This window comes from Sulfitobacter sp. 1A13496, from assembly GCF_043557225.1.
Taxonomy (GTDB): Bacteria; Pseudomonadota; Alphaproteobacteria; order Rhodobacterales; family Rhodobacteraceae; genus Sulfitobacter; species Sulfitobacter faviae.
In genome coordinates this window covers 1-56,222 of record NZ_JBIFFP010000004.1, presented here as the reverse complement: position 1 = coordinate 56,222, position 56,222 = coordinate 1, and the positions used below count along the sequence as shown (strand labels likewise).

Here is a 56,222-nt window from a genome sequence, read left to right as displayed (position 1 = left end):
GAGCCCATGTTTCTTGCGGATCGCTCTGAGTTTATCGCCGACGTTCAATGGCTTGTCCTTTGTAGGCCCCGCGCCGCCGCCACGGCGCACGGCCTTGGGTCAATCGGGGGTCACGGGAATTGTTAGATAGAGGCTGCGATCGCGATTGACAATTATATTAAACGGAATATGGATTTTTTAAACGACACGTCACTGCCCCTCTTTTTCGCAATAAGGTATCTGTTCCATGTCCAGCACCGTCAAGAAATCACCCCGGAAATCCGCGGCCAAGGCCAAAGCCGCGCCGCAGATCTCCGTGGTCGAAACCAACCCCGCGACCCAGCCCGACGGTCAGACCAACGCCGACCTCATCGCGCGCCGCGATGCCGCCGTACCGCGCGGCGTCGCCTCCGCCGCGCCGATCTACGCGAAATATGCCGAGAACGCCGAGCTGTGGGACGTGGAAGGCAATCGCTACATCGACTTCGTCGGCGGTATCGGCGTGCTGAACACCGGTCACCGCCACCCCAAAGTGGTCGAGGCCGCCAAGGCGCAGGAAGATCATTATACCCACACCAGCTTTCAGGTCGTGCCCTACGGGCCTTATGTCGAACTGGCCGAGAAGCTGAACGCGCTCGCCCCCGGTGACGCGCCCAAGAAGACGCTGCTGGTCACCACCGGCGCCGAAGCCGTTGAGAACGCAGTAAAAATCGCCCGCGCCGCCACCGGACGCCCGGGCATCATCGCCTTCACCGGCGGCTACCACGGCCGCACCCTGCTGACGCTTGGCATGACCGGCAAGGTCACGCCCTACAAGAAAGACGTCGGCCCCTTCCCGGCGGATGTCTTCCGCGCGCCTTTCCCCTCTGTCCGCGACGGGATCACCGTGCAGGACGCGCTGACCGGGCTGAAGAACCTCTTCCTTACCGATGCCCAGCCCGAGCGTATTGCCGCGATCATCATTGAGCCGGTGCTTGGCGAAGGCGGCTACACCCCCGTGCCTTTCGAGATGATGCAAGAGCTGCGCGCGATCTGTGACCAGCATGGCATCCTTTTGATCGCAGACGAGGTGCAGGCGGGCTTTGGCCGCACCGGCACATGGTTCGCGATCGAGCATTCCGGCGTGGTGGCAGACCTGATCACCGTGGCGAAATCCATGGCAGGTGGCTATCCTCTGGCCGGTGTCATTGGCCGCGCCGATGTGATGGACGCGATGGCCCCCGGCGGCTTGGGCGGCACTTATGGCGGCAACCCTGTGGCCTGCGCTGCGGCATTGGCAGCCATCGAGGCGATCGAAGATGAAGGTCTTCTGGCCCGCTCCACCGCGATGGGCGACACGCTCAAAGCCCGCTTTGCCGAGATTGGCGAGCGTTCCGCCCCCTTCCGGTTCTGGGACATCCGCGGCCTTGGCGCCATGGTCGCCGTTGAATTCGTGACCGACTTCGACAGCGCCAAGCCCGATGCCGATTTCACCAAACGCGTCATCGCCCATGCGCTGAAACGCGGGCTCCTGCTGCTGAGCTGTGGCATGTATGGCAACGCCGTGCGCGTGATGGTGCCGCTGACAGCCTCCGACGCCATCGTCGAAGAGGGGCTCGCCATCTTTGAAGAGGCCGTCGCCGCCGCTGTCGCCGAAGAGCAGAAGTAAACCAAACGGTCACACCGGATGGATCGGGCGCGCGGGGCAACCTGCGCGCCCATTTTTATGGCGTCCCTCCGGCGGGGGCATCCTGTCCCACCTCGGCCCTTGGCATCCGCCGGGGAAGCGCGCAAACTCCGCCCGAAATCAACGCCGGAGTGACGATGCCCTTGTTAGCCCCCTGCCCCATGCGCACCCTTGCGGGGATGTTTCACGTGAAGAGCCTGCCATGAGCGCACCGATGCGTCCCGGCCCGCGCAACCTGATCACCGATGTGACGGGGCTGAAGGTGGGCAATGCGCAGGATGCGCGGCTGAAATCCGGCAGCACCGTGCTGATCGGCGACGCGCCCTTCACCGCCTCTGTCCACGTCATGGGCGGCGCGCCCGGCACGCGAGAGACAGACCTGCTGGCCCCCGACAAAACCGTCGCGGCGGTCGATGCGCTGGTGCTCTCGGGCGGCTCTGCTTATGGGCTGGATGCCTGTTCGGGGGTGGTGGATGCCCTACGCGCACAGGGCCGCGGCTTTCGCGTGGGGGACGCGCTGATCCCGCTGGTGCCCGGCGCGATCCTCTTCGATCTGCTGAACGGCGGCGATAAGGATTGGGCGCAGAACCCCTATGCCGATCTTGGCCGCCAAGCCTTGGAAGCGGCGGGCGAAGATTTTCAAATCGGGTCGGTCGGTGCGGGCACCGGGGCGCTGAGCGCGATGGTTAAAGGGGGCCTCGGCTCCGCCAGTTTGCAATTGCCAGATGGCAGCACGGTCGGCGCGCTTGTCGGGGCCAATCCGGTGGGGGCCGTCACCACCCCCGGCGACCGCTACTTCCACGCCGCCCCCTTTGAGATCGACAAAGAGTTCGGCGGGCTGGGGCCGGACCCATCCGCCGGGTTGGGGCTGAGCTTCGAGAGCCGCAAAATGGCGGCCATGTCGGCCCGCGCCAATACCACCATCGCCATCGTCGCCACCGACGCGACGCTGACCAAGGCCGAATGCCAGCGCGTCGCCGTGGCGGCCCATGACGGCATCGCCCGCGCCGTGGTGCCTGCGCATATGCCCAATGACGGCGATCTGGTCTTCTCTCTCTCGACCGCGGCGCGGCCTGCGGGGGATGTGGCGATGATCGGCCATGCCGCGGCCCTCTGCCTGTCGCGCGCCATCGCCCGCGCCATCTATGCGGCCACCCCCGCCGATGGGGATCTTTTGCCTTGTTGGAGCACGTTGAATGCCTGATCTGCCCCTCTCCGATATCTCACTTCATTACGAGGTCGACGGGCGCGGCCCGCCGCTTTTGATGCTGGCCGGGATGCTGAGCGACAGCGCGAGTTGGGGCGCTTTGGCCCCTTTGCTTTCCGATCACTTCACCCTGATCCGGCCCGACAACCGCAGCACCGGGCGCACAACCCCTTGGGATGCTGAAACCTCTGTCGCGCAGATGGCGCGGGATGCGCTGGCGCTGATGGATCATCTGGGGCATGAGACCTTTCACGTCGTCGGCCATTCGATGGGCGGGCTAATGGCGATGGAGCTTTTTGGGCTTGCGCCGGATCGCATCCGAGCGTTGAGCATCCTCGCCTCTGCCCCGGTTCGCGCCCCCCGGACCATGGCAGTCTTTGATGCGCTGCTCGCCGTGCGCCGCGCGCCGGAAGGGGAGCAGCTTTGGCTGCGCGCGCTCTACCCTTGGATTTTCGCCCCCGGTTTCTTCACTGATCCTGACAATACCGAGGCCGCCCTCGCCGCAGCGCTAGCCTATCCCCATGCGCAGAGTGCGGATGCCATGGCCCATCAACTCGAAGCGCTGCGCGGTTTCCGCCCCACGGTACGGCCCGCTGAGCTGACCTGTCCGACCCAAGTGCTCCACGGGGCCGAAGACCTGCTGATCCCCCGCGCCGCCGCCGAGCAGGCTTTTGCGGAGATCCCAAATGTGACCCAGACCACCCTGCCCGAGGCGGGCCATTCGATCCATTGGGACGCCGCCGAGGCCGTCGCCCAACATCTGCGCCAATTCCACGACACCGCCGGAGACCCGAGATGACACAAGACCTTTACGGATTGGAAACCTCTACTGACCGCCCGGAAACCTTGCAGGCGATCAATGACTTCATCCACGGTTTCCTGTCCTATCAACCCAAGGCCGCGGGCATCATCGCCGCCGCCGATGCCGACCTCGACGGCCCGCTGGTCAATGCCTATGCCGCGCTCTTGTGGATGTTCCTCGAACACCCCATCGCCCCTGAGAAGGCCCGCCCCTATCTGGACCGCGCCAAGGCAGCCCCCGGCGCCAATGCTCGCGAACAAGAAGTGATCCGCGCCGTTGGGCATTGGATCGACGGCGATGTGCCCGCCCTTGTCGCCGCCTGTGATGCCATCACCGATAAATGGCCGCGCGATCTGGCGATGCTGAAACTGGCGCAATACCACCTGTTCAACACCGGCGATGCCGCAGGCATGTTGCGCCTAGCGTTGAAATCCCTGCCCGAGGCCGAAGACATCGCCTATACCCACGGCATGATCGCCTTTGGTTATGAGCAATGCCATCTGCTCGACCGGGCCGAGGCTGCTGCCCGCCGGGCGATGGAATTGCGCCATGATGAGCCTTGGGCGCATCACGCGCTGGCCCATGTGATGCTAACGCAAGGCCGCGTCGCCGAAGGCGCGCGTTTCATGGAAAGCGTGGCCGAGACATGGAGCGATCTGAACTCCTTCATGCGGAGCCACAATTGGTGGCATCTGGCGCTGTTCTACCTGTCGCAGGGCCGTCACGACGATGTGCGCGCCGCCTATGACCAGCATATCTGGGGGCTGGAAAAGGACTATTCCCAAGACCAAGTCGGCGCCGTGTCCCTGCTGGCGCGGATGGAATTCGCGGGTGTCGATGTGGGCGATCGTTGGGGCGATGTGGCCGATCATGTGGCGGCGCGGGGGGCGGATACGGTGAGCCCCTTCCTCACGCTACAATATCTCTATGCCCTTTGCCGCACCGGGCGGCCCGAGGCGGCAGAGATGCTCAACGCGATCAACGCACGCGCGAGTGAGACTGCCGCCCATGACCACGCTGCATGGGCCGAGGTCGCGCTGCCCGCCGCCCGGGGCATCGCCGCCCAAGCCAAGGGGGAGTGGGCCACGGCGATCCGCGAGCTTGGCATGGCCCTGCCCCGCATGGCCGAATGTGGCGGCAGCCATGCGCAGCGTGACCTGTTCGAGCAAATCCACCTCGACGCGCTGGTGCGCGATGGCCGGGCCTCTGCCGCGCAGCAGGTGCTTGAGATGCGCCGGACCTATGACCCCGATGGCGTGCCACTGAACCGGATGCTGGGCGAGGTCTATGAAAAGACCGGCCTGCCCGATCTGGCGGCCCAAGCCCGCGCGCGGGCCGAACGCACGCTGGCCGGGGCCTAGACCGAGCCGCGCACTTTAGGCGCGCGGGCCGACGGTGACTTCGAACTCGGAGATGCCGTCGACCCCCCCGGTGATCACATCACCGGGCTGCACCGCCGCGACACCGGCAGGCGTGCCGGTCATGATGATGTCACCCGGTGCCAAGGTCACGGCCTGCGACAGGGTGGCGGTATGCTCCCGCACCGACCAGATCATCTGCGACAGATCGGCCTCCTGCTTCATCTCGCCATTCACCGCGAGCCAAAGGCGGCCCTTCTCGACCGAGGGGACATCGGCCATGGGCAGGATCGGCGCGATGGGCGCGGAGTTGTCAAAGGCCTTGGACCAGTCCCACGGGCGGCCCATCTTCTTGGCCTGCGCCTGAAGATCGCGGCGGGTGAAATCAATGCCCACCGAGGCGCCCCAAATGTGATCCATCACATCCGCTTCCGCGATATTCGCGCCGCCCTTACCGATGGCGATGACAAGCTCGGCCTCAAAGTGGAAATCCTCCGTCAGCGGCGGATAGGGCACGGTGCAGGGTGTATCGAGCGTGGCATCGGCGGGCTTGGTGAAAAAGAACGGCGGGTCGCGCATGTCATTGCCCATCTCAAGCACATGCGCCTCATAGTTGCGGCCCACGCAAAAGACACGGCGCACCGGAAAACGGTCGCTGGTGCCTTGAACGGCAAGGCTGCTTTGCTTGGGGGGATCAATCACATACATCACGGGTGTTCCTTTTGGCATAATGCCGCCAAGGAACACCCGCGCTTTGTAACAGTCAATAACCCCTTGCGCTTATAAGCCTTTGAGCGGCCACTCTTTCACAGTTCGGCGCCTTTGCGGATGGCCTCTTGCACCTCGGCGATCTCCTTGGCGCTCAGACCATAGTCCGCTGCCGCCACCTCGGCGCTTATGTAGCCGCGCAAAAGGTCGCGTTTGACCTGCGCTTTGGGGCGTTCCTCGGCGGGGCCGTAGCCGGCGCCGCCCGGGAAGGCCATCAGCACCTTCGCCCCATGTGGCACGAACTGTTTGCCCTTGCCGCGCATCGGCGTGCCGTCATCGCGGGCGATGGTGGTGGGCGCGCCGGGATTGCCGCCCTGCCGCCCGCGCGCGGGGTGATCGACGCGGTCGAACATGGCCTGCATGTCGAACTCATGCCCCTCGCGCGCGCCGACTTCCATATATTGCCCCAGCCCGCCGCGCTGGCGGCCCGCGCCGCCGCTGTCGGGGCGCAATTCCTTGCGCCAGATGACGACGGGACCGGCCTGTTCGGTGGCCTCCACCGGCATGGTCATCACGCCCGAGGGGAAGGCCGTGGCATTGAGCCCGTCGTGCTCTGGCCGCGCGCCCGAGCCGCCTGAGTTGAAGGTCAGCACCTCGGCCCGGCGCGCGCCTGCGGGGGCTTTTGCATCGGTGCGGGGGCGCAGGCTGACTTGGAAGTTGCACAGACACCCCGCCCCCTCGGCTGGGACGAGGTTCGGCAGAATCTGATCCAGCGCCGCATAGACCGTGTCGGGCACGAAATGGCCCACGATATGCCGCAGCGCCACGGGTGCGGGGTGCACGGCGTTGACGATGGTATCCTCGGGCGCGGTGATCCGGAACGGCTCCAGCGAAGCGGCGTTGTTCGGGATCTCCGGCGCGATGGCGCATTTCAGCGCGTAGCAGGCATAGGCCTTTGTATAGACCAGCGGGCAGTTGATGCCCTTCTTGTCGATCCCGCTGGTGCCCGCGAAATCCGACAGGATGTGGTCTTCCGCGATGCTCACCGTGACCTTCAGCGTGATGGGCGTGTCGAACCCGTCGATGGTCATCTCGCCTGTCGCCTGCTGGCGCGGAAGGGCGGCGATGCGCTCCAGCGTTGCGCGGCGGGAATTGTCGAGGATGAAGCTCGCGATGCCGGTGAGATCGTCGAGGGCGAATTCCTCCATCATGTCGATGAGGCGGCGGTGGCCGATTTCGTTGCAGGTGGTCAGCGCGTAGATATCGCCGATCAGCTGGTCTGGTTCGCGCACGTTGCCGCGGATGATCCGCACCAGCGTCTCGTCGACCTTGCCCGCATCGGCGAACTTCATGATCGGCAGATAGAGCCCTTCCTCGTAGACGCTCGCCGCATCCGCGCCAAACCCGCGCCCGCCGATGTCGACGATATGCGCGGTGCAGGCGAAGAACCCCACAAGCTTGCCGCGATGGAACGACGGCGTGACCATGGTAATGTCATGCAGGTGACCGGTGCCCTCCCAAGGGTCATTGGTGATATAGACATCGCCTTCGAGGATGTTCTGCCGTCCGATCCGGCGGATGAAATGCGCCACCGCGTCGGCCATGGCGTTGACATGGCCGGGCGTGCCGGTGACCGCCTGCGCCAGCATCTGCCCATCAGTGTCATAAACCCCCGCGGAAAGGTCCCCGGCCTCGCGCACCGAGGTCGAGAAGGCCGTGCGCACCAGCGCCTGCGCCTGTTCCTCGACCACCGAGATGAGACGGTTCCACATGACCTGATAGGCGACGTTGGAATGTGTCTGTGCCATGTCCTTACCCTTTCTCGGTGATGTCGATGCAGCCGTCGGGCTGGCAGATCGCCCGGCGCGAGGCGGGCAGGATGATTGTCGTCTCATCCTCGGTGATGGCGGCGGGCCCTTCGGCGGTCTGGCCCGGGGCCATCTGCCCGCGCAGCACGACGTCGGCCTCGCAGTACTCAGAAAGCGCCGGGTCGAAAATGCGCCGTGTTAGAGCCACATCCGCCGCCGCACCCGGGCTCTGTTCCGCAGTGCGCGTGACCTCTTCGGGCGGAGTGGTGGCATTGACCGACCAAACCGTGATCTCGATGTCCAAGCCCTCTACGGTGCGACCGAAAAGCTTGGCGTAATCGGCCTCGAACAAGGCCTCGAAACGCGCGGCATCGGGGTTCAGCGCGTCCGCCTCGTCCAGCACGATGGGGATCTCCCAACCCTGCCCGCTGTAGCGCATGTAGACCTTATATTCAGACAGAATCTCGGCCCCGGCATCGCAGTTGCGGACAAAGCCCGTGGCCTCGTCACGCAGTTCCGCCAGCAGCGCCTTGATGCGGGTCGCGTCGAAGTCCGACAGCTTCATGTAGACCGAGCGGTTGGCCTCGAAGCTGAAAGGCGCGCGCAGGAACCCGATGGCCGAGCCGACCCCGGCACCGGGCGGCACCAGCAGACGCTCGACCCCGAGCTTCTCGCAGAGCCGCCCAGCATGCAGCGGGGCCGCGCCGCCGAAGGCGATCATCGTGTAGTCGCTGAGGTCTTCGCCGTTCTCCACCGCATGCACGCGCGCGGCATTGGCCATGTTCTCGTCCACCACCTCGGCCAGACCGAAGGCGGCGGTGGCAGCGTCCATGTCGAGCTCTTGCCCGATGACCTGGCTCAGCGCCATCTCGGAATTGCCGGTCTCGAGCCGGATCGAACCGCCGGCAAAATTGTCGGGATCGAGTTTGCCAAGCACCAGATCGGCATCGGTCACCGCGGGCTTCTGACCGCCGCGCCCGTAACAGGCCGGCCCAGGCTCGGAGCCCGCGCTTTCCGGCCCCACGCGGATCTGCCGCATGGCGTCCACATGGGAAAGGCTGCCGCCGCCTGCGCCAATCTCGACCATGTCGATCACCGGAATCGAGATCGGCATGCCGGAGCCTTTCTTGAAGCGATAGGTCCGCGCCACCTCGAAGACCCGGCTGGTCTTTGGCGTCTGATTCTTGATCAGGCAGATCTTGGCCGTGGTGCCGCCCATGTCAAAGCTCAGCACTTTGTCGAGCCCGTAGCGCGCGGCGATATTGGCGGCAAAGACCGCCCCACCCGCTGGGCCCGACTCCACCAGCCGCACCGGGAATTCGGCGGCGCTTTCGATCGAGATGATGCCGCCGCCCGAATGCATCAGGAAGATGTTGCAGGAGACGCCCTCCTCCTGCAGGCGCCCTTCGAGCCGTCCGAGGTAACTCTTCATCAGCGGCTTGATATAGGCATTGGCAACCACGGTGTTGAACCGCTCATACTCGCGCATCTGTGGAGAGACCTCGGAGGAGATCGAGACCATGACACCGGGCAGACGCTCTTCCAGCACCTCGCGGACCATGCGTTCATGCGCGTCGTTCAGATAGGAATGGATCAGCCCGACCGCGACGCTTTCATAACCCGCTTCGGCGATGCGGTCCGCCAGCGCCTCGACCTCGGTGCGGTCGAGCGGGTGCAGAACCGCCCCGGTGGCATCGACACGCTCTTCCACCGTGTAGCGCATCTGGCGCGGCAGCAGCGGCTCGGGCAGGTTGAGGTTGAGGTCATATTGCTCAAACCGGCTTTCGGTGCGCATTTCGATCACGTCACGGAAGCCTTGGGTGGTGATCAGCGCGGTCTTGGCGCCGCGCCGCTCGATCAGCGCGTTGGTCGCCAGCGTGGTGCCGTGGATGATCTGCGTGAGATCGGCGGGCGTGATCCCGGCCTTGGCGCAGACCTGATGCATCCCGTCGATGATCGCGTTCTCGGGCGCGGCATAGGTGGTCAGCACCTTGGTCGAGAAACTCTCGCCGCCCTTTTCCAGCACCACGTCGGTGAAGGTGCCGCCGATGTCTACGCCCAGTCGGATGGTTGATGCCATGTCTCACTCCTCTTTGGGCGCAGGATAGGGGTTGGCACAGCATCGGTGCAAATTATTATATTCTATGGGTGTGAAAGGTTTTTTCGATCCTCGACATCGAAGCTTCGGGCGCAGTCGCGGGCCAGTTCAGCGGCGCGGGCGACATAGGCGGGCGTGCGATCCGCGTGATAACGCGCGGCGACTTGCAAGGGACGCGGGTGCCACGCGGCGGGCAGAATCCGCAGCGCCCCATCGGCCAGCGCGGCTGCCACCATCACACGCGGCATCACGGCAACGCCCATCCCGTCGAGCACCATGTTCATCGCCGCCGACAGGCTGCTGGAGGGCACCAAACGGGCCTTGGGGGCAGTCGAGCCATCGAAATGGCCGATCAGATCAGAATGAGCCTGCGTATGCCGCGCATGGCCCAGCACCGGATGGCGCAGCATGGCGTCGAAGTCGGGCGCGGGGCCGATCTGGGCGGCCAATTCCGGCGCGGCCACCCAGATGTAGTCATAGGTCGCCAGATCCAGCTGCCCGCTCGCCGGGGTCGAGAAGGGTGCGGTTTGCAGGGTCAGGTCGAGCGCATGAGCGGCAAGCTCCTGATCCAGATCGCGCGAGAGATCGACGGTAAGTTCGACAGTGAGATTGGGATAGGCATCGGCCAGCGCGCGCAGAAAGGGACGCAGCCATGTGCTGGCAACCACTTCGGTCACCCCAAGGCGCAGGCTGTCGTCGATCAGATCGGGCCGCGCGGCGGTCTCGACCAGCGCTTCGGCTTCGCGCAGCACACGGCGGGCTTGGGTCAGCAGCGCGCTGCCTTTTTCGGTGAGCCGGATCGACCCGGCATCGCGCTGCATCAGGGTGACGCCCAAGGTTGCCTCCAGCCCCGAAATCCGGGCCGAGATATTGGGCTGTGTCGTGTTCAGATGCGCGGCGGCGCGGCGGAAACTGCCAAGGTCTGCGACCCAGATCAGCGCTTCAAGCTGTTTCAGCGTGAAGAGATTGCCGATCATTCGCGCCAGTCAAAGAAACCCGGTCCGGCCTCGGCCAGAAGCTTGCGGGCCATCGCCTCGCCCGCCGCGGCGCCATCGGAAATGGCGCAGGTCACGTCATCGCCGATGGCATCAGACCCGTCGGGGCGCAGCACCTGACCGCGCAGGCGCATCTCGCTGCCGTTGAGTTCGGCCAGACCGGCGATGGGTGTCTCGCAAGAGCCATCTAGGGTGGCGAGGAACGCGCGTTCGGCGGCAAGCTGTTCGCCAGTCTTGCGGTCATGGATCGCCGAAAGCATCTCGGCGGCGCGGCTGTCGTCCTCGCGCCGCTCAACCCCAATGGCGCCCTGCGCGATGGCGGGAAGCATGTCGTCGGGGTCCACGGCGGCCTGCGGCACGTCGTCCATTTGCAAGCGGTTCAGCCCTGCCATGGCGAGGAAGGTCGCCTCCGCCACACCGTCATCCAGCTTCTTCAACCGGGTTTGCAAGTTGCCGCGGAATTCGACGACTTCCAGATCCGGGCGGCGCAGTTTCACCTGCGCGCGGCGGCGCAGGCTGGAGGTGCCGACGACCGCGCCTTCGGGCAGATCGGCAATGGATTTCAGATGCGGCGAGATGAAAGCATCGCGGCAATCTTCGCGCGGCAGATAGGTGTCGATCAGCAGCCCCTCGGGTTGCAGCGTCGGCATGTCCTTCATCGAATGCACCGCGATGTCGATGGAGCCGTCCAGCAAAGCGGCCTCGATCTCGCGGGTGAACAGACCCTTGCCGCCGATCTCTTTCAGCGGGCGGTCGATGATCTTGTCGCCCGTGGTCTTGATCACGACGATTGTGAAAGCCTCGAACGGCAGATCGAAGGCGGCGGCGAGCCGGTCGCGCACCTCATTCGCCTGCGCGAGCGCCAGAAGCGATCCGCGTGTGCCGATGTTGAGAGGCCGGGCCGGGGTGGGAAGCTGATACGTCATGACGCATCCCTACCCCCGTCGACATGAACTGACAACTGCTGTACCTGCGCTACCTACGGGTTTGCCACAAATAGGAACGCCACAATGACTGCGAATAAGACCATCCTGCGCGCCCTTGCGGGCGAAACCCTGCCGACACCGCCAATCTGGATGATGCGGCAAGCCGGGCGCTACCTGCCCGAGTATCGCGAGACCCGGGCCGAGGCGGGCGATTTCCTGTCGCTGTGCTACAACCCGGAACTGGCCGCCGAGGTGACGTTGCAGCCGATCCGCCGCTATGGTTTCGACGCCTCGATCCTTTTCGCCGACATTCTATTGGTACCGCAGGCGCTTGGCGCCGATCTGTGGTTCGTCACCGGAGAGGGGCCGCGTCTGTCGACGATCACCACCAAGGCCGAGATGGAAGCGCTGAAACCGGCGGACGCCATTCACGACCACCTCTCCCCGATTTACGAGACTGTGCGCATCCTGTCGCGCGAACTGCCCGAAGAGACGACGCTCATCGGTTTTGCGGGCGCGCCTTGGACGGTGGCGACCTATATGATCGCGGGCAAAGGCACGCCGGATCAGGGGCCAGCCCATGCGCTAAAGGACGAGAACCCCGAGGTGTTCGATGCGCTGATGGAGCGGATCACGCTGGCGACGATCGAATACCTCGACATGCAGATCAAGGCGGGAGCCGAGGTGGTAAAGCTCTTCGACAGCTGGGCCGGATCGCTGGAAGGCACGGATTTCGACCGCTATTCGACAGAGCCGCTGCGCCAGATCATCAGCGCGCTGAAGGCGCGTCATCCGGGCGTGCCCGTGATCGCCTTCCCGCGTGGAGCCGGGGCGCGTTTCGCCAATCTACATGCCGCCACCGGGGCGGACTGTATCGCCGTCGACGACGGCGTGAGCGCGGAGTGGGTGGCCGAACATGTGCAGCCGCATGGCTGTGTGCAGGGCAACCTGAAATCCTCGTATATGGTGACGGGTGGGGATGCGCTGGTGCAGGAGACACGGGCGATTTGCGATGCGCTGTCGAAGGGGCCGCATATCTTCAATCTCGGGCATGGGATCACGCCGGATGCGGATCCGGAGAATGTGCAGTTGATGATTGATACGGTGCGCGGGACGCGGGGGTAAGACCTAGCCACATGTGATGAGGGCCATCGCCTGCCCGCGGGTCGGCGATGCGACGCTGGTTCATACCACTTTATGGTTCAACCATGATGTGTGTCCGACACGGGGCGCCCAGCATCACCAAATCGCCTACCCGTCCGGGCGGGCAGGCGATGGCCCGGCGCCTGCGGCTTGAATCCGGGCCAAGGTGGTAACCGTCACCGCTCGGTCTCGCCGAGACTTGGTTCCGGGACTAGGTTCTGCTTACACCCACTTCGCCATCGGCGGCAGGCTCATCAGCACAGCGTCCGGATCATGCCCCGTCTCCAGACCAAACTTCGTCCCCCGGTCATAGACAAGGTTATACTCAGCATAGATCCCCCGGTGCCGCAGTTGCACGTCCTTGTCGTCCATGTCCCACGGCATCTCGCGCCGTTTGTCGACCACGGGCACATAGGCGGGCAGGAACGCGCGGCCCACATCCTGTGTCAGCGCAAAATCCGCCTCCCAGTCGCCGCTGTTGCGGTCATCGTAAAAGATGCCACCCACACCCCGCGCGCGTTTGCGATGGGGGATGTAGAAATACTCATCCGCCCAAGCCTTCAACTCATCATAGAGCGTGGCCCCATGCGGATCGCAGGCGGCCTTCATTTCGGCATGGAAATGGTCGGTGTCCTCGTCATACTCGATACAAGGGTTCAGGTCGGCCCCACCGCCGAACCACCATGCATGGGGGGTCCAGAACATGCGGGTGTTCATATGCACCGCAGGCACATGTGGGTTTTGCATATGCGCGACCAGACTGATGCCCGAGGCCCAGAAACGCGGGTCTTCGGCCATGCCGGGCAGCCCCTTGCGCGCGGCCATGGCGGCCTGCGCCCGCTCGCCCAACTCGCCGTAGACGGTGGAGATATTCACACCCACCTTCTCGAACACACGGCCTCCGCGCATGACGGACATCTCACCGCCACCTGCGTCCGATCCATCGGGGGCAGTGCGGGTGGTGTTGCTGACCACGAAACGCCCGGCCTCTTCCTCGCCCACATGACGCGCTTCGATGTCGTGGAACGCCTGAACGATATCATCGCGAAGCTTGCGGAACCAATCCGCCGCGCGTGTCTTTTGGTCTTGCATGTCGTCGGTCATCTCTGGCCCGCCTTTCTGTTATTCCATCGCCCCGCCGCCAAGGATCAGACCTTCGTGTTCGGCCATGTAAATCCGCAGCCAAGGCGTATATGCATCGGGATGCTGCGCGAGGTCGGCATGTAGATCGCCAAGGGTAATCCAGCGGGTCGCCATCACTTCGTCAGGGTTTTCCATGATCGTCAGATCCGGCGCGGCATGGGCGAGATAGACCTCGACCACCTCATGTTCGATCAGCCCGCCGCCGACATCGGCGCGGTATTCGACCCGGCCCCGGTGCTGCAAGGCCAGCCCGGTGATCCCCAACTCTTCGTCCAAACGCCGCGCGGCGCAGTCCTCGGGCGGCTCGCTCCAATGCGGATGCGTGCAGCAGGTGTTCGCCCATAGACCGGGGGTGTGATATTTGCCAAGCGCGCGCTGCTGCATCAGCAGCTTGCCGTCGGAGATGACAAAGACCGAAACCGCCATATGCCGCAAACCGCGTTCATGCGCGGCGAGCTTTTCGACCGGTTGCAGGGTGCCGTCGACCCAGGCGGGGACCATGATCTCCATCAGATGCGGCTTACCGTTGTGTTCATCTCACCCTCGGCGCAGAAGAAATTCACCGGCAGTTATCGGGGGATTTCCCCCTAGTCTCAACCGCTAACCGGCCCGCCCTGCGCCCGTGCTACCTTTTGGCGCAGTGAACATCCTTTACCCCTTCGCCCCAAACGCTAGTTTCAAGCCAGACAGACAAAGGAACTCACAATGAACATGCGTATCGCGTCGATCTTCGCCATCTGCCTTGGGGCCACGCCCCTTTGGGCGGAAAGCCATGCCTCCGGTGACGCCGAAGCCGGGGAAAAGGTCTTTCGTAAATGCAAAAGCTGCCACATGATCTCGGATGATGAGGGCAACGATATCCAAAAAGGGGGCCGAACGGGGCCGAACCTATATGGGATCTACAACCGTGTGGCGGGTTCCGTCGAAGACTACCGCTATGGCGATTCCATCGTGGCTGCGGGCGAAGCCGGGCTGACATGGGACGAAGAGAGTTTCACAGGCTACGTCGCCGACCCCAAGGGGTTTCTGGCCGAGTATCTTGATACGAAACGGGCCAAGTCGAAAATGTCTTACCGTCTGAGAGACGAAGAAGACGCGAAAGACGTTTGGGCCTATCTGGTCTCCGTCGGGCCGGAGGTGACCGAAACCGAAGCGGCGGCAGAGGCAACCGAGTAATTCGCGCATTCAGCGCAATGCGAAAGGGGGGCCATCTGGCCCCCCTTTTTGTTTCAGATCAGAAGCAGTCGCGCAGCAGCTGCGTGACGTTTTCTTTGGTAAGCTCAATGGGGTTGCCGCCGCAGCTTGGGTCTTGCAGGGCCGAGGCCACCAGCGCGTCGATGTCGGGGTCGGTCACCCCAAGGGCGGTCAGCGAGCTGGGGATGTTCAACTCTTCGTTCAGCTTGCCAACGAAATCATAGAACCCGTCAAAGCCGCCGACGATATCGAGATAGGCCGCCGCCTTGGCTAGACGCTCTTCAATTGCGGGGCGGTTCATGCGCAGAACCGGCTGCATGACCACGGCATTGGTGGTGCCGTGATGCGTGTGATGCACCGCGCCAATCGGGTGGCTGATGGCGTGAATGGCACCCAGACCCTTTTGGAACGCTGTGGCGCCCATGGCAGCGGCAGACATCATATGGCCGCGCGCCTCAAGATCACTGCCATCGGCATAGGCGCGAGGCAGATATTCCTTGACCAGACGCATCCCTTCCAGCGCCATGCCTTGGCTCATCGGATGGTAATGCGGCGAGCAGAAGGCCTCCAGACAATGGGCAAAAGCGTCCATCCCGGTGCCTGCGGTGATCATCGGCGGCATGCCGACGGTCAGCTCTGGGTCGCAGATCACGACGGCGGGCAGCATTTTGGGGTGGAAGATAATCTTTTTCTCGTGGGTCTGGGAATTGGTGATGACGCTGGCGCGACCGACTTCCGACCCCGTACCGGCTGTCGTCGGCACGGCCACGATGGGCGCGATGCCGTCCGCATCGGCGCGGGTCCACCAATCGCCGATATCCTCAAAATCCCACAGCGGCCGGGTTTGACCGGACATGAAGGCGATGACCTTGCCCAGATCGAGGCCCGAACCGCCGCCGAAAGCGATCACACCGTCATGGCCGCCGTCGCGGTAGACCTTGATGCCCGCTTCGGCGTTCACTTCAGTCGGGTTCGGGTCAACATCCGAAAACATCGCGCGGCCAAGGCCCGCGGCGTCCATCAGGTCCAGCGTGGCTTGGGTGATCGGCAGATAGGCGAGCCCTTTGTCGGTGACCAGAAGCGGTTTTTTGATCCCGGCGGCGGCGCAGGCCTCGGCAATCTCGGCAATGCGGCCTGCGCCGAAACGAATGGCGGTGGGGTAAGACCAATTGGCAGTCAGGGACATGTCTCAGGCTTTCTTGAGGTGGTAGGATTTGGGGCGTGTCAGCGCGTGATAGCCCAGTTCAGACAGGCCCGCGCCGCGCCCGGTTTGCTTGCAACCGGTCCAGCAGAGCGCCGGGTCGAGGTAGTCGGCGCGGTTCATAAAGACGGTGCCGGCTTCCAGCCGCGGGCCGATGGCCTCGGCGGCCTCTGCATCGGCGGTGAAGATCGCCGCGGTGAGGCCAAACTGGCTGTCGTTCATCAGCGCGATGGCTTCTTCATCGTCTTTGACCGGCATGATGCCGACGACGGGGCCGAAGCTTTCATCACGCATGACGCGCATCTCGTGGGACACATCGGTGAGGATCTGCGGCGTGAGGTAAGCACCGCCATCATCGGCGGGCATCTTTTCGATATGGGCCTTGGCACCTGCGGCCAGCGCTTCGTCGATCTGCGCGCGGACCTCGTTGGCGAAGCGGACATTGGCCATCGGGCCGAGCGTCGTGGCTTCTTCCAACGGGTTGCCGAGGTTGAGGTTGTTCACCCAAGCCACGGCCTTTTCGACGAAAGCGTCATAGAGGCTTTCATGCACGTAGATCCGTTCGATCCCGCAGCAGCATTGGCCCGCGTTGAACATTGCGCCGTCCATCACACCGTCGACTGCCGCGTCGAGATTGGCATCCGCGCGGACATAGGCGGGGTCTTTGCCGCCCAATTCGGTCGCCACGCCTGTAAAGGTGCCCGCCGCCGCGCGCTCCATCGCCTGACCGCCGCCGACAGAGCCGGTGAAGTTCACGAAATCGAACGCATTGTCGGCGATCAGCGCCGAGGTGGTGTCATGGCTCAGCACAACGTTCTGGAACACGTCTTCTGGCACGCCAGCGGCGCGGTAGGCATCGGCCAGATGTTCGCCGACCAAAATGGTCTGCGAGGCGTGTTTCAAGATCACCGAATTGCCCGCGATCAGCGCAGGCGCGATGGTGTTGTTCGCGGTCATATAGGGGTAGTTCCACGGCGCCACGACAAAGACCACGCCATGCGGTTCGCGCATGATCTTGCGCGAAAAGGCCGCGCTGTCTTCGATCACCGTGGGCGCAAGCGCCTCGCTGGCGATCTTGGCCATGTGGCTGGTGCGTTCCTGCAAACCGCCAAACTCACCGCCATAGCGCACCGGGCGGCCCATCTGATGGGCCAGCTCGGTTGTCATCCGGTCGGTCGAATTCTCGATCTCTTTCAACGCGCCCATCACCAGATCAACGCGTTCCTGCAAGGGCCGCGCGGCCCATGCCTTCTGCGCTTTGCGGACGCGGGCCACAGCCTCAAGCGCCGCATCGTTGCTTAGGGTTTCGCGTTCCGCATAGACCGAACCGTCAATCGGAGAGATACATTTTACCGTCGTCATTCTCAGGCCCTTTCAAAGCCGCGGGCGATTTCCCAATCGGTCACCACCCGGTCATATTCTTCCTGCTCCCATTCCGCCGCGCGGGTGTAATGGGTCACTACATCGTCGCCCAAGACCTCGCGCAGGAACGTCGAGCCGCGCAGGGTCTCGGTTGCTGCCCGCAGGGTCTGGGGGATATCGACAGCGTCGGACTCGCCATAAGCATCGCCGCGTGTGGGCGGGGCCAGTTCCATCTTGTCTTCGATCCCTTTGATTCCAGCGGCCAGCATGACCGTCTGCGCCAGATAAGGGTTCAAGTCCGATCCGCCAATACGGCATTCAACGCGCACGCCCTTTGTCCCTGCCCCGCAGAGGCGAAACCCCGCGGTGCGGTTGTCGACGGACCAGACGGTCTTGGTCGGGGCGAAGGTGCCCTTGGCGAAGCGCTTGTAACTGTTCACATAGGGGGCGAGGAAATAGGTATATTCCGGCGCATAGGCGATCAGACCGGCCATATAGTGGCGCATCAGATCGGACATGCCCAACGCACCCTCGCTATCAAAGAAAGCCGCTTCGCCGTCTTTCCACAGCGACTGATGGACGTGGCTGGAAGAGCCGACGCGGTCCTTGTGCCACTTGGGCAGGAAGCTTGCCGCATGACCCTGCTGCCAAGCGATCTCCTTGACCGCATGTTTGGCAATCGTGTGATAATCGGCGCAATCAAGCGCCTCTGAATAGCGGATGTTGAGCTCTTCCTGACCGGCTTCGGCCTCGCCCTTGGAGTTCTCAATCGGCAGACCGGCGGCGAAGAGATGGTTGCGCAGCGGGCGCATGACGTTCTCTTCCTTGGTGGTCTGAAGGATGTTGTAGTCCTCGTTATAGCCGCTGATCGGCGTGAGGTCGCGGTAGCCGCCCTTGCGGATGGCGTCAAAGCTCTGCTCGAAAAGGAAGAACTCCAGCTCGGTCGCCATCATGGCGTCGAAACCCAGTTCCTTCAGCCGCGCGATCTGTTTCTTCAGCATGGCGCGCGGGGAATGCGGCACCGGCTGGTGGGTGTCGTGATCCAGCACGTCGCAAAGCACCATCACCGTGCCCTCGAGCCACGGCACCGGGCGGATCGTGTCGAGGTCGGGCTGCATCACATAGTCGCCGTAGCCCGTCTCCCATGAGGTGGAGGCAAAGCCTTCGGGCGTGGCCATCTCAAGGTCGGTGGCCAGCAGGTAGTTGCAGCAATGGGTTTCTTTATAAGAGGTCTCGACGAAGTTGACGGCATGGAAGCGCTTGCCCATCAACCGGCCTTGCATGTCCACAAGGCACGCAAGAACCGTATCGACGGATCCTTCTTTGACCAGTTTTTTCAGCGCGTCGAATGTCAGTGTGCCGGGCATGTTCTGTCCACTTCAGGGGGTAAGGCGGGGGCGCAGGCAGCGCGCCCCCGGTTGTCGGTTCAGCCGTTGGTATAGGGCGGACCGGCTTTGTTGATGACTTCGTTATAGTCACGGAAGATCTGCACGATCTTGGCGTGCACTTCGCCTTCTTCGGCGATCTCTGTCCAGAAGTCCTTGGCCGCGTTTTCAACCTCGGCCCATTCGTCGGCAGGCACGGTGCTGAGCTTGAGCTTGTCGCCCTGCGCCCGCAGACGCGCCTCGCCGCCCCAGTACCACTGGTTGCGGTAGGTGTGGCCCGCTTCGATCCCCGCCATGACCAGCTGCTTGAGGTGATCCGGCAGATCGGCCCACTGCTGTTGGTTGACGAAGAACGACCCGATCCAAGCACCCGAGATGTTGTTGGTCAGGAAGTAGTCGGTCACATCGGCCCAGCCGACGGTGTAGTCTTCGGTGATGCCGGACCACGCCATGCCGTCGAGCTCGCCGGTCTGCACGGCGACTTCGGCGTCCTCGTAGGGAATGTTCACCGGCACCACGCCGAACTTCGACAAGAAGCGGCCCGCGGTGGGGAAGGTGTAGAGCTTCAGACCGTCCAGATCGGCGACCGATTTGATCTCTTTGGTGGTGTTGAAGTTGCAGGGGTCTTGGCCCGCAGCCGACAGCCATTCAACACCGACCTTGGCGTATTCCTCTTTCCAGATTTCGGCCAAACCGTACTGGTTGAACAGCACCGGCACGTCGAGAATGTGCTTGGTGGCGAAGGGGAAGTAGCCGCCGAATTGTTGCAGCGGCGTGGGCGAGGCCATGGAGTCGTCATCGGAATGCACCATGTCGATGGTGCCGCGCTGCATGGCTTGGAACAGCTCACCGGTGGGGACGATCTGGTCGGCGTAGAACAGTTCGATCTCCATCTCGCCGTTGGCGGCGGCATTGATGTAATCGACCGCCGGTTTGGTCACCTGTTCACCCAAAGCGGCGCCGGCATAGGTCTGCATGCGCCATTTGATCGGCGCTTGGGCATGAACGATGGAGGGCGCGGCGAGGGCCGCAGGGGCGGCGACGGTGGCCCCGGATAGAAACTTTCTGCGAGTGGTCATACGTCTCTCCTTTGTTGAAATCTCAGGCCGTCTTTGCGCGGCTCTCTTTGTTATTTGTCGTAGATGTAATCGGGCAGCCATGTCGCGATCTCCGGGAAGACCATGACGAGTATCAACGCCAAGACCATCACCAGCACGAAGGGCGTGATCGACGCATAGATGTCGCGCAGGGTGATCTCGGGCGGGGCCATGGCGCGCATCAGGAACAGGTTATAGCCGAAGGGCGGCGTCATATAGGCGATCTGCGTGGTGATCGTGTAAAGGATACCATACCAGATCAGATCAAAGCCCAGCGCACCGACCAAGGGCACATAGAGCGGCGCCACGATCACCAGCATCGCCGTATCATCAAGGAAGGTGCCCATGATGATGAAGCTAAGCTGCATCATGATCAGGATCATCCAGGGGCTGAGGTTCATCTTCTCGGTGAACAGGCTCTCAATCGCCTTTACCGCCCCCAGCCCGTCAAAGACCGCGCCAAAGGCGAGGGCGGCGAGGATGATCCACATGAACATGCAGGTGATGCCCAAGGTGTTGCGCACGGAGTTCTCGAAAACCTCGCGGGTCATGCGGCCCTTGAGAACGGCAGCAAAAAATGCGGCCGCAGCCCCGATGGCCGAGCTTTCGACCAAGCTGGTCCACCCGTTGACGAAAGGCACCATCATCACCGCAAAGATCACCAGCGGCAGGATGCCCGCCCGCAGAAGGCGCAGTTTCTCGGCACGGGGAATGTCGCGATCCTCGGCTGAGAGGATGGGACCAAGTTCGGGATTCATCCGGCAGCGGATGACGATATAGGCGATGAACATCGCTGCCATCATCAACCCCGGGATAACCCCGGCAAGCCACAACTGCCCAACCGGCTGCCGCGCGATCATCGCGTAAAGCACCAGCACCACCGAAGGCGGCACGAGGATGCCAAGGCTGGACCCTGCTTGGATCACCCCCGTGACCATCCTTTTGTCATAGCCACGTTTCAGCAGTTCCGGGAGCGCAATGGTCGAGCCAATCGCCATGCCCGCCACGCTGAGCCCATTCATCGCCGAGATCAGCACCATCAGGCCAATCGTGCCAATCGCCAGCCCGCCGCGCACCCCGCCCATCCAGACGTGGAACATGCGGTAAAGGTCATCGGCGATGCGGCTTTCGCTCAGGACATAGCCCATGAAGATGAACATCGGCAGCGTCAGCAGCGGATACCATTTCATCAGCTTCATCGCGGCGGCGAAACCGATGTCATAGCCGCCCTTGTCGCCCCACAGCAGCAGCGCCGAAACCACGGCGATAAAGCCGATGGCGCCAAACACCCGCTGGCCGGTCAGTAGCATCAGCATCATTGACGAGAACATCAATGTCGCAATCATTTCATAGGACATCAGATGGCCTCACCCTTGAGCCGCAGCACGTCTTTCGCGAGCTCGGACAGACATTGCAGCAGCATCAGAAAGATGCCGACGATCATCACGACCTTGATCGGCCAGAGATAGGGACGCCATGCGGAGCTGGATTGCTCCATATGGCCAACCTCTTCGCTGCCGGTGATCAGGCCACCGAAAAAGCTGAACGGCTCGGTCCCCCAATAGCCCAGCGAATAGGCGGTAGAGCTTACCGCGCCATAGAGCAGCACGCAGAGATAGAAGATCAGGAAGAAGACGGTAAAGAGGTCAAACCACGCTTTGCGGCGCAGCGACCAATCGCCATAGAGCAGGTCCATCCGCACGTTCGACCCCAGTTGGATGGAATAGGGACCGCCCAAGATGTAATAGCCCACCATGACGAACTGCGCCATTTCAAGCGTCCAAAGCGAGGGGACGAAGAAGGCTTTGCTGACGGTGGACCACAACAGCACCCCCATAAGGACAAAGATGCCATACATCATGATCCGCCCGATCCGCCGGTTCATCGCGTCGATGCCCCGGATATAGCCCCGGATGAACCTCATGGTTTGACCTCCTCCATCTCGGGCTGAGCCATGGCGGCACGGAGCCAATTGCTGATCATCTCGGCCATCTGCCGCTGTTCGGCTTCGGTCGTGATGAGGTCGTTACGGACCTCTAGCATGACATGGGGATGACCATGGGCCAGCCCATGTTCTTTCAGCGTATGGGTCACGCCGTCCTGCGGACCGTAGGGCTCATTTCGTTCGACATTCAGAGCCGTGAACTCCGACGCCACCGCGAGCATCGCATCGGCAAGGCGCGTGTCGCTGTCGTGCAGAATGCCGATCTCAACGCTGCGCGGTTTGCCGTGGTAAATCGGCGTGAAACTATGCACCGTGACAATCGCAGGCGCATCGACCCGCTTGATCGTCGCCGCCAAAGTCGCGCGGAAAGGTTCGTAATAGCGCGCCACCCGCTCGGCTCGGCCCGCGTCATCAAGCGAGGCATTGCCGGGGATCGCGAAAATCTCGCTCTGCGCTGGCATCGCGCCGGGGGCTTCGGGCGGGCGGTTGCAGTCATAGACCAGACGCGAGACGCGCCCCGCCACCAGCACCGCATCCAGATCCTGCGCCATGGCCCGGGCCACGCCCAAGGCGCCGGGGTCCCAAGCCACATGGCTTTCGCGGGCCGCGGCATCCAGCCCAAGGCCGTCGTAGCAATCCGGTATCTCACGCGCCGCATGTTCGCAGACCAAGACCAACGGTGCCTTGGCCCCGGCATTGATCACCTCGACGGCTTCATTCGAAAGATCTGTCTGTTCTGACACCCTGTCCCCCTCAATTGCTTCAAACCTCATTCGGGCGGGGGGCTTCTGTCAACAGAATAATGTCAAATTTATTACAACGCCATTCAGTTTGTGTTATTACTCGTCAAAAGAGGGGCATCCATGGCTGAACCGACGCTGACCATTTCCGACCGTATCCAGCAAGAGTTGGACCGGCTGACCCGTGCGGAACGGCAACTTGCCCATTCGATTCTGGAAAACTACCCCGCCTCCGGCCTCGGCCCGCTGACGGCGCTGGCGAAGGATGCCAATGTCTCAACCCCCACCGTGGCGCGGATGGTGCAAAAGCTGGGGTTCAAGGGTTACCCTGAGTTTCAGAACGAGTTGCGCGAAGAGCTTAAGGCCAAGGCCAAAAACCCCATCGCCAAACATGACAACTGGACCGAAGGCGCGCCCTCGGGCCATGTGTTGAACCGTTTCACCGACGCGGTGATCGACAATATCCGCCACACGTTGGGCCAGATCGAGCCTGCCACCTTCGACCGCGCCTGCGCGATGATCGCCGATACTGCGCATCCGCTCTATATCGTGGGCGGGCGCATCACCCATGTGATGGCCGAATATCTGTTCCTTCACGCCCAGATCATCCGCCCCCGGGTGACACATATCCAATCCACATCAAACGCTTGGCCGCATTACCTACTGGACGTGGGCGAAGGGGATGTTTTCGTTGTTTTCGACGTGCGGCGCTATGAGAACAACACGCTAAAGCTGGCGGAGATGGCCCATGCGCGCGGGGCCAAGATCATCCTCTTCACCGACCAGTGGCGCTCTCCTGTGCATAGCCTTGCCGATATCTGTTTCTCCAGCCGGATCGTCGCGCCCTCAGCTTGGGACAGCGCGGCGGCCACGCTGCTGCTGGTAGAGAGCGTGATTTCGGCCATGCAGGACATCAACTGGGAGGATACAAAGGACCGCGCCGAACGGCTGGAAGACATGTTCGATCAGACCCGTTTGTTCCGCAAATTCACCTGACGCCCCGGGCAGGCTACGCCGTGTCACAAAGGGTATTAGCTTGCCCAAACCCCGCCAGTCGTCTATGGCCAGCACGCCGGGTGTGGTGTCCAGCGCGGTGCCGTGACACGCGCCAAGGCCGGAGGGGGACCGACCATGCGTGATGAAATCTTTTCGCCCAGCGAACTTGAGCGCCATTATGACCTCGCGCCATCGCCGGCGCTGGCGGCGGAAATGGCCGATATCTACGCCAAGATGGACCGTGTCGTCTCACCCCCCGATTGGGCCATCCACGCGCCCTATGTCGCCGCGATCAACAAGCTCAAGAAAGAGCGTAACGCCGTCATCCTTGCGCATAATTACATGACGCCCGACATCTACCATGGCATCGCGGATTTCGTCGGCGACAGCCTGCAACTCGCCATCAAGGCGACCGAGGTTGAGGCCGATGTCATCGTGCAATGCGGCGTGCATTTCATGGCCGAGACCTCGAAAATCCTGAACCCCGCCAAGACCGTGCTGATCCCCGACATGGAAGCGGGTTGTTCACTGGCCGAAAGCATCACCGCCGAGGGCGTCGCACAGATGCGCGCGCAATATCCCGGCGCGCCGGTTGTCACTTACGTCAACACCACGGCAGAGGTGAAGGCGGCGTCGGACATCTGCTGCACCTCGTCGAACGCGGCGCAGATCGTGGCTGCGCTTGAGGCCGACACGATCATCATGACGCCGGACAAATATCTGGCCCAGAACATCGCCAAACAGGTGCCGCAAAAGCGCATTGTCTGGTGGGACGGCGCCTGCATCGTGCACGAACGCTATACCGCCAAGGACATCGCGGATTACCGCGAGTGGAACCCTGACACCCGCATCATCGCGCATCCCGAATGCCCGCCCGACGTGGTGGCAGAGGCGGATTTTTCCGGCTCGACCAGCGGCATCCTTGACTATGTGCACCGCGAGAAACCCGCCAAGGCGATGCTGGTCACCGAATGCTCCATGGCGTCGAACATCGCCGATGAATTGCCCGAGGTCGATTTCGTCGGCCCTTGCAACATGTGCCCCTACATGAAGAAGATCACGCTGGAAAAGGTGCTCTGGTCGCTGCACACGATGTCCGGCGCCGTCGAAGTGGAGGCCGAGGTTGCCAGCAAGGCGCGGGTGGCCGTGCAACGGATGATCGACCTCTCCCGCGAACTCGGCCTCTGAAGGGCGCGCGCGTGGAGCAGATCACAACCGGCAGGATCATCATCGTTGGGGCCGGTCTGGGCGCGCTCTATGCCGCGCTTTGTCTTGCGCCGCGCCCAGTTTTGCTAATCTCGCCCGATCCTTTGGGGTCTGGGGCCAGTTCCGCTTGGGCGCAGGGCGGCGTGGCCGCCGCGATGGCGCAGGCCGACAGCCCCGAGGCCCATGCGCTCGACACCATCAAAGCCGGGGCGGGCACGGTCGAGCCGCGCGTCGCCGCCACCGTAGCGGATGAGGCCCGCGCCCATATCCTCGCCCTGACCGATTTCGGCACTGCCTTCGATCGCAGCGCCGATGGTGGCTATGTCATGTCGCGCGAGGCGGCGCATAGCTTTGCCCGCGTCGTGCGCGTGCAAGGCGATCAAGCGGGGACCGAGATCATGCGCGCCCTGATCGAAAAGGTGCGCGAAACACCCTCGATCCAAGTGCTCGAAGGGGTGCTGGCCCGCGGTTTGGAAAGTGACGGTACCAAGGTCTCCGGGGTCGAGGTCGAACTGGCCCGACCCGAAGGCTCCGCCCCCGTGATGCTGCGCGGCGCGGGGGTCTTGCTGGCGGGCGGCGGGTCTGGCGGGCTTTATGCGCTGACCACCAACCCGGCCCGCATTCGCGGGCAGGTGATCGGCATGGCCGCCAGGGCGGGCGCACTCATTGCCGATGCGGAATTCGTGCAGTTTCACCCCACCGCCATCGATTGCGGCGAAGACCCCGCGCCCTTGGCGACCGAAGCACTGCGCGGGGCCGGGGCCCATCTGATCAACCGCGAAGGCGCGCGTTTTATGGAGGCGGTTCACCCCCTTGCCGAGCTTGCCCCGCGCGATGTCGTGGCCCGTGCGATCTTTGCCCAGACCCAGACGGGGCTGCGCCCCATGCTGGACACCCGCGCGGCCTTGGGCGCGGCGGTGCTGACCGACTACCCCGCCGTCGCAGCCGCCTGCGCGCGCAATGGCATCGACCCGGTGACCCAGCCCATCCCCGTCGCCGCCGCGGCGCATTACCATATGGGCGGTGTCGCGACGGATGCGCATGGCCGCTCAAGCCTCGCCGGGCTCTGGGTCTGCGGAGAGGCGTCTTCGACTGGGCTGCACGGCGCGAACCGTCTGGCATCAAACGGGCTGCTCGAAGCGCTGGTCTTTGCCCGCCGCGCAGCGCAGGACATGCTTGAGGAATGCGAGGCGGGCGACGATGACGCCGTACAGCTGCCGGAGTTGTCTGCTGGTGAGACACCGAACGAGACCCTCGTCACCCGTCTGCGCCAAACCATGACCGCAGAGGTCGGCGTGCTGCGGGATGCGGCGGGCTTGCACCGCGCCTTAACGGCCATCGCCGAGATCGAAGCGGCGCAACCCGATTGTGCCCAGTTGCAAAACATGACCGCCACCGCGACGCTCATCGCCGCCGCCGCCCTCGCCCGGCGCGAAAGCCGGGGCGCGCATTGCCGCACGGACTATCCCGAAACGCTCCCCGAAGCCGCCCGCAGCTTCATGACATTGGCCGAGGCCACCGCCCGCCGCTCCAACCCCGAGGACGCCTGAAGATGACCACCGCCCTGCCCGACCTGATCCTTGAGCCGCTGGTCCGCGCCGCCTTGATGGAAGACCTCGGCACCTATGGTGACGTCACGACCCGCAGCGTAATTCCCGAGGGCACGACCTATACCGCCCGGCTGCGCGCCCGCGCCGAGGGGGTCGTCTCTGGCATGCAGATCGCGCGGCTGGCCTTTCACCTTGTCGACCCGACGCTTGAGGTGCGCACGCTGAAGGAAGACGGCAGCAGGATCGCCAAAGGTGACACGCTGATGGAGATCGAGGGCTCCGCCGCCGCGATCCTCTCGGCGGAACGTGTGGCGCTGAACTTTGCTGGGCGGCTCTCGGGCATCGCCACCCTGACAGCGGCCTGCGTGGCCGAAACGAAGGGGACGGAGACCCGGATCACCTGCACCCGCAAAACCACGCCGGGGCTGCGCATGGTCGAGAAACAGGCGGTGCTGCATGGCGGCGGGTTCAACCACCGCTTCTCCCTCTCTGACGCGATCCTGATCAAGGACAACCACATCGCTGCCGCCGGGGGCATCCGGCCTGTGTTGCAGGCGGTCAAGGCCAATGCCTCGCATATGATCCGGGTCGAGATCGAGGTCGACACGCTGGCGCAGCTTCAAGAGGTCTTGGACGAAGGCGGCGCGGATGTGGTGCTGTTGGATAATATGGACACGCCGACGCTCGCGCAGGCGGTCGAAATGGCACAGGGGCGCATCGTACTGGAGGCCTCGGGCAACATGACCCTGCCGCGCTTGGCCGAGGTCGCGGCAACGGGGGTGCACTATATCTCTATGGGCGCGCTGACACATTCTGCAACAACGCTGGACCTTGGGCTGGATTTCTGAACCAACTGGGGCAAAGATCGCGCAGCCAGCGAAGGGAGCCCGCCATGTCCGACCTTACCATCCGAACCGTGAGAGACCATGACCGCGCCGATTGGGAGCGGCTTTATCAAGGCTATGCCGAATTCTATAAAGTCGAGCAGACGCCGGAAATGCGCGCGCGGGTCTGGTCTTGGCTGCATGATCCGCTGACCGAGGTCGAAGGGCTGGTCTGCGAAGATGCTGAAGGGCGGGTGATCGGACTGACCCATTTTCGGCATTTCGCCCGCCCGCTTGCTGCGGCGACGGGCTGTTTCCTTGACGATCTTTTCGTGGCCCCCGAAGCCCGCGGCAGCGGGGCTGCCGATGCGCTGATCGGAGAGGTGAAAAAGATCGCCCAGAAGCGCGGCTGGAGCCTCGTGCGCTGGATCACGGCCGAGGATAACTACCGCGGCCGTGGTGTTTATGACAGGCTGGCCACCCGGACCAACTGGGTCACCTACGACATTAAGCTGTAGGGTCCGGCGCTTTCTTGGGCGTCTCGGGATCGGTCGGCTTTTCCGGTTCGGTCACCAGTTCCGCATCTTCGATATCCTCCGTCCGCGTGGTCAACGCCCCCTCCGTTGGGGTCGTTTCCGGCGCGCCCACGATCAGGGGCAGCATCTGAACACCGCTCGGCATGGCTACCTCCGACAGCGGCGGCGTCTTCCATTCCAGCGTGTCAAAGCTCTTGCAGTTTTCGCAGATCGGAACCCATTCGGCATGGATGTGGTGGCAGTTCTCGCAAATCCACTGCGGCCCGCGTGAAACGTTCAGCGCGCGTGTCAGCCAGCCTTTGACCACGGTGTCCGGCGCGCCCTCGCCCCGCTCGATCGCCGCCATCAGGGTGACGGACCGGGCCGAAGGATCGGTCTCAACCAGATTGCCAAGCGCCCGGCGCGCTTCGGGGAAGTCTTCGTTGGCGATGTGCAGTTCGGCCAGCAGCATCTTGGTCTCGGGATGGTCGGGCTGAGATTTGGTCAGCGCGCGGAACCGTTTGATTCGCTGGGGCGGTGTCTCATCCGGCTGAATCTCGGCAAAGGCGGCGGCAAGATCGGGGTGCGGCTGCACGCTCCACGCTTTTTGCAGCACTTTGGAAGCATTGCGGGGCTTGTCCTGCGCGATATAGCTGCGCGCGGCCATCACCGCGGCGGGCACCAGATCAGGCGACAGGCGGTTGGCTTCGATCGCGGCCTCACGGGCTTCGACACTGTTGCCCTCGTCGATAACCTCGCGCGCCTCGGAAAGCGCCAAAACCGCGTCGCGGCGCTTGTGTACATCGCGCGGCAGATGGCCGTTTTTATACTTGGCCTGCAGAGTGCCACGCGCACCGGTCCAATCATGTTTCTCGGCCTGCAACTTCAGCAGGGTGTCGCCGGTTTCCTCATGTTTGGGCTTCAGCGCGAAGGCCTTTTCGGCCAGTTTCAGCGCCGTTTCGGTATCTCCATCAGCCAGCTTCTGCTTCATGATACCGCGCACACCGACGAAACGGGTCTTTTCGTCTTCGACCAGCTTGCGATAGGTCCGTTCGGCCTTGCGACGGTCCCCCGCCAGCTCCGCCGCCTGCGCGGTCAGCAGATTGGTCAGTGCCGGGCGGCTGAGATAGCGGTCGGCCTTGGCCGCCTTGGCCATCGCGACCTGTCCCTCGCCGCTGGCCAGCGCCATCAACCCGTCCGACAGCGCCTCATAGCCCTTACGCTCGCGGTTGCGGTCAAAGTAGCGCGACAGCGCCGTCTCATCGCCATTCAGGAAATGCCAGACTGCCGAGAGCAGCGACACGATCTTGAGCAACACCCAAACCGCAAGCATCAGCAGCAAAACGGCGATCACCGATTGCAGCGGCCCAAGGGTATATTCCGTGCCCGCCACGGTCAGCTGAATGCCACCTTCGCTTTCCAACAGGAAGCCTGCACCCCAAGCCAGAGCGGCGACCAGCACGACAAAAAGAACGATTTTAATAAGAGACCAGAGCATTTTTCGTTCCTCAGTTGGCCGTCAGGCGTTGGGAGAGTTCATTGGCGGCGGTTTCAGCCGCCTGACGCGCGCGCGCATCGGCGAGCCATTCCGCCATCGCATCCTGCGCGGGGGCCGGCAGCGTGTCGATCTCAGCCAGCGCATCGGTCAAACGGCCATCGCGCACCGCCGCTTCGGCGCGAGACAGGACAGCATCGGCATCCGTTCCTTCGCGCGGCGCGACCGAGCGGGCGCCGAGTTGGCGTTTCAGGAAGTTGCCAAAGCCGCCTTCGCCCTCTTCCGGCACGGCGGCACGGGCGGTGGCCAGCGCTTCACGCGCGGCATCGGGATAACGCGCTTGGAGATTGGCGAGGGTGACGACACCGCCCGCGGCGCTTTCACGCAGGGTTTCGGGTATGTCCTCGACCCCGGCCTGCTGCAATTCGGCCAGCGGCGCTTCGAAGGGGCGGCCGGCGCTGATCGCGGCGTTCATCTGGGTCATCGCAGTCTGGGCACGGGCCGCTTCCGCCGCGGCGGCAGTAGCCTCTTCGGCGGTCTGGGCGTTTTCCAGCAGGCTCTCGATCTCGCTGCGCTGTTCGGCGACGGAGGCGCGCAGGGCTTCCATCTCACGCTCAAAGGCCGCGACCGCGACTTGGTTGTCACCGCCGGTGGCGGGTTGCTTTTCAACCGTGGTGAGGCGGCTGTCGATCTCGGCCAATTGGCTTTGCAGCGCCGAGAGGGCCTCGCGGCTGCCGGTCAGTTCTTCGCGCAGCGCGTCGACCTGCGGCAGGCTTTCCGGCAGGGTGGCAGGCTCTTCGACGCGGGCTTCCAGTTCCGCGATGCGGGCCTGCTGCGCTTCCATCGCGCTCTGCAATTCTGCCGCGCTTTGTGCCCGGGTGCCCAAGACGTCATATTCCGATGCGGCAAAGCCGAGGCCCGCAGCGATGGCACCGCCGAGCAGCATGGGGAAGAACACGCTGCGCTTGCGCTCTTTCGGGGCAGGCTCAGGGGCCGGGGTTGATGCAGCAGGTGGGGACGTCGGTTTGGACGTGGCAGCGCTTGGCTTTTCGGCCTTTTCCGGCGCGGGTTTGGACGAGCTACCGCTCGGCTTAGACGCAGCCGCCGAGGCGCGTGAGGGCGCGGGATCAGCGGCCGGTTTGTCTTTGGGCGCCGGTTTGTCCTTGGGTGCAGCGCTGGTGGCGCTTGTCTTGGGATCGTTCTTGGGCGAAGCCGCCTGGGGCTTCGTCGCTTTAGCCGGTGTGGCACTCTCGGGCTTGTCTTTAGCCTGCGTAGTGCTTTCGGGCTTGGCCGGGGCTTTGTCGTCCGGCTTGGCCGCAGCGGTGGGCTTCGCTGTCGTTTTATCCGTTGTGGGCGTGGTGCTGGGTGTTTTTGATGGGTCGGCCTTGCCCGTTTCGGTTTTCACCGCGTCGGCCTTGGCATCCTCGGTTTTCGGCGTGTCGGGTTTTGCCGTCTCCACCCCATTACCATCGGTCTGGCTGGGTTTCGCGGCCTCGGCCTTCTCTGCCGTGGTTGCCTTATCCGCCGCGGGAGGCGTCTGATCGGCTGTGGTCTTGTCCGCTTCGCTTTTGCTGACCGTCTTCTTGGGTTTTGCCACGCCTCACGCCTTTCGATTCTGAACCTGTCATTCACTCGCAATGGCGAGCTTACCCGGCATACCTATGCCCCTCAAGGCAAGGTGGTGCAGCGGAATAGTTTTTCAACGGCCTCTGCCATGGCCTCGCCGGTGGGTTCTGCGGCGACATCATGCGCATAGAGCGGCAGAGCTTCAAGCGCCTGAGCGACGACGCGGCTGATCGACAGGGCGATGACCCGTTCCGTCGAGCTTGCTTCGCGGGCGAAATGCTGCGCGCTGCGCGGAGAAAACAGCGGCACGATAACGGGGTCAGGGCCGCTTAGAAGGGTCTGCGCGGCGGTAGAGAGCGGCAGAAGGGTCTGGTCATAGACCGTGGCGGTTTCCACCCTTTGACCCGAAGCGCTTAAAATTCCGGCAATATCTGCCCGCCGGTGCCGCCCGGCAAGGTGCAAGAGCGGGCCGAGCTGGGGGCGTTCCGCAAAGGTCGCGATCAGCGCCTCGGCATCCAGCCCGACCATCTGCGCCTGCCAGCCCGCTTTGCCCGCCGCCGCCGTGGTCTGCGGGCCGACACAATAGGCAGGCCGCCCCTCCCCCAAAGGCGCATGGGCCACGGCATTGGCCGAGGTAAAGATCACCCCGGCATAAGGCGAAAGATCGACAGGCTCACCCGTCGCGGTAATCTCGATCAGCGGAGAGATCACGGCCCCGTCGCGCAGCGCAGGCGAAATCCGATCCAGAAACTGCGCGGCACCGGGCTGGGGACGTGTCAGAAGCAATCTTGGCTGCGGCATCGCAAGGCTCCGGCATTGTTTGCGCGTGAGAGCGGTGTTACCTGCGGTACAGGTGCCTTGCAACGGAAAGCCCCCATGCCCTCTACCCAGTCTCAGACCCGCTTGATCCTTGGTTTGGAAAGCAGTTGCGACGATACCGCCGCCGCCGTGGTGCGCATGGAGAAGGACGGGCGCGGCAAGGTGCTGGCCTCGGTCGTGGCGGGCCAGACCGAGCTGCACGCCGACTTTGGCGGCGTCGTCCCCGAAATCGCCGCCCGCGCCCATGCCGAGAAATTGGACCACTGTGTCGAGGATGCCTTGGCCGAAGCTGGTATCGGCCTGCCGCAGATTGACGCCATCGCGGTGACCGCCGGGCCGGGGCTGATCGGCGGCGTGGTGTCGGGCGTGATGTGCGCCAAGGGGCTCTCGGCGGCGACGGGCAAACCGCTTTACGGGGTGAACCACCTCGCGGGTCACGCGCTGACCCCGCGGCTGACCGATGATGTGCCCTATCCCTATCTGATGTTGCTGGTCTCGGGCGGGCATTGTCAGTTTCTACTGGTACGCGGGCCGGAAAGTTTCGACCGTCTCGGCGGTACCATCGACGATGCCCCGGGGGAGGCCTTTGACAAGGTCGCGCGGCTGTTGGGCCTGCCCCAGCCGGGCGGACCGTCGATCGAAAAATGCGCCCAAGAGGGCGATGCGAAACGCTTTGCCCTGCCGCGCCCCCTGCTGGATCGCGAAGGCTGCGACATGTCCTTCTCGGGTTTGAAAACCGCTGTGCTGCGCGCGCGCGACAAATGCGTGGCAGAGCGTGGCGGGCTGACGCGGCAGGATCAAGCGGACCTCGCCGCGGGGTTTCAAGCCGCCGTGGTCGATGTGCTGGCCCATAAAACGCGCCGCGCCTTTGCGGAGTATCCGGCAGAGGGTGCGCGGAGCCTTTGCGTGGCGGGGGGCGTGGCGGCAAACAAGTCCATCCGCGCCGCGTTAGAGACTGTTGCGGCCGCGCAAGAGGCCGCCTTCGTGGCGCCGCCCTTGGCGCTTTGCACTGACAACGCCGCGATGATCGCCTTCGCGGCGGGAGAGCAGGCCGCCCTGCGGGATGCCGATGACCTGACCCTTGCCGCGCGGCCCCGCTGGCCGCTGGACACGGCGCGCCCGGCGATGCTGGGCAGTGGCAAGAAGGGGGCCAAGGCATGAGCGTTTCCGTCCTCGGCGCAGGGGCATTCGGCACGGCGCTGGCCATTTCGCTTGCGGGCAAAGGGCCGGTAACACTCTGGGCGCGTGACGCGGGGGACATGGCCGCGCGGCGAGAGAACGCCAAACGCCTGCCCGGCTGCCCTTTCCCCGAGACGCTCAGCGTGACCGAAAGTCTTGCCCAAGCCGCTGAGGCCGAGACCCTTTTGCTGGCCGTGCCGATGCAAAAGCTGCGCAGCGTGCTAAAGGAACATCGCGCGGCGCTTCACGGGAAACATTTGGTCGCCTGCTGCAAAGGCATCGAACTCAGCAGCGGCGTGGGGCCGGTCAGCGTGATCGAAGAGACCATTCCCGAAGCCACCGCCGCGATCCTGACGGGACCGAGCTTTGCCGCCGATATCGCACGGGGCCTGCCCACCGCGCTCACCTTGGCCTGTGCAGACCCTGCGGCGGGCGAACAGCTGCAAGCGGAACTCACCACGGCAAACCTGCGGCTTTACCGCACCACGGATACCACCGGCGCGGAATTGGGCGGGGCGCTGAAAAATGTCGTCGCCATCGCCAGCGGGGCTGCGATAGGGGCCGGATTGGGCGAAAGCGCCCGCGCCGCGCTGATGACCCGCGGCTATGCCGAAATGCAACGCCTTGCCGCCCATCTGAAGGCTGAGCCGACAACGCTGGCCGGGCTTTCGGGCTTTGGTGATCTCACGCTGACCTGCACCTCCGAGCAATCGCGCAACTACCGTTTGGGACAATCGCTGGGCCAAGGCACCCCCTTTGACCGATCAACCACGGTCGAAGGGGCCGCGACCGCCCGCGCCGTCGATGCGCTGGCGCGCGAAGCGGCGCTTGATATGCCGATCACCCGCGCGGTTGCCGGATTGCTCGACAACCAGTTAGATGTGGCTGGTGCCATGAAATCTTTGCTGACCCGCCCCCTAAAGGAAGAATGATATGTTTGTTGCCCTGATCGCCCATGACAAAGCCGATGGCCTGCCGATCCGTCAGGAAAACCGGCCCGACCATTTGGCCTATCTGAAATCCAGCGATGCCGTGGCGCAGGCTGGCCCGCTTTTGGATGCTGAAGGCGGTATGATCGGTTCGCTCATCATTCTGGACGTGCCCGATATGGCCGCAGCCGAGGATTGGGCCGCGAATGACCCCTACGCCAAAGCCGGCTTGTTCCAAAGCGTGACCCTGACCCATTGGAACCGGGTGATCGGCTGATGGCCTATTGGTTGTTCAAATCCGAACCCGCAACTTGGAGCTGGGCCGATCAGAAGGCCAAGGGCGACGCGGGTGAGGAATGGGACGGCGTGCGCAACTATCAGGCGCGCAATTTCATGCGTGAGATGAAGGTCGGCGACCTCGGGTTCTTTTACCACTCGCAGAAAGACCGTGAGGTCGTCGGCATCGTCGAAGTCTGCGCCGAGGCTCACCCCGACAGCAGCACTGATGACCCACGTTGGGAATGTGTGGACATCAAAGCGGTGCGGTCGTTCGCCCAGCCAGTCAGTTTGGATACGATCAAAGCGGACCCAAGGCTGGAGGACATGGTTCTGGTGAAGAATTCGCGCCTATCCGTGCAGCCCGTGACCGAAGCGGAATGGCAGCTTATCTGCGCCTTGGGCAAGACCGCGCCCTAATACCGGCGCGGCCATCGGAAAAACGAAAAAGGGTTCCGGCACCCCGCCAGAACCCTTCTCACCCCATGTGCTCCCATAACCACCACACATGTTCGTAACTCTTACCAGCCGCTCTGGCCGATATAAGAGAGATAGCAGAAACCGGTGATTTACTCAACTTTCGACTGTGTCAAAGCCCGCGCAAAAACGAAACGCGCGCTTAACCAAGCGCGCGTCTCAGGTAAGGTTTTGGTAGGGTTTCCCACCGCCCTTCAGGCGTAGACGGACTCTTTGCCGAAGTGTTTGACCAGCATGTAATAGACCACCGCGCGGTACTTGTTCCGCTCGGACCGGCCATAGGTTTCAATCACTTTTTGAATGCCGCCCATAAGATGCTCATCATCCGGCAGGCCGAGTTTCTTGATCAGGAAGTTGTCCTTTACGGTGTTCAACTCAGCCGTATCGCTGGAAGACACCGTCTGCGCGTCGGCGTTATAGATCGACGGTCCGCAGCCGATGGTCACCTTGGTCAAAAGGTCCATATCCGGCTCCATGCCGCATTTGTTCTTCAGGTCTTCGGCGTATTTGGCGATCCATTCGTCACGCTTGCCCATAAAATCTCTCCCAATAGTGTCTTCGGCCCGTCAGGGGTTCCTGAGACCGGAGCCTAAGGCCATATCCCTGTATTGCAAAAGATTTATTTCGGGCGCGACGGGCTGACCCCGGAGCCGCCAGAAAAAGAGGCGCCCGAATTGGGCGCCTCTCAGTCAGGATATCGGCTGTCGCTTAGGTGGCGTCGTCAAGGCGGACGTCGTCTTCCAGCCCTTCGATGTTGCCTTCATCGACTTCCGGCTGGGCTTCCAGCTCGGCTTTGGTCCAGGAGCTCAGCTTCAGGTCGTTCTCGGCTGCCATGGAGATTTCCTCAAGCGGTACGGCGACGGTGTGCTCGCCAAGGCCAAGGAAGCCGCCCACGCCAACAACAGCGGCATAGCCATCGTCGGTCTTGATGACATAGTCGACATCACCAATGCTCTCGCCATCGGCTTCGACCACGGTCAGGCCGACCAGATCACCCACGACCATGCCGGAGAATGCGTTGCTCATGCCGGTGTCGGTGCGTGTCACATCTGTTTCCATGTCCGCTTCGGTGTTGGAAGCGACATTCTCATCCAGATCGGTTTCGGCATCGCCTTCGATCTCGGCGGTGGTTTCGTTGTCGAAATCGGCATCTTCGTCGGCTGCGAGATCGGTGTCAGTCTCGGTGGTGACGGTGCCGCTGGTGTCGGTGCTCAGGGTCGAATTCGACTCTGAATCGGCGTTTCCGGCCAGATCCGCTTCGGCATCGGTTGTCGGCGTCACGCCATCGGTCTCGGCGGTCAGTTCCGCTTCGTTGTCGACTTCGGTATCACCTTCGAACTCTGCGCCCTGTGTCGGAGCGGTCAGGATTTCATCGGTGGTGTTGGGGTCGTTGGTCCCCTCGTAGTCGTCGGAATTTTCGCGCGACATCTCAGCGGTTCGCTCGGCCTGCTGCTCAACAGTGGCGGTCAGATCGTTGGCCGTGTTGGTGACGCTCTCGCCCGAGATGGTGGTCTCGGCTTCCGCGGCGGCACCGGCTTCGGTGTCGGCGGTCTGAGCGAATGCAGTGCCCGCAGTCAGAGCGAGGGCGGCGACGGTGGACTTCAGGAATGTACGTTTCATCTTCGATACTCCTTTTGAATGGTCTGGGGATGAAACACCGCCCGATTGACTATGTTCCGCCCGTCCTCCGCCCCTGGCAGATATGTGCTTGAATCCGCCGATTGAGCTGATTTTCCTATATATCGTAGTCGTTTGACATAAAAACGCCGCCCCGGTGATCTCCGGGACGGCGCTGAAACATGCTGAAAGAGGGAACTCTTCGCGGCTTAGTAGCGGTAATGCTCGGGCTTGAACGGCCCCTCGGGCGTCACGCCGATATAGGCCGCTTGCTCTGGGTTCAGCTTCGAAAGTTTCACGCCGATCCGGTCGAGGTGCAGACGGGCAACTTTTTCATCCAGATGCTTGGGCAGGATGTAGACGTCATTCTCGTATTTGTCGGTGTTTTCCCACAGTTCGATCTGCGCCAGCACTTGGTTGGTGAAGGACGCGGACATGACGAAAGACGGGTGCCCGGTGGCGTTGCCGAGGTTCAGCAGACGGCCTTCGGACAGCAGGATCAGACGATTGCCATTCGGCATCTCGATCATGTCCACCTGCTCTTTGATGTTGGTCCACTTGTGGTTCTTCAACGCGGCAACTTGGATTTCATTGTCAAAATGGCCGATGTTGCCGACGATGGCCATGTCCTTCATCTCGCGCATATGCTCGATGCGGATCACGTCCTTGTTGCCGGTGGTGGTGATAAAGATATCGGCGGTGCCGACCACGTCTTCCAGCAGCACGACCTCGAAACCGTCCATCGCGGCTTGCAGCGCGCAGATCGGGTCGACTTCGGTGACCTTCACGCGGGCACCCGCCCCCCGCAGAGACGCGGCGGAGCCTTTGCCCACGTCGCCATAGCCCATGACAACGGCGACCTTTCCCGCCATCATCGTATCGGTGGCGCGGCGGATACCGTCGACGAGGCTCTCTTTACAGCCGTATTTGTTGTCGAACTTCGACTTTGTGACAGAGTCGTTCACGTTGATCGCGGGGAAGGGCAGCTGGCCCTGTTTCACGAGATCATAGAGACGGTGCACGCCGGTGGTGGTCTCCTCAGACACGCCCTTGATCTGGTCGCGCATCTTGGTGAACCAACCGGGGCTTTCGGCCATACGCTTCTTGATCTGGGCGAAGATCGCCTCTTCCTCTTCGGACTTCGGCACAGCGATCAGTTCGTCTTCGCCATTTTCCACACGCGCGCCGAGAAGGATGTAGAGCGTTGCATCGCCGCCATCGTCGAGGATCAGGTTCGGCCCTTCGGGGAACATGAAGGATTTGTCGAGGTAATCCCAATGCTCGACCAACGACTGGCCTTTGATGGCGAAGACCGGCACGCCCGCTTCGGCGATGGCTGCGGCCGCGTGGTCTTGGGTCGAGAAGATGTTGCAGGATGCCCAACGCACATCGGCGCCAAGGGCGACCAGCGTTTCGATCAGAACGGCGGTCTGGATGGTCATGTGCAAAGAGCCGACGATCCGCGCGCCTTTCAGCGGTTTGCTATCACCGTATTCTTCGCGCAGCGCCATCAGGCCCGGCATTTCGGTCTCGGCGATGTCCAGCTCTTTACGCCCGTAGGCCGCCAGATTGATATCCTTAACAATATAGTCGTGGGCCATGCGGCGCTCCTGTTTGAAGTGTTGCAGGGCGGTTAGCACCTTCGCCGCGAATTCTCAACGTGAATGGGGGAAAGCCGCGCCGGATCAGTCCAGAAGAGCGGCCAGTTGCTTATCACCCGACAGGCCCGCCATCCAATCATCGCCTTGAGCCAGCACGCAGGCATTGCCATCGGCCAAAGTCTTGACCAAGGTCCATGTCCCCGACTGATCCGATGCCCAAAGCTGGTTGTTGTCCTCACGCTGACCCGGCACCGGCTCTTCGCCGTACCAATCGATCAGGGCAGACTTCATTTCCTTGGCGGGCATGCAGACTTCTTCTGCCTGTGCAGCACCGGCGAGGGTGGCCAAGGTAACTGCAACTATCGTACCGGAAAAAACGGGTTTCATGATCATCTCCTTCGTGGGATGAACAGGTTTGACAGGGATTTGTTCCCAAGGCTCACGACGTAAGGACCCCCGCGAATGGCGCAGAAACCACGCGCATGGCAAAGGATGCTGTCAGGTCGGCGGCTTGACCTGCTCGACCCCACGCCGGTCGATGTCGAGATCGAAGACATCGCCCATGGTCTGGCCTTTGTCGCGCGCTGGAACGGGCAGACACGGGGCGACTATGCCTATTCGGTGGCCGAACATTCGCTGCTGGTGGAAACGATTTTCGCCCGCATCGCCCCGCGTGCGCCTGCAAAATGGCGTCTGGCCGCGTTGCTGCATGATGCGCCGGAATATGTGATCGGCGACATGATCTCACCCGTAAAGGCCGCCGTCGGGCCGGATTATCGCGCTTTGGATGAACGGTTGACCACTGCCGTGCATGTCCGCTTCGGCCTCCCCGCCAGCTTGCCGGTGCGGGTCAAGCAGCAGATCAAGAAGGCCGACCGCGTCAGCGCTTGGATGGAGGCCAGCCAGATCGCAGGCTTTTCCGAGGCCGAGGCGACCCGTTTCTTTGGCCGCCCCGATGCGGCGCTGATGGAAGGGCTGAGCATCCTGCTGCGCCCGCCGGTCGAGGTGCGGGCCGAGTTCACCGAACGGCACGCGGCGCTGCTGCGCGAAATGGCGTGATCCACATCCGCCGCGCCGGAGCGCTCGATACCCGCACCTTGGCCGAATTGCTGAACGCGATTATCGCCAAGGGCGGCACCACCGCCATGGTCAGCCCCGTCACCCCGCGCGAGTTGCAGGGCTGGATGGCCGCGCCCGGCAGCGCATGGCATCTGGCGGAAGACGGGCGCGGCGCGCTGAAAGGCTTTCAGTACATCGAACCCCATCCCGATCTGCCCGAAGGCGGTGTGGACGTCGCAACTTTCGTACGGTTGGGAGAGACGGGGTTTGGCATCGGCTCGGCCCTGTTCGAACAGACTAAACAGGCCGCGCGTGATCTAGGCTATGCCCATATCCACGCCATCATCCGCGCCGACAATCAGGGCGGGCTGGCCTATCACCAAAGCCGCGGCTTCGAAGATTTCAGACGGCTGCCAAACTGCACATTGGCCGATGGCACCCGCGTCGATAAAATCTGGAAACGGTTCGAACTTTAGCGCGGAGAGCGTTTTGCCAAGATGCGCTGCAAGGTCCGCCGGTGCATGTTCAGCCGCCGCGCGGTTTCCGAGACATTGCGATCACAGAGTTCATAGACCCGCTGGATATGCTCCCACCGCACGCGATCCGCGCTCATCGGGTTTTCCGGCGGTTCGGGCAGGTCCCCTCCGGTGGCCAAAAGCGCATTCACAATGTCATTGGCGTCAGCGGGTTTCGACAGGTAATCCGTGGCCCCGGATTTCACCGCCGCCACCGCCGTGGCAATCGCACCATAGCCCGTCAGCACCACGACCCGCGCATCGGCGCGCCTGTCGCGCAGCACTTCCACCACGTCGAGGCCGTTGCCATCCTGAAGCCGCAGATCAACCACCGCAAAAGCCGGGGGGCGTGCGGTTGCGATGGCCTTACCCGCCGCGACGGACCCTGCGGTTTCCACCTCAAAACCGCGTTTCTCCATCGCCTTGGCCAAACGGCGCAGAAACGGCTCATCGTCATCGACCAAAAGCAAGCTGCGGTCCGCGCCTAAGTCAGAAATATCCTGCATCAACATCCCCTCTCAAAGGCTAATATGGGGCGGCCATGGCGGCGGGTCAATTTCAGCTTTGATCGAGGAAGCAGCCAATGCTGTCGGCCATCTCTTCGGGGCGTACTTCGCGGCGGAAAAAGTCGACAACGCCTTCCTCGGGCATGACCAGATAGCTGAAGGTGGAGTGATCGACGAGGTATTCGCCATTCTCATCTTCGGGGTGCACCTTGTAATAGGTGCGATACGCTTGGCTGGCGGCTTTGATTTGCTCGGGCGAGCCGGTCAGCCCGACCATACGCGGGTGCATCACCTCGGCAAAATCACCGACCACTTCTGGCGTGTCGCGCGCAGGGTCAACGGTGATGAAGACCGGCGTGATGCTCTGGCCGCGTTCATCGAGGATCTCGGTCGCCGCGGCGTTGCGGTCCACGTCCAGCGGGCAGACATCGGGGCAGGAGGTATAGCCGAAATAGAGCAGGGCAGGCTCCTTGATCACATCGGCATCGGTCACGGTTTCACCCGCGCTGTTGACCAGTTCAAACGGCCCGCCGATATCGCCGCCCGCCACTTGGCTCGACCGGCAGGTGGCATAGGGATCGTCCTCGCCCCGCAGCACCATGAAAGCCGTCCCGGCCAGAAATACCGCCGCGACCCCTGCCGCGCCAAATGCAATCATTCGTTTCATGTCAGTCCTCCGCCATGCTGGCCGGTCTTGATCGTGTTTCGCCGCAGACCTACGCTAGATCGCAGGTGATGCAAGACGCAATAAAGTGATGGGGCTAAGATGACGCAGGCAAATATCCGGCCCCTCGATGGGCGCACCCGCGCCAGTTGGATCCGCCTGCGCACGATGATCCTGCTGCGCTGGTTCGCCATCGCCGGACAGTTGACCGCCGTCACCGTGGCGCAATGGGCGCTTGGGCTGCAACTGGCCTTTGGCCTATGTTACCTGACGATCGGGGCCTCGGTGGTGGGCAACCTTGTCGCGGCCTTCGTCTTTCCGCAGAACAAACGCCTGTCGGAGCGCGAGAACCTCGCCATGGTGCTTTTCGACCTGCTGCAACTGACCGCGCTTCTGGCGCTGACCGGCGGGTTGCACAATCCCTTTGCACTTCTGCTGCTGGCCCCGGTGACGATCTCGGCCACCGCGCTCAGCCTGCGCTCGACACTGGTTCTGGGCGCCACCGCGATTATCGCGGCCTCGGTGCTGGCGCTGTGGCATCTGCCGTTGGTGACGCAATCGGGCGATGTGCTGCGCCAGCCCGGCATCTTCGTCTTTGGCCATTGGGCGGCGCTGCTCATCGCTATCGTCTTTACCAGTGCCTATTCCCGGCGCGTCACGACCGAAGTCCACTCCATGGCCGACGCGCTCTCGGCCACGCAGATGGTGCTGGCACGGGAGCAGAAACTCTCGGACCTCAGCGGCGTCGTTGCCGCCGCTGCACATGAATTGGGAACGCCGCTTGCCACGATCAAACTGGCCAGCACCGAACTGCTGGGCGATCTGGAAGACCGCCCTGATCTGGCCGAAGACGCCGCGCTGATCCGCGATCAGGCCGACCGCTGCCGGGATATCCTACGCGACATGGGCCGCATCGGGAAAGACGATCTGCACATGCAGCGCGCGCAGCTGACAGCCGTGGTGAAAGAGGCCGCCGAGCCGCATCTGGAGCGCGGCAAGACGGTGATGTTTTCCGACAACCCGATGGCCCGAGACCCGGCCCGCGCCCCGACGATTCCGCGCAAGCCCGAGATCATCCACGGGCTGCGCAATCTGGTGCAGAACGCCGTGGATTTTGCCGAAACCACGGTTTGGATCGAAACCGAATGGTCCGCCGAGGATATCTCGGTGCGGATCATCGACAACGGGCCGGGCTTCCCGCCGCAGCATCTGGGCCGCATCGGCGACCCGTTTTTGCGCCGCCGAGGAGGTGCATCGAACGAGACGGCGCGGCCCGAATATGAGGGCATGGGGCTGGGGCTGTTCATCGCCAAGACCTTCCTCGAACGCTCGGGCGCGCGGTTGCGCTTTGCCAATGGGTCCGACAGCGGTTGGCTGCGCGGGCTGCCCCCCGCTGGCAGCGGTGCTGTGGTCGAAGTCGTCTGGCCACGCCGCCTGCTGGACCTTGGCCCCGATGACAGCGTGATGGGCGAGAACCAGCGTCTGACGGCCTGACGGCGGGATTGGCGCGTTTGTTAACCCACCGTTAACCATTGGGGCTCAAAATAGGGCGTCGCATTTGCCGAAAGGGGTTTCCGTCATGGCATTGCCGGATGTCATCATCGTGCTTGCCGCCGCCTCCGTCACCGCGCTGGCCGCTCTTTGGTGGCTCGGCACGGCTGCGGGGCGACCGGCGGCGGCACCCCCCGGCATCGATGATATGAGCCTGCTGTTCGAAGAGGGGCAGTTGGTTCATGGCTCCGACAGCGCGCTTACCCGCTTTGCCCTCGCCCCCGGCTACCACCAGTGGGAAGATATTCGCGATGCGCTGCTGTCGCGATTTCCCGAATTCCCCCGCACGCCCCGGCATGGGGCCACCGGCAAGTTGACCCTCAGGGCAGAGGATGGCGACAGCCCGTCGGAGCTGCGCATCACATGGCGCGACGCGCTCTGTTGGTTGCACCTGCCCCAGACCCGCGCGACCGAAGAGATCACGGAAGAGACGTTTCAGAAACTCGCCGCCCTGCGCCGGGCCAGCGAGACCAGCCCGAACCCAGCGTGGCAGACCGATGCCGCAGGCCGCATCATCTGGCACAACCGGGCCTACGGGGCCCTGAAACGCAAGGCTCCGGCCGATCCTGAATGCGGCGGCGCCGCATTGTTCAGCACGCCCTCGCCCGAACATCCCAACCGCGTATGCCTGCGCTGCGGCGATGGGGACAAACCAGATTGGTACGCGCTGACCACCACGACAGAGGACAATGTGCAGGTCTACCACGCCACCTGCATCAACGCCGTGGTCGCCGCCGAAGAGGCGCAGCGCAACTTCGTTCAAACCCTTGCCAAGACCTTTGCCCATCTGTCCATCGGACTGGCGATTTTTGACCGCAACGGGCAGTTGGCCCTGTTCAACCCTGCCCTGGTTGACCTGACCGCCCTGCCCGCCCCCTTTCTCAGCGCCCGACCGACGATGGTGTCCTTTTTCGATCAGCTGCGCGAAAGCCGCCGCATGCCGGAGCCGAAGAATTACAAGAATTGGCGTCACGAAATCGCCGAAGTTATCGCCGCCGCAACCGATGGCCGCTATCAAGAGACTTGGTCGCTGGAGAACGGCCAGACCTACAGCATCCGGGGCCGGCCCCACCCCGATGGCGCCACCGCTTTCCTGATCGAAGACATCACCGCCGAGGTGACCCTAACCCGCAACTTCCGAGCCGAACTTGAACAAAGCCAAAGCCTGCTCGACACGCTCGAAGATGGTTTCGCCGTTTTCTCTGCCTCCGGCGTGCTGACCTTCTGCAATGCCGCCTATCGCGCCCGGTGGAAACAAGACCCGGACAAAAGCTTTGCCGAGATCACCATCGACGATGCGATCCGGGTCTGGCAGGAAATGTCGGCGGCCAATCCGCTCTGGCCCGATGTTGTGGATTTCGTCATGGGCAGGGGCGACCGCGCGGGCTGGAACATGCCCATCTACCCGCATCAGGGCGCGCCGCTTTCTTGCGAGGTCTCGGCCATCGCATCCGGTGCCACGCTCATACGCTTTCGCCCGATCCCCGTCGGCGCGGGCCGTTCGGAGCCTACCAATGCCCCTTCGGCGGCCGACCGGCGGCAACCCTCCAACTAGGTCACTCCCAGCCGCTTTAATCTTGCGGCTGCGCGTCGGGACGCTAAGCATGGGGCATGTCCGACGATACCCTTTCCCTCCCGCTCAGCGGCCCCGATGACACCGCTGGGCGCGCCCGGCAACTGGCCCGCCGCCTGTCTCCCGGCGATGTCATCCTGCTCAGCGGCGATGTCGGCGCGGGCAAGACCCATTTCGCCCGCGCGCTGATCACCGAATTGCTCGACCACCACGAGGATATCCCCTCGCCCACCTTCACCTTGGTGCAGACCTATGACACGGCAAGCAGCGCGATCTGGCACGCCGATCTCTACCGGCTGACCTCCACCCATGAGATTGAGGAGCTCGGGCTGATCGACGCCTTTCACGATGCGATCTGTCTGGTGGAATGGCCGGACCGTCTGGGCCCGCTCGCCCCAGCCAACGCCCTAGAGATCAGCCTTAGCCCCGGCACCGAAGAAGACAGCCGCAGGCTGACCGCAGAATGGTCCGGCGGCGATTGGGCCGAGAAGCTGGCGGCGTGGCGCAAATGACCGAACGCGCCGCATTGATCAAAGGTTTTTTGCAAACCGCGGGCTGGGCCGAAGCCTCCCGCAAGCTGCTGGCAGGCGATGCCTCCAACCGGCGGTATGACCGGTTGTGCAAAGCGAATGGAGCGCGCGCCATCCTGATGGACGCCCCACCGGAACGCGGCGAAGACGTGCGACCCTTCCGTCATGTCGCCGCGCATCTGGCAGGCTGCGGTCTCAGCGCGCCCGAGATTTACCATGCGGACAATGACAACGGTCTGCTGCTGATCGAAGACCTTGGCGATGACCTCTTTGCGCGGCTCATGGCGGCGGATCCGGCTCGGGAACTCCTCCTCTACCGCGCGGCGGCTGACGTTTTGGTCAAACTGCACGCTGCCCCCCTGCCGGATCTGCCAATGTGCGATGCCGATTGGCTGACCGATATGGCGGCCCCTGCCTTCGACTTCTACGCGCCCACAGGCGGGCAGAGCGCAAACGCCGCTTTCGCGCAAGTTTTCCGCCCCCTCGCCGCAGCGTTGGATGACGGCCCGAAGGTCGTGATCCTGCGCGATTATCACGCCGAGAACCTGCTTTGGCTGCCAGAGCGCGAAGGGGCGGCGCGGGTCGGTTTGCTGGATTTTCAAGACGCGCTGCTCGGCCACCCGGCCTATGATCTCGTCTCGATCCTGCAAGACGCCCGCCGCGATGTGCCCCGGGCGGTGGAGGCGCAGATCATCGACGATTACCTTGCCCAAACCGGACAGGCGGAAACCCCCTTCCGCCGCGCCTATGCGCTACTCGGCGCCCAGCGCAATCTGCGCATCTTGGGGGTCTTTGCGCGCCTTTGTTTGCGCGACGGCAAACCGCATTACGTCGATCTGATCCCCCGCGTCTGGCAGCATCTGCAACATAACCTGCGCCATCCCGCGCTTGCCGATGTGGCGGAGGCAATCGCAGGCGTGCTGCCCCCGCCGACCCCCGAATTTCTGGAGCAACTGAAAAGCCAATGCGCGACAATCCCGACGCCATCATGATGTTCGCGGCCGGGTTCGGCACGCGTATGAAACATCTCACCCAGAGCCAACCCAAGCCCATGGTGCCAGTCGCGGGCCGCCCCTTGATTGACCATACGCTCGATCTTGCCCGCGGGATTACGCCTGCGCGGATCGTGGCGAACCTGCACTACCTGCCCGACCAGTTAGAGGCACATCTGAAAGCGCAGGATGTACAAACGGTGATCGAAACGCCCCAGATCCTCGACACCGGCGGCGGGCTGCGCAACGCGTTGCCGCTGTTGGGCGCGGGACCCGTTTTCACCATGAACAGTGACGCAATTTGGGCTGGGGCGAACCCGCTCAGGATGCTGCGCGACGCATGGGATCCGGCACGGATGGACGCGCTTTTGATGACCGTGCCGTTGGAGAACACCCTTGGCCATGGCGGCACGGGCGACTTTACCCGCGCCGCGGATGGCCGCCTGCAACGGGGGCCGGGCGAGGTCTATGGCGGGGTGCAGATCATCAAGACCGATCTGCTGGCCGATATTGAAGCCGAGGCATTCTCGCTCAACCTGCTGTGGGACATGATGCTTAAGCGCGAAACGCTCTTTGGCCTGCCCTATCCCGGGCGCTGGTGCGATGTGGGGCACCCGGGCGGCATTCCCCTTGCCGAAAGCCTATTGGCAGGTGCCGATGTTTGAGCCGCAGGACAGCCCCCGCGTCTTTGGCCTTGCCCCAGGTGTCGACTTTCCGCGCGGGCTGGTGCGCGGGCTTTGCGACCGGTTGGAAAATGGCCCACCCGAAGCGATGGCCCGTGTCGAGTTGCTGGTCAACACCAACCGCATGGCCCGCCGGTTGCGTCATGATTTCGATGCGGGCCCGGCGGGGTTTCTACCGCGCATCCGGCTGATCACCGACCTTGATGCATTAGCCCCCGGCATCGCACTGCCCGCCCCGACACCGCCGCTGCAACGGCGGCTGGAACTCATTCAACTGGTGTCGCGCCTGCTGGATGCCGCACCCGATCTCGCGCCGCGTGCCTCGCTCTATGCGCTGTCGGACAGTCTTGCGGGGCTGATCGACGAAATGCAGGGCGAAGGCGTCTCGCCCGAGACGGTGGCCGGGCTGGACGTCGGCAACCTCTCTGCCCATTGGGAGCGGGCACAGCAGTTCCTCGCTATCGCGCATGACTATCTGGGCCAAACCACCACCCGTCCGGATGCCGAAGCGCGTCGGCGGCAGTTGGTCGCCCGGATCATCGCCCGTTGGCAGGACGCGCCACCGCAGCATCCGGTGATCCTTGCCGGGTCCACCGGCTCGCGCGGGACCACCGCGCTGTTGATGGAGGCCGTGGCTCGCCTGCCGCAAGGCGCGATCATCCTGCCGGGGTTCGATTTCGAGATGCCAACCGCCGTTTGGAACGAGTTGGATCAGGCGCTGCTGGCCGAGGATCACCCGCAATACCGGTTCCGCAAGTTGATGAACATGACCGGCGTTGCACGCGGCGCAGTTGAGCCTTGGTGCGAGATGCCTCCGGTCTCCACCGCGCGTAACAAGCTGGTCTCGCTATCCCTCCGGCCCGCGCCCGTCACCCATGCCTGGCTGAACGAAGGGCCGAAGCTGGAAGACCTGCAAGGTGCCACCGCCGACATTACCCTGATCGAAGCGCCCACCCCCCGGGTCGAGGCTTTGGCCATCGCGCTGCGCCTGCGCCAAGCTGCCGAGGATGGTGTGAAGGCCGCCTTGATCACCCCCGACCGGATGCTCACCCGGCAGGTCACCGCAGCGCTCGACCGGTGGGGCATTCTGCCCGATGACAGCGCCGGGATGCCGCTGCAACTCTCCCCGCCGGGGCGGTTCTTGCGCCATGTGGCGGCGCTGTTCGTCCGAAAATTGGATGCCGAAGCGCTGTTGACCCTGTTGAAACACCCGCTGACCCACAGCGGCGCGGGGCGGAATTTCCACCAGCTCTATACCCAGCGCTTGGAGGCTGAGATCCGCCGCCATGGGCTGCCCTACCCCGACGCCGAAGGCTTGGCCGAGATTGCAGAGCGCGCCGCGAAACGGATGGAAGACCCCAGCGGGTTCCGCGATTGGGTCGCTTGGCTGGGCGAAGTTTTCCCCGGCCATGCCACCCCCGGAGAGCGGCCCCTGCCCGAATGCGTCGCCGCGCATCTGGCGCTGGCCGAACGGATCGCCGCCGGGCAACCCGCCGATCCCGACCATCTACTTTGGCAGCAGGGCGCAGGCATCGCGGCTGAGGCGGTGATGGCGAACCTCACGGAACATGCAGCCCACGGCGGGGCGATGAACGCCGCCGATTATGCCGATCTCTTGGGCGCGCTCTTGGCCCAAGAAGAGGTGCGCGAGGCCGATACCCCCCATCCCGACATCATGATCTGGGGCACGATGGAGGCGCGGGTGCAGGGGGCCGAGCTGGTCATCCTTGGCGGTTTGAACGAAGGCACATGGCCCGAAGCACCGCCGCCCGATCCATGGCTCAACCGTCAAATGCGCGAGAAGGCCGGGCTGCTGCTGCCCGAACGGCGCATCGGCCTGTCGGCGCATGACTATCAACAGGCCATCGCCAGCCCCGAGGTTTGGATCACCCGCGCGATCCGCTCGGACGAGGCCGAGATGGTGCCGTCACGCTGGCTGAACCGATTGGGCAACCTGCTGGGCGGCTTGGGCGACACCGGCGGGCCGGAGGCGTGGAAGGCCATGCAGCAGCGCGGCAACCGCTGGCTGGATCAGGTGCGCGCCTTGGAAGCGGTAGAGCGCACCGCCCCGGCCACGCGCCCCTCGCCCCGCCCGCCGCGCGCGGCGCGCCCCCGCAAGCTGTCAGTGACCGAGATCAAGACGCTGATCCGCGATCCTTACGCGATCTATGCCAAACACAGCCTGAAACTGCGCCCGATCAACCCGCTGGTGCAATCGCCCGATGCGCCGGTGCGCGGCATCGTCCTGCACCGCATCATGGAAGATTTCGTCAAACTGGTGGCCCGCGATCCGGCACGGCTGACCCGCGACACGCTGATGCAAGTGGCCGCCGAGGTGCTGGAGGAAGAAGCCCCCTGGCCCGCCGCCCGCGCCATGTGGCTGGCCCGTATCGACCGGATCGCCGATTGGTTCATCGCCCGCGAAAGCCAACGCGCCGCATTCTCCAGCCCCGTCGCCTTCGAACAGGGCGCGCGCGGCAGCTACACCTTTGCCGACCTCGGCTTTACCCTCAGCGGCTTTGCTGACCGGATCGACCAGACCGATGACGGCGATGTGCTGATCTACGACTACAAAACCGGCACCCCGCCCGGCAAAAAAGAGCAGCGGCTGTTCGACAAGCAACTCTTGATCGAAGCGGCGATGGTCGAACGGGGCGGTTTTCCCGAGGTGGGCGTGGCCCATGTGGCCCATGCCGCCTTTATCGGTCTTGGGTCGAAACCCGTCGAAGTCCCCGCCCCGCTTGAAGAGGAGAACCCGCAAGAGGTGCTGGCCGGTCTGCACGCGCTGCTCTCGCGCTACCTCGATGAGGGGCAGGGCTTTACCGCGCGGCGGATGGTGCAAAGTGATGCCTTTGCCGGAAACTTTGACCAACTGGCGCGGTTCGGGGAATGGGATGGCACCAGCCCCGCCCGTCCGGAGGATCTGGAATGATGCGTGATTTCAACGACGCCACCCGCGCCCAGATCGAAGCGGCGCGGCCCGATGCCTCCACCTGGCTGACCGCCAACGCGGGCTCTGGCAAGACCCGCGTGCTGACCGACCGCGTGGCACGGCTGCTGCTCGACGACGTGGAGCCGCAGCACATCCTTTGCCTGACCTATACCAAAGCCGCTGCCTCGGAGATGCAGAACCGCCTGTTCAAACGCTTGGGCGAATGGGCGATGCTGAAAGACGCGGCACTGCGCAGCGCCTTGGCCGATCTTGGCGTTCAGGGCGAATTGACGCCTGAGCAACTGCGCAATGCCCGCACCCTTTTTGCCCGCGCGATCGAGACGCCCGGCGGGCTGAAAATTCAGACCATCCACTCTTTCTGCGCGGCCCTTCTGCGCCGCTTCCCGCTGGAGGCGCAGGTCAGCCCGCAATTCACCGAGATCGAAGACCGCGCCGCCGATCTGCTGCGGGCCGAGATCGTCGATGAGATGGCCGAAGGCGAAGACGCCCCGCTGGTCGCCGAGATCGCGCGGCACTACACGGGCGAAGATTTCGCCAGCCTTACCCGCAGCATCGTGGGCCAACGCGATGCCTTCACCACGCCCCGCTCTTGGGCCGAGATTCTAGCGCTTTTCGCCCAGCCCGAAGACCTGACCGAAGACAAAATCGCGGCTTCAGTCTTCCTTGGCAGCGAAGCGGCGATGATGGCCGAGATCATCCCCCATCTGCTGGCCAAAGGCGGCAATGACGGCAAGGCGGGCGCGGCGCTGCAAGAGATCGACCGCTATGATCTGTCCGCCCTGCCCCAGCTTGAAAACATCCTTCTGACCGGCAGCGGCGCCAAGGCGCCCTTCACCGCCAAAATCGGCAGTTTCCCGACCAAGCCGACGCAAAAGGTCATCGCCGAACAGATGCCGCAGCTTGAGCAATTGATGCAGCGCGTCGAAGACGCCCGCGAAGCGCGGCTGGCGCTGAAGGCGGCGCGCAAATCCTATGTGCTCCACCGTTTCGCGGCCCGCTTTCTTGAACGCTACGCGGATGAGAAGCAAAAGCGCGGCTGGCTCGACTTTGACGATCTGATCCTCAAAGCCCGCGCCTTGCTGACCGACAAGGCCGTGGCCGCTTGGGTGTTGTTCCGCATCGACGGCGGCATCGACCATATCCTTGTCGACGAGGCGCAGGACACCTCGCCCCGGCAATGGGACGTGATCGAACGGCTGACAGATGAATTTTACTCCGGCGCCGGGGCGCGTAACGAGGTGGATCGCACCCTCTTCGTCGTGGGCGACAAGAAGCAATCGATCTACTCTTTCCAAGGCGCGGACCCCGAAGAGCTGGACCGCAAAGGCACGACATTCGAACAGAAGATCGGTGAGGCGGGCCAGTTTTTCCAGCGCCGCAGTCTTGCCTATTCCTTCCGCTCCTCTTCGGCGATTTTGCAAGCGGTCGATGGGGTTTTCGACCCCGCGATCCAGACCGGCTTTACCAATGACGGCCATATGGCCTTCAAAGATCGCCTGCCCGGCCGCGTCGATCTTTGGCCCTTCATCGAAAAGGCGGGCCCAGACGATGAAGGCGATTGGACCGACCCCGTCGACCGGCGCAGCGCGCGGCATCACACGGTGCAACTGGCCGAACGCATCGCCCGGCGCATCAAGGAGCTGACGACCGAGGAACATTACCTCCCCGACGACAGCAAGGGCGGCTTGGCACGGCGGCGCATCCAACCGGGGGATTTTCTGATCCTCGTGCAGCGCCGCTCGGCCTTGTTTTCCGAGATTATCCGCGCCTGCAAGGCGGCGGAACTGCCCATCGCCGGGGCTGACAGGCTCAAGGTTGGGGCCGAACTGGCGGTGCGCGATCTGGCAGCGATCCTGTCGTTCCTTGCCACGCCGGACGACGATCTATCGCTTGCCACCGCGCTGAAATCGCCGCTTTTCGGCTGGTCGGAACAAGAGCTTTTCACCCTCGCCCATTACCGCAAAGAGGATCACCTCTGGCAAGCCTTGCGCAACCAGACCGAGGCCCACGCCGCCACCCTCGCCGTGCTGCGCGACCTGCGCGGGCACGTCGATTACCTGCGCCCCTACGATCTGATCGAACGCATCCTCACCCGCCACGATGGGCGCCGCAAGCTGCTGGCACGGTTGGGGCCAGAGGCCGAGGATGGGATCAACGCGATGCTGAGCCAAGCGCTGTCTTACGAGCGCGGCACGGTGCCCAGCCTGACCGGGTTCCTGCAATGGATGCAGACCGATGATCTGGAAATCAAACGTCAGATCGACAGCGCGTCGAACCAGATCCGGGTGATGACGGTGCATGGTGCCAAGGGTCTGGAAGCGCCAATTGTGATCCTGCCCGACACCGGGCGGCGTGATGTGACGATCAAGGATGAGATCATCACCGTTGACGGCACCCCCGTCTGGAAAGCCCCGGCGGATGACATGCCCCAGCCCATGCGCGTCCGGCTGGACGAGATGAAAGAGGCCGCGCTGCAAGAGCGGCTTCGCCTGTTCTATGTCGCCATGACGCGGGCCGAAAAATGGCTGATCGTGGCCGCGGCGGGGGAATTGTCGAAAGATGAATCCTCTTGGTATCAAATCACCGCTGCCGCTCTGGCCCGGCTCCGGGCCGAACCTTTGGGCGACGATGGCACGCTGCGCTATCAACAGGGCGATTGGGATGCGCTCGACATCATAGAGACGCCTGAGAAAACCATCACAACGCCTAGGTTAGACCCTGTTTTCGCCCGCTCCGCCCCCTCCCCCAAGGGAGAGGATAAGACCCTGTCGCCCTCAGATCTCGGCGGAGCCAAGGCGCTCGCGGGTGAGGCCGGGCTCGATATGGACACTGCGTTGAACTATGGCACGCTGGTCCATGAGTTGCTGGAACATCTGCCGCTCATGGGGCCGGATGCCCGCGAGATCTTTCTGGAGCGGTTGGCCCGCTCACACCCCGCCGAGATGATCGCCCGCGCGGAAGATGAGGCGGAAGCGGTGCTGAACTCCCCTGCCCTCGCCCCATTGTTTGCCGAGACAACCCTCGCCGAAGTGCCCGTGACCGGCGGCCTCGGAGACCAGCGCCTGCATGGCACGATCGACCGTTTGGTGATCGCCGAGGATCGCATCCTCGCCGTCGATTTCAAGACCAACCGCGTGGTCCCCGGCACGGCTGAGGCCTGCCCCGACGGGCTGCTGCGCCAGATGGGGGCCTATGCCCATATGCTGCGCCAGATCTACCCGGATCGGCGGATCGAGACGGCCATTCTATGGACCGCGACCCCCGCGCTTATGGTGTTACCCAACGATATCGTGACAAATGCCCTGCGCGCCCTGCCATATCTTGACGCCACTGCCGTGCATTCATAGGTTCAGGCCTCAACCCATTCCTGTCAGGAGAGCATCATGGCAACCGTCGCAGTCACCGACGACACTTTCGACGCCGAAGTCAAAAATTCGGACATTCCGGTTCTGGTCGATTTCTGGGCCGAATGGTGCGGCCCGTGCAAACAGATCGGCCCTTCGCTGGAAGAGCTGTCGGATGAAATGAACGGTCGCGTGAAGATCGTCAAAGTCAACGTCGACGAAAACCCGAACTCGCCCGCCCAAGTCGGCGTGCGCGGCATCCCGGCGCTGTTCATCTTCAAGGACGGGCAGGTCGTGTCCAACCTCGCCGGTGCGCGCCCCAAGGCGGCCCTGCAAAGCTGGATCGAAGAATCCATCTAAGGCCAACGCCTTAGGCATTGAGTTACGAAAACGGGCGTCCTTCGGGGCGCCCTTTTCATTTGGGCAAAGCCGCTGGCCACTGCACCGCAAGCGTGCCCCCGCATCACAAGCGGCAGCCCTGCCCCACGCGCAACCGGCGCTGCCCTTGTCCTGCCCTGCCACGGGGGCCATATAGAGCGCCAAGCGACAGGAGGCCCCATGGCACAGAACGACGATTTCCCCGGTTGGCACGGGACCACGATCATTGGCGTCAAAAAAGGCGGCGAAGTGGTGATTGCCGGTGACGGACAGGTCAGCCTCGGCCAGACCGTGATCAAAGGCACCGCGCGCAAGGTGCGCAAGCTCAGCCCCGGCGGCTATGACGTGGTGGCGGGGTTTGCGGGCTCCACGGCGGATGCCTTTACCCTGCTGGAACGGTTGGAGGCCAAGTTGGAAGCGACACCGGGTCAATTGGCCCGTGCCAGTGTCGAATTGGCCAAGGACTGGCGCACCGATAAATACCTGCAAAAGCTCGAAGCGATGCTGATCGTGACCGACGGGAAAGACCTGCTGGTCATCACCGGCGCGGGCGATGTGCTGGAGCCGGAGCATGAGGTCGCCGCCATCGGATCGGGCGGGAACTATGCCCTCGCCGCTGCGCGCGGCATGATGGACAGCGACCGGGACGCCGAAACCATTGCCCGTGATGCCATGGCGATCGCCGCCGACATCTGCGTCTACACCAACGGCAAACTCACCGTGGAGAAAATCACCGCATGACCGACCTGACCCCCCGCGAGATCGTATCCGAACTGGACCGCTATATCATCGGCCAGAACGACGCCAAACGCGCCGTGGCCGTGGCCCTGCGCAACCGCTGGCGCCGCAAGCAGCTAAGCGATGACCTGCGCGACGAAGTCTACCCGAAGAACATCCTGATGATCGGCCCCACCGGCGTGGGCAAGACCGAGATCAGCCGCCGTCTGGCGAAACTGGCCCGCGCGCCCTTCATCAAGATCGAGGCGACGAAATTCACCGAAGTCGGCTATGTCGGCCGTGATGTGGAACAGATCATCCGCGATCTGGTGGACAGCTCTATCGCCATGACCCGCGAGTTCATGCGCGAAGACGTTAAAGCCAAGGCCGAACAGGCCGCCGAGGACCGTGTCATCGACGCCATCGCCGGCACCGATGCCCGCGACGGCACGCGCGAGATGTTCCGCAAGAAGCTCCGCGCGGGTGAGCTTGATGACACGATGATCGAGCTTGAGGTCGCCGATACCTCCAGCCCCTTCCCGGCGATGGATATTCCCGGCCAGCAGGGCATGGGGATGATGAACCTCGGTGACATCTTTGGCAAAGCCATGGGCGGGCGCACCACCAAGAAGCGCATGGCCGTGGCCGACAGCTATGAGGTGCTGGTCGGCGAAGAGGCCGACAAACTGCTCGACGACGAAGCCGTGAACCGCGCCGCGATTGAGGCGGTGGAGCAGAACGGCATCGTGTTCCTAGACGAGATCGACAAGGTCTGCGCCCGGTCGGACGCGCGCGGCGGTGATGTTTCACGTGAAGGGGTGCAGCGCGACCTGCTGCCGCTGATCGAAGGCACCGTGGTCTCGACAAAATACGGACCGGTAAAGACCGACCACACCCTCTTCATCGCCTCGGGCGCGTTCCATATCGCCAAGCCTTCGGACCTTTTGCCCGAGTTGCAGGGCCGTCTGCCGATCCGCGTCGAACTGCGGGCGCTGACCGAGGATGATTTCGTCCGCATCCTGACCGAGACCGACAATGCGCTGACGCGGCAGTACACCGCCCTGATGGGGACGGAAGAACTGACCGTGACCTTCACCGAAGAGGGCATCGCGGCGCTGGCCAAGATCGCGGCAGAGGTCAACACCACGGTCGAGAATATTGGCGCGCGGCGGCTTTACACGGTGATGGAACGGGTCTTCGAAGAAGTCTCCTTCGACGCGCCTGATCGCTCGGGGCAAGAGATCACCGTCGATGCCGATTTCGTTGAAAAGAACCTTGGCGAACTGACCCGATCCACCGATCTCAGCCGCTACGTTCTTTAGGGCTTTCCTTTCCTCCATGCCCCGGCGATGAAAGGGGCATGGAATACCTCTCATTTCTGCGGCGCAACTGGCTGTTTCTACTGGCCGGTTTCCTGCTGACCTTCACCTCGTCCTACGGGCAAACCTATTTTATCTCGCTCTTTGCGGGGGCGGTGAAGGGCGACTTTGGCCTGAGCGACGGCCAATGGGGCGGCATCTATACCATCGGCACGACGTTGTCGGCCATCACCATGGTCTGGGCCGGGGTGCTGACGGACCGCTTTCGCGTACGGGCGCTGGCCCTTGGCGTGATGCTGGCGCTGGCGGGCGCCTGTTTGGCGATGGCGGCGGTGCCGAATTGGATCGCGCTGATCTTTGTCATCTACGCATTGCGGCTGACCGGGCAGGGGATGATGTCTCAGCTTGGGCAGGTCGCCATGGTGCGCTGGTTTGAGGCATCGCGCGGCAAGGCGCTTTCGCTATCCTCAATGGGTTTCGCCGCTGGTCAGGCATTTCTGCCGGTGATCTTCGTGGCGCTTTTCGCCAGCTTCCACTGGCGCAGCCTTTGGGTACTGGCCGCGGTGCTGGTGCTACTGACAATCCCGGTGATCCTGATGCTGCTGCGGCAAGAGCGCACCCCGCAAAGCATGGCCGATCAGGCGCAGCGCGCGGGTATGAAAGGGCGGCATTGGACCCGGGCCGAGATGTTCCGCTCGGGCCTGTTCTGGATGATTATCCCGCTGGCCATCGGTCCCGCGGCATGGGGCACGGCCCTGTTCTTTCAGCAGGTGCATCTGACCCAAGTAAAGGGATGGGCCTTGGTCGAATTCGTGGCTTTGATGCCGGTCTATACAATCTCGGCGGTGGCCTCGACCTTCCTCTCGGGCTGGGCGATCGACCGTTTCGGCGTCAGCCGCGTTGTGCCGGTGATGATGCTGCCCTTTGCCCTGTCATTCGCGGTGCTCGCCTATGGTAGTGCCCCACCCCGTGGTGTAGGAGGCCGCGCGCGAAGCCATTGGCTTAGCGCAGCGCGCGGCCGGGCTGGCGGCCACCGCGTTTCTTCGTAGTCTGAGGTTGCTCAAAGACCGACGACAACGAAGGAGAACACGATGACCAACCCCATAATCGACCTTCCGGGGGTGATCGCCAAGAGCGATGACGCAGATTTTCTGCGCGAGCTGATCCAGGACGCCGCGCAGCGGCTTATGGACATCGAAGTGGCCGCTGTCTGCGGCGCCGCGCATGGCGAGCGCAGCCCGGACCGCGAGAACCAGCGTAACGGCTATCGGCCGCGACAGTGGGATACCCGGGCGGGGACCATCGGCCTGAACATCCCGAAGCTACGTAAAGGCAGTTACTTCCCGACCTTCCTCGAGCCGCGCAGGACCGCCGAGAAGGCGCTGATGGCGGTGATCCAGGAGGCCTATATCCAAGGCGTCTCCACCCGCGCGGTGGATGACCTGGTGCGCGCCATGGGGCTGTCCGGCACTTCGAAGAGCCAGGTGTCACGGCTATGCGAGGAGATCGACGAGCGGGTGCAGGCGTTCCTGAACCGCCCCCTCGAGGGCGATTGGCCCTTCCTCTGGCTGGACGCTACCTACGTAAAGCTGCGCGAGGGCGGGCGGATCGTATCCATGGCGGTGATAGTG

General features: G+C 63.4%; 53 protein-coding genes (1 of these 53 running past the window's edge). 29 read left to right on the top strand and 24 right to left on the bottom strand.

Features of this window, described 5'->3' with window-relative positions; genetic code table 11:
• On the bottom strand, nucleotides 1-48 hold the 5' end (the start) of the coding sequence (locus tag ACGYLX_RS10825) for a cupin domain-containing protein (RefSeq protein WP_209216952.1). 504 nt of this gene lie to the left of the window's left edge; the window shows 48 of its 552 coding nt (coding positions 1-48); it begins with the start codon at nucleotides 46-48; its stop codon lies off the left edge, out of view.
• Between the two features lie 178 nt (nucleotides 49-226).
• Here ACGYLX_RS10825 and gabT point away from each other — a divergent pair, with 178 nt between their 5' ends.
• The 4 genes from gabT (at nucleotide 227) to ACGYLX_RS10805 (ending at nucleotide 5,015) form a co-directional block, all read left to right on the top strand.
• The gene (gene gabT, locus ACGYLX_RS10820) at nucleotides 227-1,627 is read left to right on the top strand and encodes a 4-aminobutyrate--2-oxoglutarate transaminase (protein ID WP_394449388.1); all 1,401 of its coding nucleotides are present in this window, start codon (nucleotides 227-229) and stop codon (nucleotides 1,625-1,627) included.
• A 232-nt stretch (nucleotides 1,628-1,859) separates the two neighbouring features.
• Complete coding sequence (locus ACGYLX_RS10815) at nucleotides 1,860-2,849, top strand: P1 family peptidase (protein ID WP_394449794.1); 990 nt, start codon at nucleotides 1,860-1,862, stop codon at nucleotides 2,847-2,849.
• The gene (locus ACGYLX_RS10810; protein ID WP_394449385.1) at nucleotides 2,842-3,651 is read left to right on the top strand and encodes an alpha/beta fold hydrolase; all 810 of its coding nucleotides are present in this window, start codon (nucleotides 2,842-2,844) and stop codon (nucleotides 3,649-3,651) included. Before ACGYLX_RS10815 ends, ACGYLX_RS10810 begins: the two co-directional genes overlap by 8 nt.
• Nucleotides 3,648-5,015 carry a tetratricopeptide repeat protein gene (locus ACGYLX_RS10805; protein ID WP_394449382.1) on the top strand — a complete coding sequence of 456 codons (1,368 nt, stop codon included), beginning with the start codon at nucleotides 3,648-3,650 and terminating at the stop codon, nucleotides 5,013-5,015. The genes ACGYLX_RS10810 and ACGYLX_RS10805 overlap by 4 nt, the downstream gene beginning before the upstream one ends.
• 15 nt (nucleotides 5,016-5,030) lie before the next feature.
• Here ACGYLX_RS10805 and ACGYLX_RS10800 read toward each other — a convergent pair whose 3' ends face one another.
• From ACGYLX_RS10800 to hemC, 5 genes are all read right to left on the bottom strand, one after another.
• Nucleotides 5,031-5,720, bottom strand: a complete 690-nt coding sequence (locus ACGYLX_RS10800; RefSeq protein ID WP_067262780.1) for a fumarylacetoacetate hydrolase family protein — start codon at nucleotides 5,718-5,720, stop codon at nucleotides 5,031-5,033.
• Between the two features lie 98 nt (nucleotides 5,721-5,818).
• Nucleotides 5,819-7,528: a hydantoinase B/oxoprolinase family protein gene (locus ACGYLX_RS10795; protein ID WP_394449379.1), complete on the bottom strand. Its 1,710-nt coding sequence runs from the start codon at nucleotides 7,526-7,528 to the stop codon at nucleotides 5,819-5,821.
• A 4-nt stretch (nucleotides 7,529-7,532) separates the two neighbouring features.
• Complete coding sequence (locus tag ACGYLX_RS10790) at nucleotides 7,533-9,608, bottom strand: hydantoinase/oxoprolinase family protein (protein ID WP_394449376.1); 2,076 nt, start codon at nucleotides 9,606-9,608, stop codon at nucleotides 7,533-7,535.
• Nucleotides 9,609-9,670: 62 nt separating this feature from the next.
• Nucleotides 9,671-10,603: a LysR family transcriptional regulator gene (locus ACGYLX_RS10785; RefSeq protein WP_394449373.1), complete on the bottom strand. Its 933-nt coding sequence runs from the start codon at nucleotides 10,601-10,603 to the stop codon at nucleotides 9,671-9,673.
• On the bottom strand, nucleotides 10,600-11,547 hold the full coding sequence (gene hemC / locus ACGYLX_RS10780; protein WP_394449370.1) for a hydroxymethylbilane synthase: 948 nt from the start codon (nucleotides 11,545-11,547) through the stop codon (nucleotides 10,600-10,602). Before hemC ends, ACGYLX_RS10785 begins: the two co-directional genes overlap by 4 nt.
• Nucleotides 11,548-11,631: 84 nt before the next feature.
• On the opposite strand from hemC, the gene hemE reads away from it, so the two are divergent.
• The gene (hemE, locus tag ACGYLX_RS10775) at nucleotides 11,632-12,672 is read left to right on the top strand and encodes a uroporphyrinogen decarboxylase (RefSeq protein WP_394449367.1); all 1,041 of its coding nucleotides are present in this window, start codon (nucleotides 11,632-11,634) and stop codon (nucleotides 12,670-12,672) included.
• 240 nt (nucleotides 12,673-12,912) lie between these two features.
• Here the strand turns inward: hemE and hemF are convergent, their stop codons facing one another.
• Nucleotides 12,913-13,794 carry an oxygen-dependent coproporphyrinogen oxidase gene (gene hemF, locus ACGYLX_RS10770; RefSeq protein ID WP_209216943.1) on the bottom strand — a complete coding sequence of 294 codons (882 nt, stop codon included), beginning with the start codon at nucleotides 13,792-13,794 and terminating at the stop codon, nucleotides 12,913-12,915.
• An 18-nt stretch (nucleotides 13,795-13,812) separates the two neighbouring features.
• Nucleotides 13,813-14,343 (bottom strand): isopentenyl-diphosphate Delta-isomerase, encoded by a 531-nt coding sequence (gene idi / locus ACGYLX_RS10765; RefSeq protein WP_394449364.1) that lies wholly within the window; start codon nucleotides 14,341-14,343, stop codon nucleotides 13,813-13,815.
• 195 nt (nucleotides 14,344-14,538) lie between these two features.
• Here idi and ACGYLX_RS10760 point away from each other — a divergent pair, with 195 nt between their 5' ends.
• Nucleotides 14,539-15,009: a c-type cytochrome gene (locus ACGYLX_RS10760; protein WP_394408100.1), complete on the top strand. Its 471-nt coding sequence runs from the start codon at nucleotides 14,539-14,541 to the stop codon at nucleotides 15,007-15,009.
• A gap of 58 nt (nucleotides 15,010-15,067) precedes the next feature.
• Here ACGYLX_RS10760 and ACGYLX_RS10755 read toward each other — a convergent pair whose 3' ends face one another.
• Genes ACGYLX_RS10755 through ACGYLX_RS10725 form a run of 7 tightly spaced genes read right to left on the bottom strand, consistent with a single transcriptional unit; the run spans nucleotide 15,068 to nucleotide 22,760 of the window.
• Nucleotides 15,068-16,213, bottom strand: a complete 1,146-nt coding sequence (locus tag ACGYLX_RS10755) for an iron-containing alcohol dehydrogenase (RefSeq protein WP_394449361.1) — start codon at nucleotides 16,211-16,213, stop codon at nucleotides 15,068-15,070.
• A 3-nt stretch (nucleotides 16,214-16,216) separates the two neighbouring features.
• Nucleotides 16,217-17,590 (bottom strand): aldehyde dehydrogenase family protein, encoded by a 1,374-nt coding sequence (locus ACGYLX_RS10750; protein WP_394449358.1) that lies wholly within the window; start codon nucleotides 17,588-17,590, stop codon nucleotides 16,217-16,219.
• Between the two features lie 2 nt (nucleotides 17,591-17,592).
• Nucleotides 17,593-18,957 carry a glutamine synthetase family protein gene (locus ACGYLX_RS10745; RefSeq protein WP_394449355.1) on the bottom strand — a complete coding sequence of 455 codons (1,365 nt, stop codon included), beginning with the start codon at nucleotides 18,955-18,957 and terminating at the stop codon, nucleotides 17,593-17,595.
• A 59-nt stretch (nucleotides 18,958-19,016) separates the two neighbouring features.
• Entirely contained in the window at nucleotides 19,017-20,054 is a 1,038-nt protein-coding gene (locus ACGYLX_RS10740) for a TRAP transporter substrate-binding protein (RefSeq protein ID WP_394449352.1), read from the bottom strand.
• A 50-nt stretch (nucleotides 20,055-20,104) separates the two neighbouring features.
• A complete protein-coding gene (locus ACGYLX_RS10735; RefSeq protein WP_067268276.1) occupies nucleotides 20,105-21,430 on the bottom strand; it encodes a TRAP transporter large permease subunit in 1,326 nt (441 codons plus the stop codon).
• Nucleotides 21,430-21,996, bottom strand: a complete 567-nt coding sequence (locus ACGYLX_RS10730; RefSeq protein WP_067268278.1) for a TRAP transporter small permease subunit — start codon at nucleotides 21,994-21,996, stop codon at nucleotides 21,430-21,432. Before ACGYLX_RS10730 ends, ACGYLX_RS10735 begins: the two co-directional genes overlap by 1 nt.
• Nucleotides 21,993-22,760 (bottom strand): N-formylglutamate amidohydrolase, encoded by a 768-nt coding sequence (locus ACGYLX_RS10725; RefSeq protein WP_394449349.1) that lies wholly within the window; start codon nucleotides 22,758-22,760, stop codon nucleotides 21,993-21,995. Before ACGYLX_RS10725 ends, ACGYLX_RS10730 begins: the two co-directional genes overlap by 4 nt.
• 120 nt (nucleotides 22,761-22,880) lie before the next feature.
• Here ACGYLX_RS10725 and ACGYLX_RS10720 point away from each other — a divergent pair, with 120 nt between their 5' ends.
• The 5 genes from ACGYLX_RS10720 to ACGYLX_RS10700 all read left to right on the top strand — a co-directional run bounded on the left by ACGYLX_RS10720 (nucleotide 22,881) and on the right by ACGYLX_RS10700 (nucleotide 27,851).
• A complete protein-coding gene (locus ACGYLX_RS10720) occupies nucleotides 22,881-23,753 on the top strand; it encodes a MurR/RpiR family transcriptional regulator (protein WP_394449346.1) in 873 nt (290 codons plus the stop codon).
• Between the two features lie 135 nt (nucleotides 23,754-23,888).
• Nucleotides 23,889-24,941, top strand: coding sequence for a quinolinate synthase NadA (nadA, locus tag ACGYLX_RS10715; RefSeq protein ID WP_394449343.1), 1,053 nt, complete (start codon nucleotides 23,889-23,891; stop codon nucleotides 24,939-24,941).
• Between the two features lie 11 nt (nucleotides 24,942-24,952).
• Nucleotides 24,953-26,509: an L-aspartate oxidase gene (locus tag ACGYLX_RS10710; RefSeq protein WP_394449340.1), complete on the top strand. Its 1,557-nt coding sequence runs from the start codon at nucleotides 24,953-24,955 to the stop codon at nucleotides 26,507-26,509.
• Nucleotides 26,510-26,511: 2 nt separating this feature from the next.
• The gene (nadC, locus tag ACGYLX_RS10705; RefSeq protein WP_394449337.1) at nucleotides 26,512-27,357 is read left to right on the top strand and encodes a carboxylating nicotinate-nucleotide diphosphorylase; all 846 of its coding nucleotides are present in this window, start codon (nucleotides 26,512-26,514) and stop codon (nucleotides 27,355-27,357) included.
• Nucleotides 27,358-27,401: 44 nt separating this feature from the next.
• On the top strand, nucleotides 27,402-27,851 hold the full coding sequence (locus tag ACGYLX_RS10700; RefSeq protein WP_067268284.1) for a GNAT family N-acetyltransferase: 450 nt from the start codon (nucleotides 27,402-27,404) through the stop codon (nucleotides 27,849-27,851).
• Here ACGYLX_RS10700 and ACGYLX_RS10695 read toward each other — a convergent pair.
• From ACGYLX_RS10695 to ACGYLX_RS10685, 3 genes are all read right to left on the bottom strand, one after another.
• Nucleotides 27,841-29,346 (bottom strand): heme biosynthesis protein HemY, encoded by a 1,506-nt coding sequence (locus tag ACGYLX_RS10695; RefSeq protein ID WP_394449333.1) that lies wholly within the window; start codon nucleotides 29,344-29,346, stop codon nucleotides 27,841-27,843. The genes ACGYLX_RS10700 and ACGYLX_RS10695 overlap by 11 nt on opposite strands.
• A gap of 10 nt (nucleotides 29,347-29,356) precedes the next feature.
• The gene (locus ACGYLX_RS10690; RefSeq protein ID WP_394449330.1) at nucleotides 29,357-30,940 is read right to left on the bottom strand and encodes a hypothetical protein; all 1,584 of its coding nucleotides are present in this window, start codon (nucleotides 30,938-30,940) and stop codon (nucleotides 29,357-29,359) included.
• Between the two features lie 71 nt (nucleotides 30,941-31,011).
• A complete protein-coding gene (locus tag ACGYLX_RS10685) occupies nucleotides 31,012-31,710 on the bottom strand; it encodes a uroporphyrinogen-III synthase (protein WP_394449327.1) in 699 nt (232 codons plus the stop codon).
• 75 nt (nucleotides 31,711-31,785) lie between these two features.
• Here ACGYLX_RS10685 and tsaD point away from each other — a divergent pair, with 75 nt between their 5' ends.
• From tsaD to ACGYLX_RS10665, 4 genes are read left to right on the top strand one after another with little or no spacing between them, the layout of a single operon-like run.
• Nucleotides 31,786-32,889: a tRNA (adenosine(37)-N6)-threonylcarbamoyltransferase complex transferase subunit TsaD gene (tsaD, locus tag ACGYLX_RS10680; protein ID WP_394449324.1), complete on the top strand. Its 1,104-nt coding sequence runs from the start codon at nucleotides 31,786-31,788 to the stop codon at nucleotides 32,887-32,889.
• A complete protein-coding gene (locus ACGYLX_RS10675; protein WP_394449321.1) occupies nucleotides 32,886-33,839 on the top strand; it encodes an NAD(P)H-dependent glycerol-3-phosphate dehydrogenase in 954 nt (317 codons plus the stop codon). Before tsaD ends, ACGYLX_RS10675 begins: the two co-directional genes overlap by 4 nt.
• A 1-nt stretch (nucleotide 33,840) precedes the next feature.
• A complete protein-coding gene (locus ACGYLX_RS10670) occupies nucleotides 33,841-34,113 on the top strand; it encodes a YciI family protein (RefSeq protein ID WP_067268301.1) in 273 nt (90 codons plus the stop codon).
• Nucleotides 34,113-34,532 carry an EVE domain-containing protein gene (locus ACGYLX_RS10665; protein WP_394449318.1) on the top strand — a complete coding sequence of 140 codons (420 nt, stop codon included), beginning with the start codon at nucleotides 34,113-34,115 and terminating at the stop codon, nucleotides 34,530-34,532. The genes ACGYLX_RS10670 and ACGYLX_RS10665 overlap by 1 nt, the downstream gene beginning before the upstream one ends.
• A gap of 251 nt (nucleotides 34,533-34,783) precedes the next feature.
• On the opposite strand, the gene ACGYLX_RS10660 is transcribed toward ACGYLX_RS10665, so the two are convergent.
• From ACGYLX_RS10660 to ACGYLX_RS10645, 4 genes are all read right to left on the bottom strand, one after another.
• The gene (locus ACGYLX_RS10660; RefSeq protein WP_209216928.1) at nucleotides 34,784-35,125 is read right to left on the bottom strand and encodes a DUF2853 family protein; all 342 of its coding nucleotides are present in this window, start codon (nucleotides 35,123-35,125) and stop codon (nucleotides 34,784-34,786) included.
• Nucleotides 35,126-35,297: 172 nt separating this feature from the next.
• Complete coding sequence (locus tag ACGYLX_RS10655; protein WP_394449315.1) at nucleotides 35,298-36,209, bottom strand: PRC-barrel domain-containing protein; 912 nt, start codon at nucleotides 36,207-36,209, stop codon at nucleotides 35,298-35,300.
• 206 nt (nucleotides 36,210-36,415) lie between these two features.
• A complete protein-coding gene (gene ahcY, locus ACGYLX_RS10650; protein ID WP_394449312.1) occupies nucleotides 36,416-37,807 on the bottom strand; it encodes an adenosylhomocysteinase in 1,392 nt (463 codons plus the stop codon).
• 84 nt (nucleotides 37,808-37,891) lie between these two features.
• Entirely contained in the window at nucleotides 37,892-38,194 is a 303-nt protein-coding gene (locus ACGYLX_RS10645) for an S-adenosyl-L-homocysteine hydrolase (RefSeq protein WP_271692692.1), read from the bottom strand.
• Nucleotides 38,195-38,269: 75 nt separating this feature from the next.
• Between ACGYLX_RS10645 and ACGYLX_RS10640 the strand changes: the two genes are divergently transcribed.
• On the top strand, nucleotides 38,270-38,866 hold the full coding sequence (locus ACGYLX_RS10640) for an HD family hydrolase (RefSeq protein ID WP_067268313.1): 597 nt from the start codon (nucleotides 38,270-38,272) through the stop codon (nucleotides 38,864-38,866).
• Nucleotides 38,863-39,342, top strand: coding sequence for a GNAT family N-acetyltransferase (locus tag ACGYLX_RS10635; protein ID WP_394449309.1), 480 nt, complete (start codon nucleotides 38,863-38,865; stop codon nucleotides 39,340-39,342). The genes ACGYLX_RS10640 and ACGYLX_RS10635 overlap by 4 nt, the downstream gene beginning before the upstream one ends.
• Here ACGYLX_RS10635 and ACGYLX_RS10630 read toward each other — a convergent pair.
• Nucleotides 39,339-39,893, bottom strand: a complete 555-nt coding sequence (locus ACGYLX_RS10630; RefSeq protein ID WP_394449306.1) for an ActR/PrrA/RegA family redox response regulator transcription factor — start codon at nucleotides 39,891-39,893, stop codon at nucleotides 39,339-39,341. The genes ACGYLX_RS10635 and ACGYLX_RS10630 overlap by 4 nt on opposite strands.
• Before the next feature lie 46 nt (nucleotides 39,894-39,939).
• A complete protein-coding gene (locus ACGYLX_RS10625) occupies nucleotides 39,940-40,554 on the bottom strand; it encodes an SCO family protein (protein ID WP_394449304.1) in 615 nt (204 codons plus the stop codon).
• 99 nt (nucleotides 40,555-40,653) lie between these two features.
• Between ACGYLX_RS10625 and regB the strand changes: the two genes are divergently transcribed.
• From regB to ACGYLX_RS10565, 12 genes are all read left to right on the top strand, one after another.
• Entirely contained in the window at nucleotides 40,654-42,045 is a 1,392-nt protein-coding gene (regB, locus tag ACGYLX_RS10620) for a sensor histidine kinase RegB (RefSeq protein WP_394449301.1), read from the top strand.
• A gap of 85 nt (nucleotides 42,046-42,130) precedes the next feature.
• The gene (locus ACGYLX_RS10615; RefSeq protein WP_394449298.1) at nucleotides 42,131-43,657 is read left to right on the top strand and encodes a PAS-domain containing protein; all 1,527 of its coding nucleotides are present in this window, start codon (nucleotides 42,131-42,133) and stop codon (nucleotides 43,655-43,657) included.
• A 56-nt stretch (nucleotides 43,658-43,713) separates the two neighbouring features.
• The gene (gene tsaE / locus ACGYLX_RS10610; RefSeq protein WP_394449295.1) at nucleotides 43,714-44,187 is read left to right on the top strand and encodes a tRNA (adenosine(37)-N6)-threonylcarbamoyltransferase complex ATPase subunit type 1 TsaE; all 474 of its coding nucleotides are present in this window, start codon (nucleotides 43,714-43,716) and stop codon (nucleotides 44,185-44,187) included.
• Nucleotides 44,184-45,197, top strand: coding sequence for an aminoglycoside phosphotransferase family protein (locus ACGYLX_RS10605; protein WP_394449292.1), 1,014 nt, complete (start codon nucleotides 44,184-44,186; stop codon nucleotides 45,195-45,197). Before tsaE ends, ACGYLX_RS10605 begins: the two co-directional genes overlap by 4 nt.
• Nucleotides 45,170-45,862 carry a nucleotidyltransferase family protein gene (locus tag ACGYLX_RS10600; RefSeq protein WP_394449289.1) on the top strand — a complete coding sequence of 231 codons (693 nt, stop codon included), beginning with the start codon at nucleotides 45,170-45,172 and terminating at the stop codon, nucleotides 45,860-45,862. Before ACGYLX_RS10605 ends, ACGYLX_RS10600 begins: the two co-directional genes overlap by 28 nt.
• Nucleotides 45,855-48,812 (top strand): double-strand break repair protein AddB, encoded by a 2,958-nt coding sequence (addB, locus tag ACGYLX_RS10595; RefSeq protein ID WP_394449792.1) that lies wholly within the window; start codon nucleotides 45,855-45,857, stop codon nucleotides 48,810-48,812. The genes ACGYLX_RS10600 and addB overlap by 8 nt, the downstream gene beginning before the upstream one ends.
• Nucleotides 48,809-52,180, top strand: a complete 3,372-nt coding sequence (gene addA, locus ACGYLX_RS10590) for a double-strand break repair helicase AddA (protein ID WP_394449286.1) — start codon at nucleotides 48,809-48,811, stop codon at nucleotides 52,178-52,180. The genes addB and addA overlap by 4 nt, the downstream gene beginning before the upstream one ends.
• A 36-nt stretch (nucleotides 52,181-52,216) precedes the next feature.
• On the top strand, nucleotides 52,217-52,537 hold the full coding sequence (gene trxA / locus ACGYLX_RS10585) for a thioredoxin (RefSeq protein ID WP_007118424.1): 321 nt from the start codon (nucleotides 52,217-52,219) through the stop codon (nucleotides 52,535-52,537).
• A 198-nt stretch (nucleotides 52,538-52,735) separates the two neighbouring features.
• Entirely contained in the window at nucleotides 52,736-53,296 is a 561-nt protein-coding gene (hslV, locus tag ACGYLX_RS10580; RefSeq protein WP_067623712.1) for an ATP-dependent protease subunit HslV, read from the top strand.
• Nucleotides 53,293-54,594: an ATP-dependent protease ATPase subunit HslU gene (gene hslU, locus ACGYLX_RS10575; RefSeq protein ID WP_394449283.1), complete on the top strand. Its 1,302-nt coding sequence runs from the start codon at nucleotides 53,293-53,295 to the stop codon at nucleotides 54,592-54,594. Before hslV ends, hslU begins: the two co-directional genes overlap by 4 nt.
• Before the next feature lie 38 nt (nucleotides 54,595-54,632).
• Nucleotides 54,633-55,640, top strand: a complete 1,008-nt coding sequence (locus ACGYLX_RS10570) for an MFS transporter (protein ID WP_394449280.1) — start codon at nucleotides 54,633-54,635, stop codon at nucleotides 55,638-55,640.
• A gap of 42 nt (nucleotides 55,641-55,682) precedes the next feature.
• Nucleotides 55,683-56,222 (top strand): transposase (locus ACGYLX_RS10565; protein ID WP_394449278.1); only part of this gene is annotated, 540 nt, incomplete at its 3' end.

Bases quoted from the DNA above. Each gene is read 5' to 3' on its own strand.
- gabT (WP_394449388.1), top strand. From the start codon at position 227: ATGTCCAGCACCGTCAAGAAATCACCCCGGAAATCCGCGGCCAAGGCC.
- ACGYLX_RS10815 (WP_394449794.1), top strand. From the start codon at position 1,860: ATGCGTCCCGGCCCGCGCAACCTGATCACCGATGTGACGGGGCTGAAG.
- ACGYLX_RS10810 (WP_394449385.1), top strand. From the start codon at position 2,842: ATGCCTGATCTGCCCCTCTCCGATATCTCACTTCATTACGAGGTCGAC.
- ACGYLX_RS10805 (WP_394449382.1), top strand. From the start codon at position 3,648: ATGACACAAGACCTTTACGGATTGGAAACCTCTACTGACCGCCCGGAA.
- ACGYLX_RS10800 (WP_067262780.1), bottom strand. From the start codon at position 5,720: ATGTATGTGATTGATCCCCCCAAGCAAAGCAGCCTTGCCGTTCAAGGC.
- ACGYLX_RS10795 (WP_394449379.1), bottom strand. From the start codon at position 7,528: ATGGCACAGACACATTCCAACGTCGCCTATCAGGTCATGTGGAACCGT.
- ACGYLX_RS10790 (WP_394449376.1), bottom strand. From the start codon at position 9,608: ATGGCATCAACCATCCGACTGGGCGTAGACATCGGCGGCACCTTCACC.
- ACGYLX_RS10785 (WP_394449373.1), bottom strand. From the start codon at position 10,603: ATGATCGGCAATCTCTTCACGCTGAAACAGCTTGAAGCGCTGATCTGG.
- hemC (WP_394449370.1), bottom strand. From the start codon at position 11,547: ATGACGTATCAGCTTCCCACCCCGGCCCGGCCTCTCAACATCGGCACA.
- hemE (WP_394449367.1), top strand. From the start codon at position 11,632: ATGACTGCGAATAAGACCATCCTGCGCGCCCTTGCGGGCGAAACCCTG.
- hemF (WP_209216943.1), bottom strand. From the start codon at position 13,794: ATGACCGACGACATGCAAGACCAAAAGACACGCGCGGCGGATTGGTTC.
- idi (WP_394449364.1), bottom strand. From the start codon at position 14,343: ATGGAGATCATGGTCCCCGCCTGGGTCGACGGCACCCTGCAACCGGTC.
- ACGYLX_RS10760 (WP_394408100.1), top strand. From the start codon at position 14,539: ATGAACATGCGTATCGCGTCGATCTTCGCCATCTGCCTTGGGGCCACG.
- ACGYLX_RS10755 (WP_394449361.1), bottom strand. From the start codon at position 16,213: ATGTCCCTGACTGCCAATTGGTCTTACCCCACCGCCATTCGTTTCGGC.
- ACGYLX_RS10750 (WP_394449358.1), bottom strand. From the start codon at position 17,590: ATGACGACGGTAAAATGTATCTCTCCGATTGACGGTTCGGTCTATGCG.
- ACGYLX_RS10745 (WP_394449355.1), bottom strand. From the start codon at position 18,957: ATGCCCGGCACACTGACATTCGACGCGCTGAAAAAACTGGTCAAAGAA.
- ACGYLX_RS10740 (WP_394449352.1), bottom strand. From the start codon at position 20,054: ATGACCACTCGCAGAAAGTTTCTATCCGGGGCCACCGTCGCCGCCCCT.
- ACGYLX_RS10735 (WP_067268276.1), bottom strand. From the start codon at position 21,430: ATGTCCTATGAAATGATTGCGACATTGATGTTCTCGTCAATGATGCTG.
- ACGYLX_RS10730 (WP_067268278.1), bottom strand. From the start codon at position 21,996: ATGAGGTTCATCCGGGGCTATATCCGGGGCATCGACGCGATGAACCGG.
- ACGYLX_RS10720 (WP_394449346.1), top strand. From the start codon at position 22,881: ATGGCTGAACCGACGCTGACCATTTCCGACCGTATCCAGCAAGAGTTG.
- nadA (WP_394449343.1), top strand. From the start codon at position 23,889: ATGCGTGATGAAATCTTTTCGCCCAGCGAACTTGAGCGCCATTATGAC.
- nadC (WP_394449337.1), top strand. From the start codon at position 26,512: ATGACCACCGCCCTGCCCGACCTGATCCTTGAGCCGCTGGTCCGCGCC.
- ACGYLX_RS10700 (WP_067268284.1), top strand. From the start codon at position 27,402: ATGTCCGACCTTACCATCCGAACCGTGAGAGACCATGACCGCGCCGAT.
- ACGYLX_RS10695 (WP_394449333.1), bottom strand. From the start codon at position 29,346: ATGCTCTGGTCTCTTATTAAAATCGTTCTTTTTGTCGTGCTGGTCGCC.
- ACGYLX_RS10685 (WP_394449327.1), bottom strand. From the start codon at position 31,710: ATGCCGCAGCCAAGATTGCTTCTGACACGTCCCCAGCCCGGTGCCGCG.
- tsaD (WP_394449324.1), top strand. From the start codon at position 31,786: ATGCCCTCTACCCAGTCTCAGACCCGCTTGATCCTTGGTTTGGAAAGC.
- ACGYLX_RS10675 (WP_394449321.1), top strand. From the start codon at position 32,886: ATGAGCGTTTCCGTCCTCGGCGCAGGGGCATTCGGCACGGCGCTGGCC.
- ACGYLX_RS10670 (WP_067268301.1), top strand. From the start codon at position 33,841: ATGTTTGTTGCCCTGATCGCCCATGACAAAGCCGATGGCCTGCCGATC.
- ACGYLX_RS10665 (WP_394449318.1), top strand. From the start codon at position 34,113: ATGGCCTATTGGTTGTTCAAATCCGAACCCGCAACTTGGAGCTGGGCC.
- ACGYLX_RS10660 (WP_209216928.1), bottom strand. From the start codon at position 35,125: ATGGGCAAGCGTGACGAATGGATCGCCAAATACGCCGAAGACCTGAAG.
- ACGYLX_RS10655 (WP_394449315.1), bottom strand. From the start codon at position 36,209: ATGAAACGTACATTCCTGAAGTCCACCGTCGCCGCCCTCGCTCTGACT.
- ahcY (WP_394449312.1), bottom strand. From the start codon at position 37,807: ATGGCCCACGACTATATTGTTAAGGATATCAATCTGGCGGCCTACGGG.
- ACGYLX_RS10645 (WP_271692692.1), bottom strand. From the start codon at position 38,194: ATGAAACCCGTTTTTTCCGGTACGATAGTTGCAGTTACCTTGGCCACC.
- ACGYLX_RS10640 (WP_067268313.1), top strand. From the start codon at position 38,270: ATGGCGCAGAAACCACGCGCATGGCAAAGGATGCTGTCAGGTCGGCGG.
- ACGYLX_RS10630 (WP_394449306.1), bottom strand. From the start codon at position 39,893: ATGTTGATGCAGGATATTTCTGACTTAGGCGCGGACCGCAGCTTGCTT.
- ACGYLX_RS10625 (WP_394449304.1), bottom strand. From the start codon at position 40,554: ATGAAACGAATGATTGCATTTGGCGCGGCAGGGGTCGCGGCGGTATTT.
- regB (WP_394449301.1), top strand. From the start codon at position 40,654: ATGACGCAGGCAAATATCCGGCCCCTCGATGGGCGCACCCGCGCCAGT.
- ACGYLX_RS10615 (WP_394449298.1), top strand. From the start codon at position 42,131: ATGGCATTGCCGGATGTCATCATCGTGCTTGCCGCCGCCTCCGTCACC.
- tsaE (WP_394449295.1), top strand. From the start codon at position 43,714: ATGTCCGACGATACCCTTTCCCTCCCGCTCAGCGGCCCCGATGACACC.
- ACGYLX_RS10605 (WP_394449292.1), top strand. From the start codon at position 44,184: ATGACCGAACGCGCCGCATTGATCAAAGGTTTTTTGCAAACCGCGGGC.
- ACGYLX_RS10600 (WP_394449289.1), top strand. From the start codon at position 45,170: ATGCGCGACAATCCCGACGCCATCATGATGTTCGCGGCCGGGTTCGGC.
- addB (WP_394449792.1), top strand. From the start codon at position 45,855: ATGTTTGAGCCGCAGGACAGCCCCCGCGTCTTTGGCCTTGCCCCAGGT.
- addA (WP_394449286.1), top strand. From the start codon at position 48,809: ATGATGCGTGATTTCAACGACGCCACCCGCGCCCAGATCGAAGCGGCG.
- trxA (WP_007118424.1), top strand. From the start codon at position 52,217: ATGGCAACCGTCGCAGTCACCGACGACACTTTCGACGCCGAAGTCAAA.
- hslV (WP_067623712.1), top strand. From the start codon at position 52,736: ATGGCACAGAACGACGATTTCCCCGGTTGGCACGGGACCACGATCATT.
- hslU (WP_394449283.1), top strand. From the start codon at position 53,293: ATGACCGACCTGACCCCCCGCGAGATCGTATCCGAACTGGACCGCTAT.
- ACGYLX_RS10570 (WP_394449280.1), top strand. From the start codon at position 54,633: ATGGAATACCTCTCATTTCTGCGGCGCAACTGGCTGTTTCTACTGGCC.